Origin of the sequence: Hymenobacter ruricola, from assembly GCF_015694525.1 — a bacterium.
In the GTDB taxonomy this organism is placed as follows: Bacteria; Bacteroidota; Bacteroidia; order Cytophagales; family Hymenobacteraceae; genus Hymenobacter; species Hymenobacter ruricola.
The window spans coordinates 1-56,433 of sequence record NZ_JADQDM010000024.1; the positions used below are offsets into that span (position 1 = coordinate 1).

Here is a 56,433-nt window from a genome sequence, read left to right on the forward strand (position 1 = left end):
CGCCGCAACGGGGGGGGCGCGCGAACCCTCCCCCCCCCCACCCTCTTCCCTTCCCCCCCCGCCCTAACCTCCCTCCCCCGGCCCTCTGCATGACGTTGCTTTGATTTGTTTTTACTCGTTTTCTGGTCCGGCAATCACAATCTGCATATTCTCTGGCAACAGGTACGCCTGCGCCAGCGTGCGCAGCGTTTCGGCATTAGTGGCCTCGGTTTGCTGCACGAATTCGGTGTAATAGTCAGCGGGCAACTCCAGAAACACCAACGTTTTGTACTTGTCGCACTGCTCAAAAACGGTGGATAGTTCGTTGGCAAACTTGCCCAGCAGGTAATTTTTCACTGTTTCCAACTCGTCGGCCGGAATCAGTTCTTCCTGCAGGCGGCGCAGCTCCATCTCAATTTCGCGCACGGCAAAGTCGGCGCTTTCGCCCTTCACGTCGGTGCCGATGACGAGCGAGGTGCCTGCCTCGCGCGGGGCCACGCTGGCGTAGATACCATAGGTCAGGCCCTTGTCCTCGCGGATGTTACGCATCAGCCGCGAGCCAAAATAGCCGCCCAGCACGTTGGCCAGCAACTTCAGGCGGTGGGTATCGGGGTGCGTGGGGCTGGGCCACAAGCGGCCCATCCGGATGGACGCCTGCAGGCTGCCCGCCACTGGCACACGCTCGACGTGAGACGGTGGGATGGATACGTCAATTTCTAGTCCATACTGCTGTTCGGGCCTTTGCGTTGCGCCCATTGGCTCCGCGCCAAAAGCAGAAGCCACCAGCTCACGCTCCGCTGCTACATCGCCGCACAAAAACAGCTCGGCGTTGGCCAGGGCGTAGGCTTGCTGGTGGAAGGCCCGAGCTTCTTCGGCCGTCAGTGCCTGGTACTCGTCGGCGTTAAATGGCCGGCCGTAGGCGGTTTCGGCCCCAAAAAGCAATTCATTGAACCGCTCCGAAGCCAGGAAGCTGGTTTTCTGGCGCTCCACGCGCACGTTCTGGACGGTGCGGGTTTTGAGCTGGTCCAGCTCGCTGGCCGGGAAGGCCGGGTTTTGCAGCACGTCCAGCACCAGCGGCAGCAGGGCGGGCAGGTGCCGCGTGAGGCAGTAAAGCGTGAGCGTGGAGCGGTCAAATCCCGCGTCACATTCTAGCGAAGCGCCGTAAAAGGCCACTTCGTCGGCAATTCGGCGGGCGGTGCGGGTAGTGGTGCCCTCCAGTAGCATGCGCGCCGTGAGCGTGGCCAGGCCGGGGCGGGGCTCCACGGTTTTGCCGGCCCGGAACACGGCCTGCAGGCGCACCACGGGCTGGGCATCGTTGGCCAGCACGTGCAGGCGGGCGCCGCTGGGCAGGGAAAGAACGTCGGCGGCGGGCAGCGTTACGCGGGCCAGCGGCTGAACGGGAGGGGCGACGGTGCGGTCGAGCATAAAGAGCAGTGGTTGATTTCAGAGGGGAGGAAGCGAATGGAAAAAGAACGTCATGCTGAGCGCAGCCGAAGCAGCTCGCGTGTAGCAGCAACCCTTTCGTTTTCACGATTGAATTACTGTTGCACGCGAGCTGCTTCGGCTGCGCTCAGCATGACGTTCTGGGGTGGCAGTCCGTCGGCTTAGTTCGTGGGGAGCTCGCCGCTGGTGCCGCCGGCACCGTTTTCGTCAAACGCGTCGGAGAGCTTGTTCAGGTTGAAGTGCAGCGACACCCGAATGGTTTGGGCCAGCGGGTTGTTTTGCGAGTTGTTGCCGGTGGGCACCAGGTAGGTGCCGTCGATGCCGAACACCTGGTAGCGCACGCCCAGGCCCAGGCTCAGGTATTGGCGGTCGCCCTTGTCGGGGGCTTCATAAAAGTAGCCGCCGCGGGCGTACAACAAGTCGTTGTAGTTGTATTCGAGGCCGGCCGAGAGGTTGATTTCCCGGATTTCTTCGCTGGTGCCGCCCGGCGCGTCGCTGAACGACGAGAACATGGCGCCCACAATGGACTGGTTGTTGCGCTGCGTGTTGGCGGCCACAATCGAGGGCGTGTTCGACGCCACACCGTTTTCGTAGTACGGCGAGGGCACCAGCAGCTTGCTGGCGTCTAGGGCTATCGTGATTTTGTTGTACTGGTCTATTTCGCGGGTAATGGCCGTGCCGAGCTTCAGCGTGGTGGGCAGGAAGCTGGGCTCCGTCGCTTTGACGTAGGTCATCTTGTTGCCGATGTTGGAGATGGCGCCGCCAAAGGCCAGGTTGTAGAGGCCCGTGCCGATGGTGAGGTCCTTGGAATAGTACGCGCCCAGGTCCACGGCCGCCGAGTTACCCGGCTCTGAACTGTTGTTGTTGATGGCCCCGATGAGGTTGGAATGGATGTAGCGCGCCGAAATGCCCACGCCGAAATTATCGGTCAGTTGCAGGCCGTACGACACCGAAACGGCGTACTCCTTGGGGTTGAAGGAGCCGTTGGGCAGGTTGTTGCCGGTGCGGTAGTCGATGTTGCCCAAATCGAAGTACATCAGCGAGGCGCCGAAGGCCGAGCGCGTGCCCACTTTGCCGTAGCCCGAGAGGTAGGACAGGCTCATGTCGTCGGTGATGTTGCGCAGCCAGGGCGAATACGACACCGACGCCGCGTACTTGTAGGGCACAAAGCCCAGCTTGCCGGGGTTGAAGTAGGCCGCGTTGGCGTCGGGCGAGGTGGCCACGCCCGCTTCGCCCATGCCCGAGGCGCGCGCATCGGGGCTGAGGGTGAGAATGGGCACCGCCGTGGTGATGGTGTGCTGCTGGCCCTGGGCCTGAACCGAAGCGGCCGAAGCCAGCAAGCCGGCTACCAGCGCCCAGCGCGAACATGAAACGAGTGAATGCATAGAGGTGGGTGAGGAGGCCATTCGCGGCCCGGGCGCAAATAAAAGCGGATTAGGTTAATTCAGGATGACGAGCTTTTCGTATTTCGAGGCCACGGTGCCCTTGTTCTGCGAGCGCACGCTGAGGCGGTACACGTACACGCCACGGGCCAGCTGGTCGTCGAACTCGTCGCGGCCGTTCCACTTGATGGTCTTGTTGTGCGACTCGGTGCTGGGCACCGTGGCCGTGAGCGTGCGCACCAGCCGGCCCGCCACCGTGAAAATCTGCACCTGCACGTCCAGCTCGTCGGGCTCGCCGCCGGCCTGGTTGTGGTCGAAGATGAACGTAGTACTGGTAGCAAACGGATTGGGGTAGTTCAGCACGTGGTCCAGGGCCAGCTTTTCGTCGGTGGCCACCACGAACTCAATCTCTTTTTCCGACGAGTTGTTGTAGGTGTCCCAGGCTTTCACGCGCAGCGTGTGCGGCCCGTTGGCCAGTCCTTTGAACAGGTTCGTGACCTGGCCCCGCCGGAAATTGCCCACGCTCGACACGAAGCTCTCGTTGAGCACCAGCAGCTTGGAATCGTCGTGGTCAACAACGGCCGTGATGTCGTGGCCAATGCCCGCCCCCGTGGTGTTGATGCCGCTGGAGTCGCTCAGCTGGGCCAGCAGCGTGGTGTTGGGCCCGGTGAGGCCGCCAAACACAAACTTGTCGTTGTCCATGAACAGCGTGATTACCGGCGGAATGGAGTCCTGCGGGGCGTTGAGCGAAGCGCCGCCCACCTGCTTCAACTGGTAGCCGTGCGCGTCGACGGTGTGCGTGGGGTCGGAGGCGTAGAGGCTGATTTTGCCCAGCCCCAGGTTGTAGTTGATGTCCTTGGGCACCACAAACGTCAGGCTGAACTCGCCGTTCACCACGTTGGCCTGGCCGCCATAAATCACGCTTTCCTGCACCTCTATATCGCGCGGCTTATCCTCCGGCGTGGTGGGCGTTTCCTCGTCGCCGAGGGTTTTCACCATGGTCGGCTTGTCGTAGATGGTGACCTGCGCCCGGCCCGTGAAGCCGGTGTTGGGCGCGCCGCCATTCAGCACCCGGCCGTGCACCCGCACGCGGGACAGGGCCTGCAGCGCCGGGGCCGGCGTCCACACGCCCGCCACCCGCTCGTTCACGCTGTCGAGCACCACCGTCTGGCGGGGGTAGGCCAGGGTCATGCTGGGGTCGGCCAGCAGGGTATAGTTGCGGTTGTTGAGGTCGGACCCATTTGCGCGGTGAAAGTCGTTCTTGCTTAGCATCACCACCGTGCCGATGGCGGGCATCTGGCTGTTGAGGGGTTGCAACACCCGCCGGAAATAGGCATCGTTCAGGCCTGCGTTCTGGCCCGCATCTACCACGCGCGTGGTGGTGAAAAGGCCCACCGCCCCGCCCGTGGCATTGTCGGTGAGCACCTGCTCGCCGGCCGAGGTAAAGTCGGGATTGTCGAAGGTGCTGAAATCGCAGGTGCCCGTGGTGAAGAACGTCAGGTTGTTGGCGTTGCGCAACGCCATCACCGACGCATTGGTCAGAATCTGCTCATCGGCCCAGCCCTTCGGCCCGCCGTGACCCAGGTAGTTGACAATCAAAGAGCCTTGCTCCACCGATTGGTCGATGGCACGGTTGGCAGCCGTCGAGCGCTGCCCGGCCGCCACGGCCTGCTGCGGATACAAGTCGAGGTACACCTTGTGCACGTTGTAGGCCGGCGCCGTGGTCTGCACAATGTTGGCAATGTTATCGGAGCCCCGCGTGTCGTCTACAAACAAGCTACGCTCACCGTCGTCCGACACCAGCGAAATGCGGTTGCGCCACTTGCCATAGGCCGCCGTGGCGTCGTAGCTGATGATTTTGTCCACCAGCTGCCGGGCCTGGGTCACGTCGGTTGACTTGCCCGACGGCAGGCGCACCGGCAGGCGGCCCACGCCAATGTCGAGCAGCTCATTGCTCGACCCTTCCACCCATTCGCCTTCGTTGTCGTCGAGCAGGGCGTAATAGTCGTCCGAAGAATAGCTGGGTATACCATAGAACGGCGTCAGCGACTCGCGCGACTCGTAGGTGGGCACGTAGTTCTGGTTGAAGTTGTCGAAGTCGGCGCTGGCGCGGAAAGGCACCCGGCTGCTTTTCCACCAGTCCGGTTCAAAGTTGGCGTCGTTGTAGGGGTCCGACTTGTAGTCGAACGACGCATCGCCGAACAGCAGCAATTGCAGCTGCCGGCCGGCGGGGGCCCGGTCGTAGAGCTGCTTCACGAAGTCGCGAATGGCCGTCACGTCCTGCCCGCCCGAGCCGTATTCGTTGTAAACCTGGGTGGTGGTCACCACCACGGAGCGCAGGCCGTCGTGGGAGGTGCGGTGGTTGGCAAGGCGCTGGGCCTGGGCGTAAAACACCGGATGCGTCACAATAACCAGGTCGACCAGCGCGGCCGGGTTGCTGTTGATGGCGTGCAGGTTCTGGTTGTCAACGCGGCCGAACCGCCGCACTTTGCCGAAGTTATTGGTAAGCTGAAAAGCTACAAATTCCCGAAATGTGTCGGACGGCGCTACGAAGCTGTTGCTGCCATCGAGGGCGCGGGCCACGGGCCGCCGCGGGTCAGTCACGTCCCACACGGTGGCGCCGGCAGCATTGGCCAGCTGGTACTGGTTGAGATGTCCGGGCCCGATGTTGCTCAACGAACGGAATTCCAGCGGCTTATCCGTCAGCCGGAGTTGGCGCATGGCGTTAATTTCCAGGTAGTCGAGGTAGCCGTTGGCGCTGGGGTCGCCGCTGGAGAAGGTGAGCCCCACCGTGAGCGAAGTACCCGGATTGGGCAGGTACAACTGTCGGGTGGCCGTGGTTTCGACGGCAATGGGAAAAAATGCCTGGGGCACCAATGCCCTGAGCGGCTCGGTGCCCAGGCTGGTGTTGTTGAGCGTGAGCTGAAACGCGCTGCCTGCCGCCGAGCTGGCCAGCAGCGACGACGTGACTTGTACCGGCGCGTTGCTTACCAGGTCGGGAATGTTGTCGAACGTGAAGTTTTGCTGGCCACCGCTGCGAAAACCCTCGCCCACCCAGTTGCGCCCCGAGTGCATGAGGCTAATCAGGTCGTGCTCGTAGAAGTCGCGGTAGGTAAACGAATTGATGAGCACGGGAGTAGCACCGGCCGCCGGCGGGGCCACCGGCTCAACCCGCCGGCCCGGCTGGTTGTCCACGGTCACGAAATAGTAAGCCGTGTCGGTATAAATGTTGTTGCGGTGCCGGAACACGGCGCCGTCAGCCGCCCAGGTGTGCGGGCCGGGCGAGTAAAACAGGAAGTATTCGTTGTTGTCGAGCGTGTTGTCGGGGTTGCCCACAAACTGAATGTTGTTTTCGGTCAGGTCGTCGGGACGCGGCACGGCGCTGGCCTGGGGCAGAATGCCCATGGCGTTGCCGTAGAGGTGCAGGTTCTTGGGGTTGATGTTCCCGGAAATGCCCAAGTCGGCCAGGGCGGCCTTGTCGAGCTTGTAGACGCCGCTTTCGGCCACGCCCAGCTTGTACCAGTCGCCGGTGCGCAGCACCGATTGGGTGGCGTAGACGTGGGCGGCCGTGGCCGTGCCGCGCGCGGCCGCAGCGCTGCCCGGCGCGTAGCGGTAGTCGAACGACACCAGGCGCTCGGGCTGGCCGGTCTGGGGGTTGCGGCGGGCCGGGCGCAGGCTCAGGTACGTCACCGTGCGCTTCATCTCGGTGCCGGAGCTCAGCTGTGGGTCGGGGCCGGCGGGCAGCTTGCCGGCGTCAAACAGCTGAGCGTCAGCGGCGGAAAACGGCTCGTACACCAGGTTCAGCAACTCGCCCTGGGCCACGGCGCCGCCCGTCAGGCGCACGGTGTACCAGCCCACCTGCTCGTTCAATACCGGCTGGGCTTCGGCGTAGGTGGGCACTTTTTTCTTGCGGGTGCCGGGGCCGGGCACCTCGGCGTAGCCGCCCCACTTGATGGTGCCGTGGGTGGTGAGAAGGCCGCCCGACTGCGCGCGGGCCGGCCGGGCCGCTCCCACTATCAACCCCGCAAAAGCAATGAAGAGAAAAGAAAGACGCATACACGCTATGTTTTTAATACCTGCCTTGCTGCACGGGCCCACCGGGGGTGGCCCTCGCAACAGCGCGGCCGGGCGTCAGGTTCACCTGGCAACCCCATCCTAACAACCAAATACTCTATTTATTGCAACGCCAGCCGCGAATATGTCAGCGGGCCGCCGTTTTGGGCACCGAAAGCAGCACGTAGAGCAGCACCACCAACGGCACGGCCGCCGCGCGCAACGCCAGCAATAATCCTGCCGCCAACAGCAAAAACAAAAAACGACGCCGGTTATCGGCCCAGCGCAGGGTCTTAAACTTCAGGGCAAACAGCGGCAGCTCGGCTACCAGCAGCCCCGACAGCAGCACCGTGAGGCCCAACAGTACCAGCGGATTAAGAACGAAAGCTTTCAGCCCAAACTGGTCGTGGGCCAGAATAAGCGGCAGCGAGGCCACCACCAGCGTACACGCCGGCGTGGGCAGCCCAATGAAGGACGTCGTCTGCCGGGTGTCGTTGTTGAACTTGGCCAGGCGCAGGGCCGAGAAGATGGTGACCAGAAAACCGAAGTAGGGCATCCAAACCCAGTTCGACATCGGCTCCGTGCCGCTGCCAAATAGCACATGCCCGGCCAGCAGATGAGCCAGAATAGCCCCCGGCACCACGCCAAACGACACCATGTCGGCCAGCGAGTCCAGGTCTTTTCCAATAGCCGACGACACGCGCAGAGCCCGGGCCAGCAGGCCGTCGGCAAAGTCGGCGGCGGCGGCGGCGGCCACAAACCAAGCGCCGTTTTCGAGCCGGCCGGCAAAAATCTCCGTCAGCGCCAGGCAGCCGCACAGCAGGTTGAGGCAGGTCACGGCGTTGGGCAGGTGTCTTTTCATTTAACAATTATCAATTAGCATTTAACATTTTATCGGCTCCACTTATCTCCCTCAACAGCTACTGGGCGCGCACTCAACGTTCGCCCGGGCTGTTAAATGATAATAGCGAGCCGTTAAATGAGGAAGGGATTGGCGCGGCGCTCCTCGCCGATGGTGGTGGCCGGGCCGTGGCCGGGGTACACCACGGTATCGTCGGGCAGGGTCAGGAGCTCGGTGGCAATGCTGTGCAGCAGCTCGGCGTGGTTGCCGCCCGGCAAATCGGTGCGCCCGATGCTGCGCTGAAACAGCACGTCGCCGCCAATGACGGTGGCCGTGGGCGCGTGGTAGAACACCACGTGCCCCGGCGCATGGCCCGGCGTGAAGCGCACCTCCAGCGCGGTTTCGCCGAAGCGCACGGGCTGGCCGGCCACCAGCTCGCCGGTGGGCTCGGCCGGCTGGTACTGCGGAAAGCCATAGTTGGTGGCGTAGGTGGGCACGGCGCGCAGGGTGGGCACGTCGAGGCGGTGCACCAGGAAGGGCGTGCCCGGCCAGGTGCTCAGCACAAACTGGCTGCCGAGCACGTGGTCGATGTGCGAGTGGGTGTTCAGCAGCAGCGCTACTTGCAAGTCGTTGGTTTCGATGTACTCTTTTAAGGCACGCTGCTCGGCAGGCGCGTAGCAGCCGGCGTCCACGATGGCCACTTGCCGGGTGGCCTCGTCAATCAGCAGGTAGGTATTTTCGGAGAAAGCATTGAACGTGAAACCGGCGACCGTCATACAAAACCAAAATGTCTGAGCAATGCGGAAAGGTACGGCGCTTCGCTTAATGAGGAGTAAACTCGCCCTGTCATCCTGAGCGCAGCGAAGGACCTTCTCACGCCAGCGCCGTCTGAATTTATTGCAAATTATTCAGGGGTAATGAGGTCCTTCGCTCCGCTCAGGATGACAGGGCGGGTTCCTTGTTAAAGTAAGTCTCATTACCTTGCCGGCCATGATGGACTGTGATTTTCTGGTGGTTGGCCACGGCATTGCGGGCGCCACGCTGGCTTATGTGCTGCGCCAACGGGGCCACCGCGTGCAGGTGTACGACCCCGGCCAGGCCAACTCAGCCTCCAACGTGGCGGCCGGCCTCATGAACCCCGTAGCCGGCAAGCGCTTCGCGCTGTCGTGGCGCGCGGCTGAGCTGCTGCCGTTCGCCGCCGCGTTCTACCGCGAGCTGGAGCAGCGCTTCGACCAGCCGTTTTTCAACGAGTCGCCCATTTTCAAGCTCTTCGGCTCGGTGGAAGAGCAAAACGCCGTGCTGGCCCGCAGCGCCGACCAGCCCTGGGCCGGCTTCGTGGCCGAGCTCACCACCACCGACCCCGGCCTGGCCGGCGTGCACGCGCCCTTCGGCGGGGCGTGGCTGCGCGGCGGCGGGCACGTGGCCGTGCGCGAGTTGCTGGCTGCCCTGGCCGCCGAAGGCACCCGCGAGGGCTGGCTGCAGCCCGAAGGTTTTGACTGGAGCAAGCTGACGACCGACGACGCCGGCGCCACCTACGCGGGCCAGGTGCGGGCCCGGCACGTCGTGTGCTGCGAGGGCGCGGCGGCCGTGCGCAACCCCTATTTTAGCTGGCTGCCGCTCACGCCCAACCAGGGCGAGGTGCTGGACGTGGAATGCGCCGGCCTGAGCCCGGCCCAGGTGCTGAACCGCGGCGCCTACGTGGTGCCGCTGGGCGGCGGGCGCTTCCGGGTGGGCGCCACCTACCGCTGGCCGCCGTTTGCCGAGGGGCCCACGGCCGTGGGGCGCGAGGAGCTGGCGGCCCGCCTCACGGTGATTACCGACCTGCCGTTTGCCGTGCTGGGGCAGCGGGCGGGCGTGCGGCCCGCCGTGCGCGACCGCCGGCCGCTGCTGGGCCCCCACCCCACCGCGCCGGCCTTAAGCTTTTGCGGCGGCTACGGGTCCAAGGGCGTGATGCTGGCCCCGCGGCTGGCCGTGCTGCTGGCCGACTGGCTGGCAGGGCGCGCCGAACTGTGGCCCGACGTGAGCCTGCACCGCTACAACGCGCTGCGGCCGGTTGGCGTAATTTGAGTACTATTGAACCCGGCCCCGGCCGGGCGTGGCCGGGCCGCGTTTTTCCTGGTGCGATACCGGAACAATTTTCCGCTAAATCCTTTTACTTCAATTCCCCGGGCGGCCCGCCCACCGGGCGGAACCTTTCCTAGGGCCCGCAGACTTTTTAGCGTTACGCGCGGACGAAAATCCGCTTTTGCTCGTTGCCTCCGTTATGACCATTTCATTATTCACGAAGCGCGCGCTGGGCGCCCTCGCGCTGCTGCTGCCCTTGCTGGGCCCGCCCGCCGCCCGGGCCCAAACGGCGCAGGAACCTTTTGGGCGGGTGCGCGTGCAGTACAAGCAGTTCAACTGGCAGCAGCTGAGCACCCAGAATTTTAACGTGATGTACTACGACGGCGGCGAAGGCAGCGCCCGCCGCGCCGCCGAGTACGCCGAAAAAGAGCTGCAGCGCATCACCTCGCTCATCGGCTATTACCCGTATTCCAAAACCACCCTGCTGTTTTACAACTCGGTGGGCGACCTGCGCCAGAGCAACATCGGCCTCACGGCCACCTTGCAGCAGGTGAACGGCGGCGAAACGCCGCTGGCGCGCATGAGCAAGGTCCAGATTGCCTTCGGCGGCCAGGAGACGGAGTTTAAGCGCGAGCTCAGCACCCAGATAACCCAGGTGCTGCTCAACGACATGATGTACGGCGGCTCCCTGAAGGAAGTGCTGCAGAGCAGCTACCTGCTGCAGCTGCCGGACTGGTTCATCGGCGGGGCCTCGGCATACGCGGCCGAGGGCTGGAGCGTGGAAATGGACGGCTTCATGCGCGACATGACCAAGCAGTACCCCACGGGCATGCGCACGGCGCCGTTTTTCCTGCGCAACTCCACGCTGGCGGGCCAGAGCATCTGGAACTATGTGGCCGAGCGCTACGGCTACACCACCATCCAGAATATTCTGAACCTCACGCGTATTACGCGCGACATTGAGGTGGGCATCAGTTCTTCGCTGAACGTGCCGTTTAAAGTCTTTCTGAAAGACTGGCTCACGTATTACCGCGACCTCAACGGCCAGCCCGTGGCCACGCTGGTAGAGCCAGACAAGCAATTTCGCCAGGGCGGCCGCAACCGCCACGCCGACGTGTTTTCGCAGCCCGTGGTGAGCCCCAACGGCCAACTGGTGGCCTACGCCCAGAACGAAGGCGGCCGCTACCGCGTGGTGGTGGTGGACCGCACCGGCAAGCACCGCCGCACCCTGAGCCGCGGCGGCTACAAAACCCCCGACCAGCAAATTGAGACCCGCCTGCCCGTGCTGGCCTGGCGTGGCAACTCACAAGTGGCCGTGGCCGAGATGAGCCGCGGCGAAATGACCCTGCGCCTGCGCGACGCCGACGGCCGCGGGCTGGTGCGCCGGGCGCGCGAAGCCATCCGGTTTTCGCGGCCGGCCTCGCTGTTTGCGCCCTACGACCAGATTCTGAGCATGAGCTACTCGCCCGATGGCAAGGCGCTGGTGTTTAGCGCGGTGCGCAACGGGCAGAACGACATTTACTTATTGCGGGCCGGCAGCCGGCAGGCCGAGCAGCTCACCAACGACTTGTTCGACGACGTGCAGCCGGTGTTTTTGCCCAACGGCGAAGGCCTGGTGTTTAGCTCGAACCGCTACCTCGACTCGGCGGGCCGCGCCCGGCCGGCCACCTTCCAGAACGTGGTGAACAACTACGACTTGTTTGAATACCACCTCGACGGGCGCCCCATTCCGGTGGAAACGCTGGTGAGCACCATCTCGAACGAGACGCGTCCCCGGGCCATTTCCAATGAGGAAATTCTGTACCTGGGCGAGGAAAGCGGCGTGCGGGCCCTGTACCGCTACTCGCTGAAAACTAAGCAGCGCACCATTCTGACGAACTGGCTGCCCAATACGCACGATTTCGACTACAGCCCGCAGACGTCGGCGCTGGTGTTTGTGGCGCCGACGCAGTCCCGCGACATCCTCTACCTCTACCCCGAATATCCGCTCACGACGAGCTTCCCCCTCACCAAAACGGCCCGGCAGCAAACGCTGGAAGACCGGTCGGCCCCACCCCGGGCAGCCGCGGCCCCCAAGCCCGCCCCGGCGCCCGCGCCCGTAACGTCTTCGGTTGCCGCCGCGGGCGCGCCGGCCGACTCGGCCACCACAACGGCACCGGCCAAGGCCCCCAAGCCCGCCAGCAGCACCGTGAACACCAGCGACTACCAGTTTGAGGAAGACGAGCCGGCCCAGCCCTCGCAAACCAAGCGGCGGCGCCTCACCCCCACGACGGCCTCGACGGCAGCAGCGGCGGCGACGGCGGCCCAGGCCAACGCCCCGGCCCTGAGCGGCCCGTTCCGCTACGACACCCGCTTTATGGCCGACAACGTGTCGACGGCCCTGTACATGGACCCGCTGGTGGGCGTGGGCCTGCAGTTCAAGGCGGCCCTGACCGACGTGCTGGAAAACCAGCGCATCGACGCCAGCCTGTTTGGCTTGTTTGACCTGCGCACCAGCAACATCCGGGCGGCCTACACCAACCTCACGCACCGCTACGACTGGAGCCTTGCCTACCAGAAGCAGGCCTACTTTTTCGGCATTGGCAACAACAACTTCCGCTACGGCCGCCACGAGGTGGCGCCCACCATTGCCTACCCGCTCACCCACAACCTGAGCGTGCGCGGCGGCCCCCGCTTCGTGAACATTTCGAGCACCCAACTTGGCGATGCTTCCACCGAAAACGACCTGAGCACCAACTACGTGGGCTACAACGGCGAGCTGGTGTTCGACAACAGCATCAACACCGGCGTGAACATGGTGGTGGGCACCCGCCTCAAAGCCAGCGTGCTGAACCTGACCAACGTGAACGACAAGGGCAAGAGCTTTGGCAAGTTCGTGATTGACCTGCGCCACTACCAGAAAATCAGCCGCTCCATTGTGTGGGCTAACCGCGCCAGCTACGGGCAATTTTTCGGTCCGCGCGCCCAGGTGTTCCGCATCGGCGGCATGGACGACTGGGTTATCAACGCCGAATACGACCAGAACCGCTTCCTGCCGGGCTACTCGGCTGCCGACCAGGTGATGAACCAGGAGTTTGTGACCAACCTGCGCGGCTTCAACTACAGCGCCCGCAGCGGCCCGCGCTACGTGCTGTTCAACAGTGAGCTGCGCGTGCCCATTGTGCAGTATTTCGCCCGGCGCCCCATCTACTCGGGCTTCTTCCGCAACCTGCAGCTCACCGGCTTCGCCGACGCCGGCACGGCCTACTCGGGCACCAACCCGTTTGGCCTCGACAACTCGGCCAACACCGTGAAAGTGGTGCCGTCGGGCAACTACTTCTCGGCCACGGTGGTCAACTTCCGCAACCCCTTCCTTGTGGGCTACGGTGCGGGCATTCGCACCACGCTGCTGGGCTTTTATGGCAAGATGGACGTGGCCTGGGGCCAGGAGGATTACATCACCAAAGGCCCGAAATTCTACTTCACGCTGGGCTACGATTTTTAACGGGCAAGCGTGGATGGTCAGTGGTTAGCACTGAATTGATGACGCTTGAGAAGGCTCCTGGCTTGATAGCCAGGAGCCTTTTTTGTTTCGCTCCGCTCAACAAGCCGTCGATTCCGTTATTTGTGCATCTCCAACCAAGCCCCTTCCCGCTATGAAAAAGTTGCTACTCTCCGGCCTGATGCTCCTGCTGTCGGGCTCCGGCGCTTACGCCCAGTTCCAGACGCCCGGCACCGGCGTGCGCTGGACGCTGGCCCAGTTGGCCGCCGCGCCCGGCTCCAACGTGGTGCTGACCGGCCCCGGCACCTACGCCGTGAACGGTGACCTGCGCCTCAGCCCCACCGATACGCTGGCCATCACGACCAACGCCGCGTTGCGCGTGGCCGCGGCGGCCCTGGTGACCGTGGACGGGGTGCTGCTGGTGAACCCGCGCGACTCGGTCAAAATTACGGCCCAGGCCAGCGCGGCGCCGTTTAAGGGCCTCACGTTTTCGGCCACCAGCCAGGGTTCGCGCCTGCGCAAAACCATTGTGGAATACGGCGGCGGCATCCGCATTCTCGACAATGACCTGCTGCTGGACAGCTGCGTGGTACGCTACCAGGTGTCGCGCATCGGCACCACCAGCACCAACAGTGGGGCCATCAGCCCCTCGGGCGGGGCGCCGCGCATCCTGAACTGTCGCATTTATGACAATGCCCGCTCCGGCGTCTTGAGCCCGGCCAACCGCAACACCTCGCCGATAATCCGGAACTGCGTGTTCCGCAACAACGACACGGAAAACGCGAACTATCCGCAGATTAACCTCGGCATTGGCGGCGCCACGCCCATTGTGGTGGAGGGCTGCCGCGTGACGGGCGGTCCCTACAACATGGCCGGGGGCGTGTCGGTGTCGAACCTGCTGGGCTCGGCCGGCACCACGCAGGTGCTCATCCGCCAGAACCGCATTGCCAACAACCGCTACGGCGTGGCCTTGCTGGGCTCGGGCATTCAGGCCGTGGTCACCCGCAACGTCATTGAAAACAACAACATCAACCCCAACGCCAACACCGGTGGCAGCGGCATCAACCTGCAGGGCGGCGCCACCCTCACCGGTGTGGCCAGCCGCAACGTGCTGCGCGGCAACCTCTGGGGCGTGACGGTGTTGCGCACCTCTACCACGAGCACCACCCCCGGCCCCACCATGAGCTTTGGCGACATCAGCAGCACCGACAGCCTGAACGTGGGCCGCAACCTGCTCTACAACAACGGCAACGGCGGGCAGGTGTACGATTTCTACCTGAACATGCCCGACAACATGCTGGCCCAGAACAACGACTGGGGCACCAACTCGGCCGCCGTGGCCGAAAGCCACATCGTGCACCAGGTGGACCAGCCGGCCCTGGGTTTGCTCAATTTCCTGCCCCTGCGCGCCACCACCGTGCTGGCCGCCCGCCCGGCCGCCCCGGCGCTGGATATGGCCGCCTACCCCAATCCCGCCCACGGCACCCTGAACCTGCGCCTGCCCGGCAATGCGCCCGCCACGCTGCGCCTGCGCAACCTGCTGGGCCAGGCCGTGTACGCCGCCGAAGCCACACCGGCCAGCGGCCGGCTGACCTTGCCGCTGGGTGCCCTGGCCCCCGGCCTCTACGTGCTGGAAGTGAGCCAGCAAGGCCGCACCGCTAGCGCAAAAGTGGTGGTCGGGGAATAATCCAGGGCGGGTCGGGCGTATCTTTGCGGCCCGAAACGAACCTGCTGACCGTGCCCCTGCTCCGCGAAATTTCCACTCTGTTAGCCAAAGACTTCCGCCTCGAATGGCGGCAGCGTGCGGCACTGGGCGGGCTACTGCTGTACGTGGGCAGCACGGTGTTTGTGTGCTTTCTGAGCTTCAGCCTGCGCGGCGGCACGCCCCCGCCCCCGGCCTGGAACGCGCTGCTGTGGGTCATCCTGCTGTTTGCGGCCATCAATGCGGTGGCGAAGGGCTTCATGCAGGAAAGCGCCGGGCAGCGGCTGTACTACTACACGCTGGTGCGGCCCCAGGCCATTATCCTGGCCAAAATGCTCTACAATGCGCTGCTGCTGACGGTGGTGGCGCTGCTGGGGCTGTTTCTGTACACGGTTTTTCTAGGCAATCCCATTCAGAGTCCCGGGCTGTTTGTGGGCAACCTGCTGCTGGGTGCGCTGGGCTTCGCCACCACGCTCACGCTGGTGTCGGGCATCGCAGCCAAAGCCGGCGGCAACGGCGCCACGCTCATGGCCGTGCTCGGCTTCCCCATCATGGTGCCCATGCTGCTGCTGCTCGTTAAGGTGAGCAAAAATGCGCTGGACGGGCTGGACTGGAGCGTCAGCCAAAGCTCGGTGCTCACGCTGGTGGCCTTGAATATGATTGTGGGCGCCACCTCATACCTGCTGTTTCCTTTTTTGTGGCGCGGCTAACATCCAGTTTCTTAGTTATCAATGAATAATAAAACTATTTTAATAGGTGTAATTGCCTCCATTGCGAGTATAGCATTGCCTATCTTGGGCGTGTGGGGCGGGCAATACCTCATCGAGCAGCGCACGTCGGGCGTGGTGTGGAAGTCCATCACGGCATTGCTGCTGATTGGGGCTTCGGCGGTGGGCATCTTGATTGCGGTGCCGCGGCTGCCCATCGTAAACGAGAGCATCCGGAACCTGTTTTTCCACGTGCCCATGTGGTTTTCCATGATTATGGTGCTGCTGGTGTCGGTGTGGTACTCCATCCGCTACCTGCGCGAGCCGAGTGAGCGGCTGGACGTGCTGGCCCACGAGTCGGCCAAAACGGGCATCGTGCTGGGGCTTTTGGGTTTGGCCACCGGCAGCGTGTGGGCCAAGTTCACCTGGGGCGCGTGGTGGACGCCCGACCCGCGGTTGAACGGCGCGGCCGTGGCCATGCTCATCTACGGCGCCTACCTGGTGCTGCGCGGCTCCTTCCGCGACGAGCAGCAGCGGGCGCGGGTGTCGGCCATCTACAACATCTTTGCGTTTGCGGCGGCCATTCCGCTGCTGTTTGTGCTGCCGCGCCTGAGCGGCCCTTCGCTGCACCCCGGCCAGACCGGCAACCCCGGCTTCAACCAATACGACCTCGACAACACCATGCGACAGGTGTTTTACCCCGCCGTCATCGGCTGGATTTTGTTTGCCTTCTGGCTCACCCAGGTCAGCAGCCGCTTTGCTTTCCTGAAATTGAAACACGATGAAAATTAAGCTCTCGCCGCGCCCCGCGGCCCTGTTTCTGCTGTTGCTGACGCTGCTGTTCAACGCCGCCACCGCATTGGCCCAAGCCCCGGCCGCCGAGCCCGAAATGGCCGACGCCCTGCGCGCCAACGGCAAAATCTACGTGGTGGTGGCCGTGGTGGTCATCATCGTGGGTGGCCTGCTCACTTACCTTATTTCACTCGACCGCAAGGTGAGCCGCCTGGAAGAAGAAATAAAAAAATAGCCGGGCACCTGCCGCCCGGTTGCGCTGTTACCCCTGCGCCCCCGGCGCGCGGAACCCCAGAAAATCTGTTCAATCCGTGAAAATCTGTTCAATCTGCGGTCTATGAAGAAGTCGCACATTTTCGTCATGGCCATCATTGCGGTGGCCGCCGCCATCATCCTCAGCACCACCGCCGACGCCAGCGTGTACGTGGGCTTCGGCGAAGCCCGCCAGCGTGCCGCTGAGGGCAACACCACCAAAGTGCACGTGGTGGGCAAGCTGCCGCGGGATTCTGCCAAGCAGCCCATGGGCCTGGAGTACGACCCCATGACGGACCCCAACTACTTCGCCTTCACGCTGGTGGACACACTGCACGTGGCCCAGCGCGTGGTGTACAATAACCCCAAGCCGCAGGACTTCGACGCTTCGGAGCAAGTGGTGATTACCGGCTGCATGAAGGGGAACGTCTTCATGGCCGACAACATCCTGCTGAAGTGCCCCAGCAAATACGTGAAGAAGGATTTGAACCAGGGCGCCACGGCTTCAGTCAAATAAGCTGGTATTGCTCATCCCTTTCCCGCCCGTCATGCAGAGCGGAGCGAAGCATCTTTACCGCTGCAGTAATTCAATCAAAAGAATTAGTAGCGCGGTAGAGATGCTTCGCTGCGCTCTGCATGACGTTCTGTTTTTGGCCTGCTGCCTGATACTCCTTGCAGCTTCCGCCTCTACCGCCTTTGCTCAGGTTGCCAACGACAACATCGAAAACCGCCGCGTCCTGCAAGCCGAGGAAGTCATTACCTCCAACACCACCAGCTGCACCGTGCAGCGCAGCTGCGTAGACGAGCGCCTGACTGGCAAGTGCATCGAGTACCACAACGACCAGTGGTTTGAGTTTACCCCCAGAACGTCGGGCCGCTACTTCATCAACATTGGCGGGCAAAAGTGCCGCGACGTGCGTGGGGTGCAGCTTGTGGTACTCACGGGCACGCCCTGCCAACCGGCTACTTACCGCATCCTGAGCTGCACCTCGCTCGGCACGCAGGATGACGTATTTGTGACGCTGGATTCTTTGCGCGCCGGCCGGCCCTACCTGCTCGATGTGGACGGCTACCTGAAGGACTTCTGCCAATTCTCGCTGCAAGTCAGCCGCCAGCCGGTGGGCATGCCCGTCAGCTATTTCCCACCCAACCCCACGCGTGTGCTGCCCACCGCCAGCCACGTAGTCGAGCTTACCTGGACCTTGCCCGACTCGCTGGCCGCCGCGCCCGCCTGCCGGGTGCTGCGCCGCGAGGTGCACCAGTACCGCAGCAGCGAGGTGCGGCTGGTGTCCGTGCAGCGCGACACGTACGGACAGCCGGCCCTAACCTACACGGTGACCGATACGCTGCCCGGCCCCGGCACCTACGACTACCAGGTAGTGACGACGCAGGCGCCCAGTGGCCCGCCGCCGGTGCGGCTGCGGCAGTGGTGGTACGGCTACGGCGAGGCCGCGGCGCTGCCCGGCGCCGCCGACCGCGCGGTGGTGGAGCTGCCGCTGCGCAAGTACCCGAACAAAGCGCGCCTCTCAGTAGTCGTCACCAACCCGGCCAGCGGGCAGGTGCTGCTGTCGCGGCAGCTCGTCAATCAGCCCAGCGACCCGCGTCAGGCCGAGCTACCGGTGCGCCGGTGGCGGGAGGCCGGCCTGGAAAAAATTGCCGTCGAAATCACGTGTCATCCGGTGCGGGGCGCCTTTTTCACCGATAAGTTGTTGTTAGCCCTACCGGCTCCGGCGGCGCGGCGGTAAATTTGCCGGATATTCTTTAGCTTATGAACTTATTAGTAGGACAAATCGGCCACCTGAGCGTCATCGTGGCGTTTGCGGCGGCGCTGGTGGCGGCTTACGGCTACTTCCAGGCTTCCCGGGGCCGGGCCCTCGGCGACGAAGACCAGAGCTGGCTGCGGTTGGCGCGCGTCGCGTTTTTCGTGCACGGCGCGGCGGTATTGAGTGTGATTGGGTGTTTGTTCAACATCATTCACGCGCACCGCTACGAGTACTACTACGCCTGGAGCCACAGTTCCAACCACCTGCCGGTGGAGTACATGATTTCCTGTTTCTGGGAGGGCCAGGAAGGCTCTTTCCTGCTCTGGATTTTCTGGCAAGTGGTATTGGGCCTGTGCATCATGCGCTTCAACCGCAAGTGGGAAGCACCGGTAATGGCCGTGTTCAGCGGCGTGCAACTGTTTTTGGTGAGTATGATTCTGGGCGTGGTGCTGGGCGGCGTGAAAGTCGGTTCTTCCCCCTTTATCCTGTTGCGCGAGTTCCTTACCGACCTACCGGTGTGGAAAATGAACCCCGACTTCGTGCCCAAAGACGGCACCGGCCTCAACGCTTTGCTGCAGAACTACTGGATGGTGATTCACCCGCCTACGCTGTTTCTGGGCTTCGCGCTCACGCTGGTGCCCTTCGCCTTCGCCATCGCCGGCCTGTGGAAGCGCGAGCTCACCGCCTGGGTGAAACCGGCCTTGCCCTGGACGCTCATCGGCGGCGGCGTGCTGGGCGTGGGCGTGGTCATGGGCGCTTACTGGGCTTATGAAACGCTGAACTTCGGCGGCTACTGGAACTGGGACCCGGTGGAAAACGCCGTGTACATTCCCTGGCTGGTGCTGGTGGCCTCGCTGCACGGCATGGTGCTGTGGCAGAAGCGCCGCATTGGCCTGCGCACCTCGTTTGCGCTGGTGGTGGCCACGTTTGTGCTCATTCTCTACGCCACTTTCCTCACCCGGAGCGGTGTTCTGGGCAATGCCTCAGTGCACTCTTTCACGGATTTGGGCCTGTCGGGCCAGCTGTTGATTTACCTTGGTGCCTTCACCGTGCTGGCCATTGCGCTGCTGGTGTCGCGCTGGAAAGAGATTCCCGTTTCGCCCAAGGAGCTGGATGGCTACAGCCCGGAGCTGTGGGTGTTTGTGGGCGCTACGGTGCTCTGCCTGGGCGCCTTCCAGGTGCTTTACACCACCAGCATTCCGGTATATAATGCCCTGATGGGCCTGATTGGCATTAAAACCAACGTGGCCCTGCCGGCCGACCAGATTGCTCACTATTCCAAATTCCAGCTCTGGATGGGCGTGGTGGTGGCCCTGCTGTCGGGCATCGCCCAAATCATGTGGTGGCAGCGCAACGACAAAACCACCGTGGTAAACTCCCTCACGGCGCCCACCCTGCTGGCCCTGCTGGGCACGGCGCTGGTGGTGCTGCTGGTGCGCTACAATGGCCTCACGATTTCGCCGGCTTACGTGATGCTGACCTTAGCCGGCCTGTTTGGCGTGCTGGCCAACTTCGGCACCATCTTCAACCTGCTGCGGCGCGGCGTGCGGCTCTCGGGCGGCGCGGTGGCCCACCTGGGCATTGCCCTGATGCTGTTGGGCATCCTGGCTTCGGCGGGCTACTCCAACATCATTTCGCGCAACGTGTCGGGCCTGCTGTATTCGCGGGAGTTCGACGAAGACCTGAACCGCGACAACGTGCTGCTGTGGCGCAACGAAACCACGCCCATGCACGGCTACCAGCTCACCTACACGGGCCAGTTTTTTGAGGTGCCCGGCGTGCCCGGCTACGTCGACAAGCAGTTCCTCTTCCGCACCGACGACGACTACAAGGCCCTGGCCCGCGCCCCCATCACCGTGGAAGGCAAAACCTACTACAAGACGGGCGACACGGTGAACATCCTGCCCGAAAACACCTACTACCGCATCAATTACAAGGATGTGAAGTCGGGCGAGCAGTTTGCGCTCTACCCCCGCGCCCAGGTGAATGACGAGATGGGCGGGGGCGGCCTGCTGGCTTCGCCGGCCATCAAGAAGTTCTGGGGCTACGACATCTACACGCACGTGAGCTCGGTGCTCGACCCGCGCAAGGAAAAGCCGTGGAGCGAGGCCAAGGAAAGCGTGCTGAGCGTGGGCGACACCATTTTCCTGAATGACTACTTCGCCGTGTTCCGGGCCATTGAGCCGGCCCACGAAACCGCCGGCCTCAACTTGCAAAAAGGCGACCTCGCCCTGCAGGCCGACATGATTGTGACCGGCGAGAAACGCCAGTACCACGCCCACCCGGTGTTCGTCATCCGCAACCGCATGATTGGCCGCGTGCCCGACGAAGTGGAAGACCTCGGCGTGCGCCTCACCCTCAACGCCATCGACCCCACGGCCGGCAAGTTCACCTTCGGCGTGAGCACCACCCAGAAGGACTACGTCATCCTCAAGGCCATGGAAAAGCCGTTTATCAACCTGCTCTGGAGCGGCACGCTGCTCATGGCCCTCGGCTTCGGCCTGAGCGTGCGCCAGCGCGGCGGCCGCGGCGCCGTAGCCTCGGAAGCCGCCCCCGAAACCGAAGCATCGGCGGAAGCGGGCAGCCGGGCGGCGCGGCCCCAGCCGGTGGGCTAATCAATTTTCTGAATACGAAAAGGCCGCTTCTGTCGCAGGAGCGGCCTTTTTATTCGCCTTTCGCGAGGCCTAACCCTCTTAGCTTGCTCATGTCCACTCGTTCTTTTGCTTCTCTACGAATAGGCTTGCTCGGAGCCGGCCGGGTGGCCAGCCAATTGGGACCTGCGCTGCTGGCGGCCGGGCATTCGGTGGTCTTCGTCTGGAACCGCAACCCGGCCCGTGCTGCTGCGCTGGTGGATGAGTTGCCTAGTGCCCGATTGCTTGTCGACCTGGCCCTGCCCCTGCCGCCTGCCGATGTGTACCTGCTGGCCGTGCCCGATGCCGCCGTGGCCCCGCTGCTGGCCGCCACCGCCTGGCCCGACGGTGCCCTGGTGGCGCACCTGGCTGGCGCGTTGCCGCTCAGCATTTTTGAAACGCAGCCGGCCATCCGCGGCGGCGTGTTCTATCCGCTGCAAACGTTTAGCCCCGGCCGCGCCATCGATTGGCCCGCGGTCCCGCTGTGCGTCGAAGCCAACGACCTGGCGGCCGAAACCACTTTGCTGGACCTGGCCGGCAGCCTCAGCCAACACGTGCGGCGGCTCGACTCGGCCCAGCGCCTCAAGCTGCACGTGGCCGCGGTATTCGCCAACAATTTCACGAACCACCTGTTGGGCATTGCCGACGCCTTGCTGGCCGAGGCCCAGCTGCCGCCGGAATTGCTGGCCCCGCTGGTGCGCGAAACCGTGGACAAAGCTCTGGCCAACTCGCCCTTCGCGGTGCAAACCGGACCGGCCGTGCGGCGCGACGCGCCCACGCTGGCGGCGCACCAGACCGCGCTGGCCGCGCATCCGGCCTGGCAGGCGCTGTACCAGCAGCTCACGGCCAGCATCCAGGCGCAACTGTAGCGCGAACTTTGTAGTTCGCGTGCCGGAACGATGCGCGAATGGCACGGGGCACGCGAACCACAAAGTTCGCGCTACGGGCCAGCATTCAGTCCCAGCTTTGATGCCGGGGCGGGAGGGAGTACCTTTGCGGCTTCAAAAGCTGTGTTTTTTCGACTTATAAGTTTCTCGTTTTGTCTGTTCCCGCCACCACCATCACCTTCCAGTTCAGCGACGGCCAGCCGGCCCAAACCCACGTGGCGGCCCCCGGCGAGTCGGTGCTCGATGTGGCCCTGAACAACGGCATCCAGCTGCAGCACAACTGCGGCGGCGTGTGCGGCTGCAGCACCTGCCACATCTACATCAACGCGGGCGGCGACGACCTGCCCGAAATCTCGGACAAGGAAGAAGACTTCATCGACCGCGCCGAGAACCCGCGCATCAACTCCCGCCTAGCCTGCCAGTGCGTGCTGGAGCGCGACATGCAGGTGACCGTCACCATCCCGCCCCAGCACTTCCTGGGCCATTAATTTTCGATGTGCTGATGGATTGATTTGCTGATGTGCTTTGCAGCGCATCTCGGCAAACGCAGAGTCAAGAAAGCCATTCCCAGCACATCAGCAAATCACTTAATCAGCACACCAACAGAATGAGCCATTTCGAGCCGCCCATGCACTGGGCCGACCACGAGGACATTGCCATGGCGCTCTACGAGAAGTTCGGCGACGACTTCACCGAGGCCAAAATCTACCGCATCCGTTTCACCGACCTCATCGAGTGGGTGCTGAGCCTGGATAATTTCGACGGCACCCGCGAACAGGCCACCGAGGGCCACCTGGAGCAAATCCAGGCCAAGTGGGTGTACGAGTGGCGCGACAACCAATAGACAGCGAAGGCGGTTGCCGCCAGTGCCCAACCCGGCACTAGCTTCCCGCGTAAGCTGCCCTTGAAGTGGGCCCAACCTCCCATTTCAGGCATTGCCGCAGCCTTTACCCGGGCGGTTTCCTCCTTTCCATTTTTAGTTTTTTGCATGAAAACCGGCATCATTAAATTTTTCAACGAAGCCAAAGGCTACGGCTTCGTAACCGACGACCAAACGAAAGAAGACTTTTTCGTCCACGTAACGGGCCTCAACGGAGCCACGGTGCAACAAAACGACCGGGTGGAATTTGAAACGCAGGAAGGCCGCAAAGGCATCAACGCCGTGAACGTCCGCAAAATCTGAGCTACTGAAACCAACTTCGGGGCAACCCGCTGAAAAAGCTTCTCCTTGCCGGAGAGGCTTTTTTTGTGACCCGGCCGGCCGGCCCGCCGCTTTGCCCGACCTTTGCGCCTTGCCCGCCCCGTTGCCATGCCCACGCCTCCGCCCAAGCCGCTCCTCGCCCCCGCACCGCCCCCGCCGGCGGAGCGGCTGCGCACGGCCCTGCCCACGCTGGTGCGCTGGCCCAACCTGCTGATAATGCTGCTGTGCATGGCGCTGGTGCGGGCCGGCCTGCTGCTGCCGCACCAGCCGCTGCGCGAGTCGCTGCTGGCGCCCCGCTTTGCGCTGCTGGTGCTGGCCGCGCTGCTGGTGGCAGCGGCTGGCTACATCATCAACGACTATTACGACGTGAAAATTGACGCCATCAACCGGCCCGACCGGCTGGTGGTGGGCCGCGTGGTGAACCGCCGCAAAGCCATGCTGGCCCACATGCTGCTGAGCGGCGCGGGCGTGCTGCTGGCCGGCTGGCTGCACCCGGTGCTGGGCGCCGTCACGCTGGGCACGGCCCTGCTGCTGTGGGGCTACTCGGCCCGCTTCAAGCGGGTGGCGCTGGCGGGCAACGCCAGCATTGCCACCCTCACGGCGGCGCTGGTGCTGCTGCCCGAGTTGCAGCTGCAGCTGGCCCGCCACGACGGCAGCAGCAGCGTGGTGTGGCCCTACGCGCTGGCCGCTTTTCTGCTGACCATGGTGCGCGAGATTGTGAAAGACGTGGAAGACATGAAGGGCGACGCCCAGCACGGCTGCCGCACCCTGCCGCTGGTGGTGGGCGTGGCGCGCACCAAATGGGTCACGGGCCTCTTCCTGGGCTGCCTGGCCCTGCTAACCGCGGGAGCCACCGCGCGGTTGTTCATGAGCGGGCACTGGCCGTTGGGCACCTGGCTGGTGCTGCTGGTGTTGGGGCCCATGGCCCAGCTGGCGCGCCTGCTCATCCGGGCCGACCGACGGCGCCACTTCAAGCACCTGAGTGCCTGGTGCAAGGGCGTCATGCTGGCGGGCGTGCTCAGCATGGCGCTGGCGGGCGGACTGGGGTGAAACCAGAACGTCATGCCGAGCGCAGCGAAGCACCTTTCCCGCCACCGCTAACCATTTAGTAATGCAGTAAAGATGCTACGCTCGGCGTGACGAGCTATATAACAGTTAACTGAGACCTGCTACATGAAATACCGTCACCTCTTCTTCGACCTCGACCACACGCTGTGGGACTTCGAGAAAAACGCCAACGAGACGCTGCACACCCTCTACGAGCGGCACGATTTCGCGCGGTTCGGCACCTTCACGGTAGACGAGTTTATCCGGGTGTACAGCGACATCAACCACGCGCTCTGGCGCATGTACCAGAACGGCAAAATCTCGCAAGCCCAACTGCGGGACGTGCGCTTTGTGCGCACGCTGACCAAGCTGGGCGTGCCAGAGGCAGACATTCCGGCCAACATTTCGGCGGAGTTTACCCACATTCTGCCGCAGAAGTCGGCCGTGTTTCCGTTCACCCATGAGGTATTGGACTACCTCAAGCCCCGGTACCGGATGCACCTCATCACGAATGGCTTCAACGATGTTCAAGCTATTAAGCTGGCTTCCTCGAATCTCGCGCATTACTTCGAGTCCGTGATTACCTCTGAGCACAGCGGCCACCTCAAGCCCGACCCGCGCATGTTCGCGCACGCCCTGCAGCACACCGGTGCCACCGCCGCCGAAAGCCTGATGATAGGCGACAACCTGGAATGCGACGTGCTGGGCGCCTGCAACGCCGGCATCGACCAAGTGTATTTCAACCCCGACAAGCGCCGGCACTTCGCCCAAACCACGCACGAAATCAGCTGCCTGAGCGAATTGAAAGCGTTTTTGTAAGAATCCTAAATAAAAAACGTCTTGCTTCGACTGCGCTCAGCATGACTTTTTTTACTTCCTCATGGTACACCTCATTGGTCTCTCCGGCCGCCGGGGCAGCGGCAAAGACACCGTGGCCCGGCTGATTCAGCAGCTCCAGCCCGAGCGCAGCTGGCAGGTTCGCTCCTTCGGCGACTCTATTAAATCGGTCTGCGCCGCCCTCACCGGCGAAAACGTAGCGCCTTATTATACCCAAAAAGGCAAGGCCGAGCTGGTGCCCACCTTCCGGCGCACCCGGGGCGAAATGCTGCAGCAAGTGGGCGAAGCCTTGCGCCAGTGGGAGCCGCTGGTGTGGGTCGATGCCTTCTTCGCCGCGCTGCCCGCCGACGCCGGCGTGCTGGTGCCCGACGTGCGCTATGCCAACGAAGCCGACCCCATCCGGGCCCGCGGCGGCCTCATGCTGCGCGTGGAAGGCGACCCCTTGCAGCAGCGCGGCGACGGCACCCGCGACGACAACCACCCCAGCGAAACGGCCATGGATGCTTATCCCAATTTTGATTTCGTGCTACACAACACCGGTTCGTACCAGGACCTGGAACGGCAGGTACGGGAGTTGCTGAAGCGGCTTTGAGATTCCCTTTACCTTTGCCTCGTCCTACCCAAACTCCCACAACCACCTAACCCGAACCCTTATGGCCAACGCCTTTTTCAACGTCCCCATCCCGATTAACGAACCCGTGAAGGGCTATGCGCCCGGCTCGAAAGAGCGGCTGGAGCTGCAGCAGCAGCTCAAGAGCCTGCGCGGGCTGGAACTGGACATTCCGATGTACATCGGCGGCAAGCAGGTGCGCACCGGCAAGCTGGAGCGCATTGCGCCGCCCCACGACCACCAGCGCACCATTGCCCATTTCCACATGGGCGACGCCAGCCACGTGCAGTTGGCCATTGAGGCGGCCCTGGCCGCCCGCACCGCCTGGGCCGAGCTGCCCTGGGAGCACCGCGCTGCCGTGTTTCTGAAAGCCGCCGACCTGCTGGCCGGCCCCTACCGCGCCCGCATCAACGCGGCCACCATGCTGGGCCAGAGCAAGAATGCGTTCCAGGCCGAAATTGACGCCGCCTGCGAGTTGATTGACTTCTTCCGGTTCAACGTGTACTACATGCAGGAAATCTACAAGCAGCAGCCCGAGAGCCTGCCCGGCATGTGGAACCGCGTGGAGCACCGCGCCCTCGAAGGCTTTGTGTTCGCCCTCACGCCTTTCAACTTCACGTCCATCGCCGGCAACCTGCCTTCCTCGGCCGCCATGATGGGCAACGTCATCGTCTGGAAGCCCGCTAACACCCAGATTTACTCGGCCCAGGTGCTAATGGAGCTGTTCAAGGAAGCCGGTGTGCCCGATGGCGTCATCAACCTTGTGTATGTAGACGGCCCCACGGCCGGCGACGTCATTTTTTCGCACCGCGACTTTGCCGGCATCCACTTCACCGGCTCCACCGGCGTGTTCCAGAACATCTGGAAGACCATCGGCCAAAATATCCACCTCTACAAGTCGTACCCGCGCATCGTGGGCGAAACCGGCGGCAAGGACTTCATCCTCGCCCACCATTCGGCCCACCCCAAAGCCGTGGCCGTGGCCATGAGCCGGGGCGCTTTCGAGTATCAGGGCCAGAAGTGCTCGGCCGCCTCGCGCGTTTACCTGCCCTCCAACACCGCCGATGAAATCCTCGGCTACGTGAAGGAAGACCTCGCCTCCTTCAAAATGGGCGACGTGGAAGACTTCGGCAATTTTATCAACGCCGTCATCAGCGAAGTGTCGTTTGATAAGCTGGCCAAGTACCTCGACGCCGCCAAAGCCGACCCGGAGGTGGAAATCATTGCCGGCGGCAATTACGACAAGTCGAAAGGCTACTTCATCGAGCCCACCGTCATCCTGGCCAAAGACCCCAAGTACGTGACCATGTGCGAGGAACTGTTCGGCCCCGTGCTCACGGTGCACATCTACGATGAAAATAAGTTCGAAGAGACGCTGGTGCTGGTGGACACCACTTCGCCCTACGCCCTCACCGGCGCCGTCTTCGCCCAGGACCGCTACGCCATCGACCTGGCCAGCAAGCGCTTGCTGAACGCAGCTGGCAACTTCTACATCAACGACAAGCCCACCGGCGCCGTGGTGGGCCAGCAGCCCTTCGGCGGCGCCCGCGCCTCCGGCACCAACGACAAAGCCGGCTCGCAGCTCAACCTCATCCGGTGGGTATCGCCCCGCGCCATCAAAGAAACCTTCGTGCCCGTCACGGACTACCGCTACCCCTTCCTGGGCTCAGAGCCCGCGGAGGACTTGAACCGCGACAAAGGCTTGTAATAAGCAAAAAGGGCCGCATCAGTCGATGCGGCCCTTTTTATTGAGCTTTCCGCTTTTCATAATCGGGGTCCTCCGAGTCGAACCAAATGTTCATTTGAGTGATTCCCGTATCCTCATAAATGTCGTGCAAACGCATTGTCAGGTCCAATTCAGGAATGAAAAGCTCATCGGTAAACAATGCCAGCGGCGTGAACGACCACACGCCGCTTTCCTCCCGCCGATACCATTCTACCAGGCAAGTGATTTGCGAAACCAACAAGTAATGCTGCAACGAAGGCAGGTGCTTGTATTGGTTAAATTTCCAGCTCCGGTCGCGGGTTTCGGTTGATTTCGACAGCACCTCAATCAACAGCACGGGCGACGTCACGGTGCGCTCCGCCAGTAGGTCACTCGGAGCACAAGTGACCATCAGGTCCGGGTAGTTGTAGTACCGCCCCTGCTCCACCGCCAACTGCACGTTTTCGAAAAAAGCCCGGCAGTCTCGCTCCCGCAGCCCCGCTCGCAATGCTGCGTAGCAATTGCCGACGAGCAAATTGTGCTTCAAGGTTCCGCCCGACATGGCAAATACCTCTCCTTCAAAGAACTCATGACGCACGTCACTCCGCTCCTCAAGGGCCATATATTCTGCCACGGTATAGCGTTTTTCGGGAAGCTTTTCCTGTTCCATCTGGCGTTGCCTTAGCCTCAAAGATACCCCGCAAACCCGCAAGCCAGCCATAAAATTGCACCCCTAATCCGTAGGCGCTACCTTTGCCCTTCAGCGCCCACGGGTGCTGCCACCCTCTAAATCCACAGCTATGTTGTTAATCCTGCCGACTACCAATTATCAGCCTTCCGATTACCTGCCCATCCTCATCCAATTCGGTCTGGCGCTGGCCTTTGTAGCCTTCGCCATGATTGTTTCGCACCTAGTGGGCCCCAAGCGCAGCAGCAAGGTGAAGAACGAAGCCTTCGAGTGCGGCATCGAGTCGGTGGGCAACGCCCGCACCCCGATTTCGGTGAAATACTTCCTCACGGCCATTGTGTTCGTGCTGTTCGACGTTGAAGTAATCTTCATGTATCCGTGGGCCGTGAACTTCCGCGCCTTGGGCAACGACGGTTTCATTGCCATGGTGCTGTTCATGTTCTTCCTGCTCGCGGGCTTCCTCTACATCATCAAAAAGGGCATCCTGCGCTGGAACGAAGCCTAATCTGGCCAAACTTTTGCCGCGTCGCTGGTGTTGGCAACTAGGCCATTAGGCCGTCCAATCTGACCCATCTCAACTATGGATACCCGAGTTCCGGAAATCAAAACTGTCGAGGCCCCCGAGGGCATTGAAGGCGCTGGCTTCTTCGCCACTTCGCTGGAGAAAGTGGTGGGCATTGCCCGCGCCAACTCGCTCTGGCCCTTGCCTTTCGCTACCTCCTGCTGCGGCATCGAGTTCATGGCCACCATGGGCTCGCACTACGACATCTCGCGCTTCGGTTCCGAGCGGCCCAGCTTCTCGCCCCGCCAGGCCGACCTGCTCATGGTAATGGGCACCATCGCCAAGAAAATGGCCCCCATTGTGAAGCAAGTGTACGAGCAAATGGCTGAACCCCGCTGGGTGCTGGCCATGGGCGCCTGCGCCTGCTCAGGCGGCATCTTCGACTCGTACTCGGTGCTGCAAGGCATCGACCGCATCATTCCGGTCGACGTGTACGTGCCCGGCTGCCCGCCCCGCCCCGAGCAAGTGCTCGACGGCCTGATGCGCGTGCAGGACCTAGCCAAGAACGAATCTTTCCGCCGCCGCAACGCACCTGAGTATCAGGCCCTGCTGGCGTCGTACAACATCAAGTAATTGACTGGTTTACGGTTAACTGTTTCTGGTTTTTAGACGCTTGCGTGACCAGCCAAAAACAATCAACCAAAAACCAAAAACCAGAATACATGTCCCCTCAGGAATCTGCCGCCGCTCCCGAAGCTCCAGTTGCCGAAGACCCGATTAAGGTCCAGAATGCGCGGGTGTTGGCCTTGCTGCACAAGTTGTTTGGTGAGGCCACTTTCACCGATGTGGAGGGGCCCTACGGCCTGCTGACGGTGACTACCACACGGGAACGCATCCACGACATTATCGCTGGCTTGCAGCAGGACCAGGAAATCAAGTTTCATTTCCTGACCACCATGTGCGGCATCAACTACCCCGAGAACGAGGGCCAAGAGCTGGGCATGATTTACCACCTGCACAGCCTGACGCAGAACATCCGCCTGCGGATTAAAATCTTCTTCCCCATCACCGACCCGGTGGTGCCGACTCTGACCGACCTCTACGCCACCGCCAACTGGATGGAGCGCGAGGCCTACGATTTCTTCGGCGTCATCTTCACCGGCCACCCCAATCTCATTCGCATCCTCAACGTGGAGGACATGGACTACCACCCCATGCGGCGGGAATACCCGCTCGAGGACGGTACCCGTGAAGACAAAACCGACCTGTTTTTCGGCCGCTAGGCCTTTTGTCATGCTGACGAAGGAAGCATCTTATCACCGCTGCTTTCGCCAGATTTTATAGCAACAACCTGCGGCGCGGACGTGATAAGGTCCTTCGCTGCGCTCAGGATGACAATAGTAAAATGGCAGTAAACGACACGCTGGAAGGCACCCATAAAATACACGAGGAGGCCGCTGCGCAGCGCCACGGCCAGCTCATGCCCCTGCTCAACGACTTCAGCCAGGAGCTGACGACGCTGAACCTGGGTCCCACGCACCCGGCCACGCACGGCATTTTCCAGAACATCCTGCAAATGGATGGCGAGCGGATTGTGTCGGGCGTGCCCACCATCGGCTACATCCACCGCGCCTTTGAAAAAATCGCGGAGCGCCGGCCGTTCTACCAAATCACGCCGCTCACCGACCGGATGAACTACTGTTCGTCGCCCATCAACAACATGGGCTGGCACATGACCGTGGAAAAGCTGCTCGGCGTGACCGTGCCCAAGCGGGCGCAGTACATGCGCGTGATTATGATGGAGTTGGCCCGCATTGCCGACCACCTGATTTGCAACTCGATTCTGGGTGTGGACACGGGCGCCTTCACGGGCTTCCTGTACGTGTTCCAGGAGCGCGAGAAGATTTACGAAATCTACGAGGAGGTGTGTGGCTCGCGCCTGACCACCAACATGGGCCGCGTGGGCGGCATGGAGCGGGATTTCTCGCCGGTAGCCCTGCAGAAGCTGCGCGACTGGCTCAAAACCTTCCCGGCCGTGATGAAGGAGTTCGAGTCGATGTTCAACCGCAACCGCATTTTCATGGACCGCGTGGTGAACGTGGGCCCGATTTCGGCGGAGAAAGCGTTGAACTACGGCTTCACCGGCCCCAACCTGCGGGCCGCCGGCGTCGACTACGACGTGCGCGCCATGAATCCTTACTCTTCCTACGAAGACTTCGAGTTCGACATTCCGGTGGGCACCAACGGTGATACCTACGACCGTTTCATCGTGCGCAACGAGGAGATTTGGCAAAGCCTGCGCATCATCAAGCAAGCGCTTGAGAACCTGCCCGAAGGCCCCTACCACGCCGATGCGCCGCACTACTACCTGCCTGCCAAGCAGGAGGTGTACAAGAACATGGAGGCCCTGATTTACCACTTCAAAATCATCATGGGCGAGATTGATGCGCCTGTCGGTGAGGTATATCACTCCGTGGAAGGCGGCAACGGCGAGTTGGGTTTCTACCTGATTTCGGACGGCGGCCGCACGCCTTACCGCCTGCACTTCCGCCGGCCCTGCTTCATCTACTACCAAGCTTATCCCGAAATGGCCGTGGGCACGACGCTGTCGGACGCCATTGTCATTCTCTCGTCCATGAACGTCATCGCCGGCGAGCTGGACGCCTAGTTTTTGCTGAAATCACCCGTTATGGAGCCGACTACCGCGCCCACCAAACCGCAATTCTCTCCCGCCGCTCAGGCGGAAATCAAACGCCTGCTCACGCATTATCCGGAAGACCGGAGCAAGTCGGCCCTGCTGCCGATTCTGCACATTGCGCAAGCCGAGTTTGGCGGTTGGGTAAGCCCCGAAGTACAGGACTTGGTAGCCGAAACGCTAAAAATCAAACCGATTGAGGTGTACGAGGTGGCCACGTTCTATACCCAATACAACCTGAAGCCGGTGGGCAAGCACGTGCTTGAAATTTGCCGCACGGGCCCCTGCATGCTGCGCGGTTCAGATGAATTGACGGAGCACTTGGAGCGCATTACCGGCGCCAAAGTGGGTGGCACCTCGCCCGACGGTACCTTCACCCTGAAAGAAGTAGAGTGCCTGGCCGCCTGCGGCTTCGCCCCCATCGTGCAAGTGCGCGAGAAATACTACGAGCAGCTCGACACGCCGGAAGCGGTGGACGCCATGCTGAACGAACTGAAGAGCCTGGTGCATCGGCCCATCCTGCCGTGGGAAGAAACGGGTTTGCCCAACTCGCTCAAAAACTACTAAGCTCATGGCCGAACAGAATCAGGATTTGCCGCTCGTCGTGTCGGAGATTTTAATCGAGATGCACGATATGAAGGCTTCCATTAACCGGATGGCCGAAATCATGCTGAGCCAGCAGAAAGAAACCAATAAGCGTTTCGAGCTGCTGATGGAAGCTGACCGCGCCAATACCACCATGATTATTGATGCCTTCCGCGAGGAAGCGGGCGCGACTCGGCAGCGCTTGGATGGCATCGAAAATCGGCTCGCACGTTTAGAAAACAAGTAGATGGGACGCAAGCTATTAACTGAACATATCAACGTCGAAGGCATCGAAACCTTCGACGTTTACCGCAAGCACGGCGGCTACCGCTCCGTGGAGAAGGCGCTCAAAACCATGACGCCCGACGAAGTGGTGGAAGAGGTGAAGAAGTCGGGCCTGCGCGGCCGCGGCGGCGCAGGCTTCCCCACGGGCATGAAATGGAGCTTTCTGGCCAAGCCCGAGGGCGTGCCGCGCTACCTCGTCTGCAACGCCGACGAATCGGAACCCGGCACCTTCAAGGACCGTCAGCTGATGTCGAAACTGCCCCACTTGCTCATCGAGGGCATGATTACGGGCAGCTATGCCCTGGGCGCGCGCACTAGCTACATCTACATCCGCGGCGAGTTGTTGTACGTGCTGCGCATCTTGGAAAAGGCCATTGCCGAAGCCTACGCAGCTGGTTTCCTGGGCGAGAACATCCTCGGCTCGGGCTACTCGCTCGATTTGCACGTGCACCCCGGTGCTGGCGCCTACATCTGCGGTGAGGAAACTGCCTTGCTAGAGTCACTGGAAGGCAAGCGTGGCAACCCGCGCAACAAGCCGCCGTTCCCCGCTGTGCAGGGCCTCTATGCCCGCCCCACGGTGGTGAACAACGTGGAAACCATTGCCGCTGTCGTTCCCATTGTGAACGAAGGCGGCGACGAATACGCCAAGCTGGGCGTGGGCAAAAGCACCGGTACCAAGCTGATTTCGGCTTGTGGCCACCTGAACAAGCCGGGCATCTATGAAATTGAGTTGGGCGTGCCAGTGGAGGAATTCATCTACTCCGATGAGTACTGCGGCGGCATCTGGAAAGGTCGCGACCTGAAGGCCGTAGTAGCTGGTGGTTCGTCTGTGCCAATTCTGCCCAAGGAGCTTATTCTGAAAACCGCCGCCGGCGAAAACCGCCTGATGACCTACGAGTCGCTCAGCGACGGCGGCTTCATCACGGGCACCATGCTGGGCTCCGGCGGCTTCATTGCCATGGACGAAACCACGTGTATCGTGAAGAACACCTGGAACTTCAGCCGCTTCTACCATCACGAGTCGTGCGGGCAGTGCTCACCCTGCCGTGAGGGCACCGGCTGGCTCGAAAAAGTACTGCACCGCCTCGAACACGGCCACGGCTCAATGCACGACATCGACCTGATTGTGAGCGTGGCCAAGCAGATTGAAGGCAACACCATCTGCCCGCTTGGCGAAGCTGCGGCGTGGCCGGTGGCTGCGGCCGTGCGTCACTTTCGCCACGAGTTTGAGTGGCACGTGACCAATCCCAAAGAGGCTACTGCTCCCGGCGCGGCGTACCGCGGCGCCCCAGTACTGGCCTAAACCAGACCAATAAAAAAGAACGTCATGCTGAGCGAAGCGCAGCGGAGTCGAAGCATCTCTACCGCTTCGTTGAGCCGATTAGAGTAGTACTGAGGTAGAGATGCTTCGACTCCGCTGCGCTTCGCTCAGCATGACGACCTAAATCCGAATAAACAATGGCTAAAATAACCTTCGACGGCATTGAGGTAGAGGTTCCGGACGGAACCACTATCCTGAACGCGGCCCGCCAGATTGGCGGGGGCGTGGTGCCGCCCGCCATGTGCTACTACACCCCGCTGAAGGGCACCGGCGGCAAATGCCGCGCCTGCCTGGTGCGCGTGGCGGCCGGCTCGGCCAAAGACCCGCGCCCCATGCCCAAGCTGGTGGCCTCGTGCATCACGACGGTGCAGGACGGCATGGTGGTCGAAAACACGACCTCGCAGCAGGTGATGGACGTGCGCAAGGGCATCGTGGAAATGCTGCTCATCAACCACCCACTCGACTGCCCGGTGTGTGACCAGGCCGGCGAGTGCGACCTGCAGGACTTCGCCTTCGAGCACGGCGTGAGCACCACCCGCTACGAGGAAGAGCGCCGCACCTTCGAGAAAATCGACATCGGCCCGCTCATCCAGCTGCACATGACGCGCTGCATCCTGTGCTACCGCTGCGTGTACACCGCCGACCAGCTCACCCCCGAGCGCGTGCACGGCGTGCTGGGCCGCGGCGATGCGTCGGAAATAGGCACCTACATCGAAAACATCATCGACAACGAGTTCAGCGGCAACGTCATCGACGTGTGCCCGGTGGGCGCGCTGACCGACAAAACCTTCCGCTTCAAGCAGCGGGTGTGGTTCACGAAGCCCGTGAATGCTCACCGCGACTGCGAAAACGAGAAGTGCTGCGGCAAAGTAACCCTCTGGTACAAAGGCAAGGACGTGCTCCGCGTCACGGCTCGCAAGGACCAGTACGGCGAAGTGAAAGAGTGGATTTGCAACACCTGCCGCTTCGACAAAAAGGAAACTTCGGATTGGGTGCTCGAAGGCCCGGCGCACATCAACCGCGCCTCGGTTATCTCGGCCAACCACTACGAGCTGCCGGTCATCAACCCCCAAGTGCTGGCCGACTTGCCGGAGAGCACCACCCGCGAACTGGAACGCAACCCGCCCCTCCGCTTGGGCGGCATTAATGGCTAATTGATTGATGTGCTGATTGAATAATTTGCTGATGTGCTGGTCACATCACAAAGCGTAAGCGAAAAACAGCACATTAGCACATCAAAAAATCAACACATCAACACATGACTCTTCCCGCTCTGGGCTGGCAAGGCCTCGTCGTTCTGGTAGTTTTCGGCGTTTCGCTGCTGATTGCCACGTATTCTACTTATGCCGAGCGCGTGATTGCCGCGTTTCTGCAGGACCGGGTGGGCCCGGACCGCGCCGGCCCCTTCGGCCTGCTGCAGCCCCTGGCCGATGCCGTGAAGCTCTTCACCAAAGAGGAGTTCTTCCCGGCCGGCGCCAACCGTGCGCTGTTTGTATTCGGTCCCTGCCTGGCCATGGTCACGGCCCTAATGTCGTCGGCGGTTATTCCGTTCGGCAATTTCCTGCAGTTTGGCGATACCATTATTCACCTGCAGGGCATTGAAATCAATGTCGGGATGCTCTACGTGTTCGGCATGGTGTCGCTTGGCGTGTACGGCATCATGATTGGCGGCTGGGCCTCGAACAACAAGTTCTCGCTTCTCGGCGCCATCCGCGCCGCCTCGCAAAACATCAGCTACGAAATCGCCATGGGCCTCGCCCTGATTGCCGTGCTGATGATGTCGGGCACGCTGTCGCTGCGCGAAATCACGCTTCAGCAATCGGTGGCCGGCGAGTGGCACTTCTGGAACATCGCCAAGCAGCCGCTGGGCTTTATCATCTTCATCGTGTGCGCTTTCGCTGAAACCAACCGGACTCCCTTCGACTTGCCGGAGTGCGAAACCGAGCTGATTGGCGGCTACCACACCGAGTACAGCTCCATGAAAATGGGCCTGTACCTGTTCGCGGAGTACATCAACGTGTTCGTGGCTTCGGCTGTGATGAGCGTGCTGTACTTCGGCGGCTTCAACTTCCCCTTCCAATACGAACTGCGCGATTGGTTGGTATCGAGCCGTGGCCTGGAGCTGGTGACGGCCCAAAACATCATCACCATCCTCGGATTGGTGGGCTTGTTCGCCAAAATCTTCGGCTTCATTTTCTTCTTCATGTGGGTGCGCTGGACCCTGCCGCGCTTCCGCTACGACCAACTGATGCGCCTGGGCTGGACCATCCTCATCCCGCTGGCCATCTTCAACATCATGCTGACGGGCGGCCTGATTACGTTCGGCGTGATTAAATAACTTTGTTTGTCATGCTGACGAAGGAAGCATCTTATCACCGCTGCTTTCGTCAGATTTAGTTACCTCAGCGGCTTGCGGACGTGATAAGATGCTTCGCAAGCTCAGCATGACAGAATTTCTATGGAATCCCTTAGCAAACGCGCCAAAGTTCTCGAAAAGAAGCCCATGACCTTTGCCGAGCGGGCTTACCTGCCGGCTATTTTCCAGGGCCTGACCATTACGATGCGGCACTTTTTCCGTGCCGCCACCAAGAAGCAAGTCACCGTCCGCTACCCCGACGAGACCCGTCCCTTCTCCCCCGTTTTCCGCGGCCTGCACGTGCTCAAGCGCGACGAAGCCGGCCGGGAGCGCTGCACCGCTTGCGGCCTCTGCGCTGTGGCCTGCCCCGCCGAAGCCATTACCATGGTGGCCGGCGAGCGCAAGAAGGGCGAGGAAAACCTCTACCGCGAAGAGAAGTACGCCGTGAGCTACGAAATCAATATGCTGCGCTGCATCTTCTGCGGCCTGTGCGAAGAAGCCTGCCCCAAAGCCGCCGTGTACCTGCAAGCCGACAAAATGGCTCCGCCGCGTTTCGAGCGCGACGAGTTCATCTACGGCAAGGACCGGCTGGTGGAGCCCGTGACGCCCGACAACCGCTCGAAGCGCGGCATCCAGCTTACGCCCGAGCAGGCCGACAAGCTGCGGGCTCAACTGGCGTAACGTAGCGCGGACTTTGTAGTCCGCGTCTGGCTAGAATTTATACTTCACCGTCCCACTCGCGGACTACAAAGTCCGCGCTACTTATGTCCCCTCTCTTTCTCTTTCTCTCGTTCGTGGCCCTGCTGAGTGCATTGGGCGTGGTGCTGGCCAAAAACCCGGTGCACAGCGTCCTGTTTCTCATCCTCACGTTCTTCACGCTCTCCGGCCACTACCTGCTGCTGAACGCGCAGTTCCTGGCCGCCGTGAACATCATCGTGTACGCCGGCGCCATCATGGTGTTGTTCCTGTTCGTGATTATGTTCCTGAATCTGAACGAAGAGACGGAGCCGCACAAGCCTGCCCTGGCCAAAATTGCGGCTGCCATTGCCGGTGGCTCGCTGCTGCTGATTCTGGTAGCCGCCCTGCGCAACGTGAACCCCGCCGGCTATGACCCAGCCACCTTCAAATCCCAAATCGGCATGGTAGACCAATTGGGGCTGGTGCTGTTTCAGCAGTATGCGTTGCCGTTCGAGTTGGCTTCCATCCTGCTGCTGGCCGCTATGGTGGGCTCCGTGATGCTGGGCAAGCGCGAGACGGGCGAGCGGAATTTCTAAGCTTAACAACTCACTAAATAGGAGGCGGCAACTGAGGTTTCAGTTGCCGCTTTTTTTATCAGCCTCCGTAACTTGGCTCTGCCTATTTACCATCCGTTAATCCTTAATCCAGAAGCCTCCGTGAACTTAACAAAAGCCCCATCAAACGTGCTGGCTGAAGCGAATGAGACTGGCAGCCTCGGGGTGATGTATCTGAAACGCTACTGGTCGCAAGCATTGGCGAAGCGCAACGGTGTATTTGTGGAGGCAACGGAAAAGGACTGGCGGTTCGATAATTTGCTGCTGAATGGGCTAGGCTTGCCAATTGAGGAAACGTTGCGGTACCTGATGCAAGCCGCTCCAAATTTTGCGGATTTTGAAAGCTGGGTTTTGGCAAAAAATGGCGGCCAAATTGCTCCTTTGCAGATTGCGCGCCTCAACAGCCTCTTTGCCAACAAACCATACCCAGAAGCCCTACAGATTAGCCTGCGCGAAATTGAAGAAGATGCCGACGTGCTCAGTGCCGAGGATTTGGCGTTTTGGGATGAGCACGGCTACGTCATCGTGCGCGGGGCCGTGTCGAAAGAACAGGCCCGCGCAACGGAGTGGGCAGTCTGGGAAGCTCTGGGAATGGACCCCAACGACGCTGCTACTTGGTACCAGAAGCCAATTGGCAAAGGCATTATGATGGACTTCTACCATCACCCCACCTTGCTGGTCAACCGCCAGTCGAAGCGGATTCAGAAGGCCTTTGCGCAGCTCTGGCAGACCGCCGACCTCTGGAAAACCACCGACCGCACCAGCTTCAACCCGCCCGAAACGGCTACCTACCAGCACCAGGGCACGCCCCTGCACTGGGACATGAGCCTGGAGCCGCCGCTCCGTTTCGGTACCCAAGGCCTGCTCTACCTCTGCGACACGCCGGCCGAGCAGGGCGCTTTTCGCTGTGTGCCTGGCTTCCACCGCCAGTTGGGAAGCTGGCTGGCTGGCCTGCCCGAAGGCGTTGACCCGCGCCGCGTGAACCTCGACGCCCAGGCCGTGCCCATCGCGGCCGAAGCTGGCGACTTCGTTATTTGGCACCACGCGCTGCCGCACGGCAGCAGCCCCAACCGCGGCACCTATCCGCGCATCGTGCAATACCTGAACATGTACCCGGTCGAGTTCAAAGAGAACACGGCTTGGCGGTAGCGAGGCAGCTAGTTGTTCTGAATGCGAAAGAGCCGCGCCTAATGGGCGCGGCTCTTTCTGTATTTGGTATGATAAGCTATTGGACGGCGTGATGAGTTATTGGACGGTGATAATCTGATAATTCCGAATTACTCGGTTGGGGTATTAATTATACGAGGTGGCCGAAGCTGGGCTTTGCACTTGGGCGACCACTCTCGAACCGATAGGTACGGAGCGGTAAGTGGGCACGCGCATCTTGTATACCAGCGAAGAAGCCAGTTGCACGCGCATCAGGGAGGCGCTCAGCGTAACCCAGAACAACACAACGGCAGCGAAGAGGTAAAACTTGGTCATGAGTGCGAGTGGTGAGGCGTTTAACTGATACAAACCTACTCGGTGCACTTAGGGGTCGGGGTGTCTCTTCGTTTAGTCAGGGTCGTTTCACGGTGAACCGGGTGGTTTGGGGTGTCAACGATTTTTGGTGTCAACCAGCGTAGCGCGCTTAAAGGAAAAGCGGCGACTGATGGTTCAGTCGCCGCTTCCGTTTACTGCCGTTTCTAATCAGTGGCAGCAGCGAAGCGCTTAACCCAATCCTGCAATTCATGCTCACTGATAGTCAATGCTGATACATATTCGTGGAAGCGCGGTGTAAAATCGGTAGGCCGACGAATTTCTAACGAGTAGCCTTGGCGGCTGTTTTCTAATTTGACCAGCAGGCTGCCCCAAGGCTGCCAGCCAAATTCCTTGGTCCAAATTTGCTCAGGGGTCAGGCGCAACAGCACATCTTTTTCTTTCAGCTTCAATCGATTAACGAGCGCCATTATTGTACCGAATATCAGGAATAATACCCCTGGCAATGCCTGCTTGCTGCTAGCTATTATCAGCAACCCACCGGTAGCAATAGCGGCACCGACCATTACCTGCATCATAGCTTTCCATCGCACATAACGCACCTCCTTCATGATGCTAAAAGTAAAGGGCTGCCATCGGCTTTCACCAACAGCAGCCCTTTACTTTTAAACTGCGGCCCCTACTTCGCCACCACGTCCGTCTTAATGCTCAGCTCCTTGAGCTGCGCGTCGGCAATGGGCGAAGGCGAGTCAATCATCACGTCGCGGCCGGAGTTGTTTTTGGGGAAGGCGATGAAGTCGCGGATGGAATCCGAGCCGCCGAAGAGGCTGCAGAGGCGGTCGAAACCGAAGGCGAGGCCGCCGTGGGGCGGGGCGCCGTATTCGAAAGCGTCGAGCAGGAAGCCGAACTGGGCCTGGGCTTCTTCGGGCGTGAAGCCGAGCAGCGAGAACATGCGGGCCTGCACCGCCCGGTCGTGGATGCGGATGGAGCCGCCGCCGATTTCCACGCCGTTTATCACGAGGTCGTAGGCGTTGGCGCGGGTCTGACCGATGGTTTCGGGGTTGTCGAGCAGGGCCAGGTCCTCCGGCTTGGGCGAAGTGAAGGGGTGGTGCATGGCGAAGTGGCGGTTTTCCTCTTCGCTGAATTCAAGCAGCGGGAAATCAATCACCCACAGCGGCGAGAACGAGTGGGGGTCGCGCAGGCCCAGGCGGCGGCCCATTTCAAGGCGCAGCTCGCTCATGGCTTTGCGGGTTTTGGCTTCGGGGCCGGCCAGCAGCAGCAGCAGGTCGCCGGGGTTGGCGTTGAAGGCCGCCTTCCACTTCTGCAATTCCTCCTGCGAGTAGAATTTATCAACCGAGGATTTTACCGAGCCGTCGGCCTCCACGCGGGCGTACACGAGGCCGGTGGCGCCGATTTGCGGGCGCCGTACCCACTCGGTCAGCTCGTCGATTTGCTTGCGGGTGTAGGCGGCCAGGGTGGCGGCGTTGATGCCCAGCACCAGCTCGGCGTTGTCGAAGACGGGAAAATTTTGGCCCTTCACGGTTTCGGTGAGGTTCACGAACTTCATCTCGAAGCGGGTGTCGGGCTTGTCGTTGCCGTAGTCGCGCATGGCGTCGGCGTAGGTCATGCGGGGCACGGTGGGGAAATCGAGGTTTTTGATTTCCTTGAACAGGTAGCGCACCAAGCCCTCGAACATATCCAGGATGTCTTCCTGCTCCACAAAGGCCATTTCGCAGTCAATCTGCGTGAATTCAGGCTGGCGGTCGGCGCGCAGGTCTTCGTCGCGGAAGCACTTCACAATCTGAAAATACCGGTCGAAACCCGACACCATGAGTAGCTGCTTGAACGTCTGGGGCGACTGCGGCAGGGCGTAGAACTCGCCGGGGTTCATGCGCGAGGGCACCACGAAGTCGCGCGCGCCTTCGGGCGTGCTCTTGATGAGCACCGGGGTTTCCACTTCGATGAAGTCCTGGCCGTCGAGGTAGCGGCGCACGGCCTGGGCCATTTTGTGGCGCAGCATCAGGTTGTTGCGCACGGGGGTGCGGCGCAGGTCGAGGTAGCGGTACTTCATGCGCAGGTCGTCGCCGCCGTCGGTGTCGTCTTCGATGAGGAAGGGCGGCAGCTTGGCGGGGTTCAGGATTTCAACCTTCTCGGGGCGCACTTCGATGGCGCCGGTGGGGATTTTGTCGTTTTTGGAGTGACGCTCTACCACTTTCCCGGTCACTTGGAGCACAAACTCGCGGCCGAGCTGGCGGGCGGTTTCGCGCACGGCTTCGGCCTCCACGCCTTCTTCCAAGGTTACTTGCGTGAGGCCGTACCGGTCGCGCAGGTCAATCCAGAGGATGGCGCCTTTGTCGCGGGTGCGCTGCACCCAGCCGCAGAGGCTGACGGGTTGACCAATGTGTTCTTCGCGGAGTTCGCCGCAGGTGTGGGTACGTAGCATGGACCGCAGATTTAACGGATTCTAACAGATTAAAACGGATTGTTGGGGTTCCGCTTTTTTGTGCGAAGGTAGCCATTGAGGCGGCGGGGCGGAAATCGGCGGGGCGGGACGGCCGCAAACCGTTTTTCAGACACCCACGCAAATGCTTAGTGCCTTGAAAAACGTTTTTCAGACACCTACACAAATGCATAATGCTCTGTAAAACGTTTTTCAGGCACCTACACAAATGCTCAGTGCTCTGAAAAACGTTTTTCAGACACCCACGCAAATGCTTAGGGCCCTGTAAAACGCCATACAGGCACCCGCTGGCGCGCGTCTTCAGACGCGGGCCGACTGGTTTCGAGCCCCCGGCTCGGGGTGGGGCCGGCGCGCACGGCGGCGCTGGGCCAGTCGGCCCGCGTCGGAAACGCGCGCCAGCCGCTCAGCCGCGCCGGCCGGCAACCCAGTTCGGCCGTTTTTGGTACGGGATATGCAAAGGCCGGCCGTAGCTGCTTCCTTTGTTGTCTTCGTTCCCTTCAAATTTCCATGAAACTCCTCCCTTCTTTGGCCCTGGCCGCCGCTCTGCTGGCCGCCGGCACCGCGCAGGCCCAAACCAAAATCAAGACGAAAAGCAAGTCGGACGCTTCCGGCACCGTCATCAAATCCAAGGGCACGGCCGATGCCGTGACGCTCGATGGCCCCGTCAAGCGCATCGAAACGCTGTCGGGCATCGACGTATTTCCCAAGCCCAACTCCACCAGCATCCTGCTCAGCTTCACGCAGCAGTTCACCAAGCCCGGCACGCTGGTGATGACCGACTACAAAAACAAAGTCATCTACCAGACCGAGCTGGACCCGGCCAACAACACCGGCGCCCCCGTCGATTTGGGCAAGATTCCGGCCGGCACCTACCTCGTGGAGGCCAAAACCGGCAACTACGTGTACTGGAAAAAGGTCCGCATCAAGTACCCCGCCGCGCGGCGCTAAGCCGCCGGCTTCGTTTCGCCCTCAGAACGTCATGCAGAGCGGAGCGAAGCATCTTGCCCGCGCAACTAATCCGATTGAAAACGGATTAGTTGCGCGGGCAAGATGCTTCGCTCCGCTCTGCATGACGTTCTTTTGTATCCTGCTATGCATAAATTACCTATGAGAATCCTGTCGTTTTTGCTGCTGTTGCTGAGCCTCACCGCGTTTGCGCCCAAGCCCAAGCTCACCACTACCAAGCTGGGCTCGGGCCTGAGCGTGGGCGTGCCGGCCGGCTTTGCGCCCCTGCCCGACGACGGCATTGCCGTGAAGTATCCCTCGCCGCGCAAGCCGCTGGCCGTGTTTTCCAACCCCAGCGGCCGCGTCGATTTCAGCGTGGCCGTGCGCCCCACCACCTTCGAAAGCTTCGATTACGGCGTGTTGATTAAGATTTACAAGTCCAGCATCCAGCGCCTCTACACCAAAGTTGATTTCCTGAAGGAAGACATCCGCACCGTCAACGGCCGCGACTTCATCTACTTTGAATTCGTGTCGACCGTGACCGATGCCCGCCGCACCGGCAGCCAGATGGCGCCCATCAAGCGCTACCAGGCCGTGCAATACGCCATTGAGGGCACGCAATTATACGTTTTCACTTTCGTGGCCCCCGCCGAGGAGCAGGCCCAGTGGCAGCCCACGGCTCAGGCCGTAATGGGTGCCATTGCGATGAAAAAGTAACGTAGCGCGGACTTTGTAGTCCGCGAATAAACGACTCTGACCTTGCACAAACGCGGACTACAAAGTCCGCGCTACAGCCCTTATGACCGACGATTATTTCATGCTCCAGGCCCTGGCCGAGGCCGAAAAAGCCTTCGAAGCGGAGGAAATTCCCATCGGGGCCGTGGTGGTGTTTGAAAAGCAAATCATCGGCCGCGGCTACAACCAGACCGAGCAGCTGCGCGACGTGACGGCCCACGCCGAAATGCTGGCCCTGACCGCCGCCGCCAATTACTTGGGCAATAAATACCTCGCCGACTGCACCCTCTACGTCACCATCGAACCCTGCGTGATGTGCGCCGGCGCCAGCTACTGGGCCCAGTTGAAAGCCGTGGTGTTTGGCGCCAACGAGCCCAAAGTGGGCTTCCGGCGGCACGGGCAGCTGCTGCACCCCCGCACCACGCTACGCGGCGGCGTGCAGGCGGCCGAGTGCGCGGCGCTCATGCAGGCTTTCTTCAATGTAAAGCGCAAATAGCCTATTTTTGATGCTCGCGGGCCGCGGCCGTAACCTAGCAGCGGCTTCGCGGGTTAGTTACCTTCGACACGCTCATACCCTCACCACCCCAAACCCTTTTCACCCATGGCATTCGAACTTCCGAAACTTCCCTATTCCTACGACGCCCTCGAACCCACGTTCGACGCCCAGACCCAGGAAATCCACCACACCAAGCACCACCAGGCCTACGTGACCAACCTGAACGCGGCCATCGCGGGCACGGAAATGGAAAATCAGTCGCTGGAAGAAATCCTGCACAACATCGCCAAGGCCCCCGTGGCCGTGCGCAACAACGGCGGCGGCCACTGGAACCACTCGCTGTGGTGGACCATCCTCTCGCCCAACGGCGGCGGGCAGCCCACCGGCGCCATCGGCGACGCCATCACCAAGGCCTTCGGCACGTATGACAAGTTCAAAGAAGAATTTGCCAAAGCCGCCACCACGCGCTTCGGCTCGGGCTGGGCGTGGCTCTGCAAGCAAACCGACGGCTCGGTGCAAATCTGCTCCACGCCCAACCAGGACAACCCGCTGATGCCCGACGCCGGCTGCAAAGGCATCCCGGTGCTGGGCCTCGACGTGTGGGAGCACGCCTACTACCTCAAGTACCAGAACCGCCGCCCGGACTACGTGGCCGCTTTCTTCAACCTCATCAACTGGGACGAAGTAAACCGTCGCTTCGCCGAAGCCACGCCCGCGTAGGTTTAGCCAGTTAAGCAGCTTTAAAAGCCCGTTTCCTCGCCGGAAACGGGCTTTTTAATTTTTATGGCAGTAGAGACGCAACATGTTGCGTCTCGTCGTTGAACAATGACGGCCACACGACGTCTCGAACGGCGCGGCGACGAGACGCAACATATTGCGTCTCTACCAAGCATCTGCTTAAAAACAATTCATGTACCTACTTGCTTTTTAGCCGCGTTTCAACCAATCCGGCGACTCACGCGCGCCACAGCTTCTTCAGAACCCATGTCAACCAAAGCATTTGAGCCCGCCAAGCTGGGCAACCTCACCCTCACCAACCACCTTGTGATGGCCCCCATGACGCGCAGCCGCGCCCTGGGCAACGTGCCCAACGAGCTGATGGCCGAGTACTACCGCCAGCGCGCCACCGCCGGCCTCATCATCACGGAGGGCACCTCGCCGTCGGCCAACGGCCTGGGCTACGCGCGCATTCCCGGCCTGTTCAACCAGGAGCAAGCCACCAACTGGCAGCGCATCACCGAGACGGTGCACCACCACGGCGGCCACATTTTCGTGCAGCTGATGCACGCCGGCCGCATTTTCCACGGCCTCAACCTGCCCGAGGGCGCCGAGGGCGTGGCTCCCTCGGCCATTGCCGCCGCCGGCGATATGTGGACCGACCAGGAGCAGATGAAGCCCAACGCCACCCCGCGCGCCCTGCGCACCGAGGAGCTGGCCCACGTGCGCGACGAATTTGTGCACAGCGCCAAGCTGGCCCTGGAAGCCGGCTTCGACGGCGTGGAGCTGCACGGCGCCAACGGCTACCTACTGGAGCAGTTCCTGAGCCCGCACTCCAACCAGCGCACCGACGAGTACGGCGGCAGCGTGCAAAACCGCGCCCGCTTCGTGCTCGAAGTGACCCGCGCCGTGGTCGAAGCCGTCGGGGCCGAGCGCACCGGCATCCGTCTCTCGCCCTGGGGCGTGGCCTCCGACATGCCGCACTACGCCGAGATTGACGAAACCTACGCCTATCTGGCCGAGGAGCTGCAAAAAATTGGCGTGGTGTACCTGCACCTCGTCGACCATTCCAGCATGGGCGCCCCCGCCGTGCCGGCTGCCACGGTGGCCACCATCCGCGAGAAATTCACCGGCACGCTCATCCTGGCCGGCGGCTACACCACCGTGGACCAGATTGAAGCCGCGCTGGCCGACAAAGCCGACCTTGTGGCCATCGGCCGCCCCTTCATCTCCAACCCCGACCTGGTGGAGCGCCTGAAAGCCGGCCAGCCGCTGGCCCAGCCCGATTTTGCCACCTTCTACGCGCCCGGCCCCAACGGCTTTGCCGACGGCTACACCGATTACCCGGTGGCCAGCGGCGAGCCCGCCGGCACGTTCTCGCCCAGCTACGAAGCGTAGCCGCAGGCCTGCGCTTGTAACGGAACGGAAGTAAAAAAGCCCCAACCTGCGCAGGTTGGGGCTTTTTTACTCTCATTCAGTTACAAAGCAACTCCTGGTGCCAGCAGCCGAAACACGACGCCGACGACCACCAGCGCAGCCACAGCCCAGCCCAGATGCAGCGAAGGCAGAAGTGGCAGCGTTTCACCAGTCGCAGACGTTGGGTAGGGCTGGCGCATGGCCCCGCCCCAGGCAGCGCCCAGCACCATGTTGCTCATAATAGGATAAATGAAGCTGATGGGCGTGGGCGACGGCCAGCCCAGCGCGGTAATCAGCACCGAGCCCAGCAGCCACGGCAGCGCAACGAGGGCCCTCATGAGCTGGCCCCGTTGCGGGCGCGCCAGGCCCGGCCCAAAATCCAGAAACAGCGGCGCCGTGCGGCTCACGGCCAAGTGCAGGCCGAAGCCCGCGCCCGCGGCCAACGTCACGCTGGCCCACATGGGCACGTGCCAGAGGGCCTCCACCCGCCCAATGTCGCCATAGGGCACGAACGGGCCAATGAGCAGGTAGCCCAGAAAGTTAATGATGCCGAACAAGCCCAGGTAGAGGCGCCACAACGCGGCATCGCCGGCCCCGCGCCGGCGCCAGGCCCAGGCCAGAAACACGAGGCCCTGCACCAGGCTCAGCAGCGGGCCGGCCAGGGCAATGGCTACCTCGCTGCTCGCGGGCAGGTGCTGGTTGAGGCTGTTCACGGCGCTGTTGTAGAGCACCGGCTGCCCGCCCAGCGCCTTCGATACCAGGGCGTGGGCCAGTTCGTGCAGCAGCGTGGTGACGGAAAAAGCCGCGGTATAGTGCGCGGCCGCCGTGAGGGCGCCACGCCAGGGAAAAGGTGTTTTCATGGGCAACGGGCCCGGCTCAGCAACGCGTTCGGCCACAGCCATCGGTGAGGGGATAATGCAGGCGCAAGCTACGTTACGGAAGAAGCTGGTGGCGCCATCACATGCCGGGCGCGGGCATCGCCGGCTCAATTCTGGGCCTGTTGTCCCGCGGCTGGCTTCGGGGCCCGGCACTTCACGCTGGCCCGAAGCCGTGTATCTTTAGCAGCCTAAATCCCACCTCTATTTAAACAGACTCTGCATGAACACTAAGTTGCGCCTGACAATCCTGAGTTTTCTCCAGTTCTTTATCTGGGGCTCGTGGCTGATAACGATTGGCGCGTATTGGTTTCAAACGAAGCAATGGTCCGGCGCGCAGTTCGGCGCCATCTTCTCGACCATGGGCATTGCCTCCATCTTCATGCCCTCGCTCATGGGCATCGTGGCCGACAAGTACGTGAATGCGGAAAAGCTCTACGGCATCCTGCACATCCTGGGCGGCCTCGTGCTGTGCACCATCCCCATGGTGACGGACCCCGGCACGTTCTTCTGGGTTATCCTGCTGAACATGATTTTCTACATGCCCACGCTGGCGCTGTCCATCGCCGTGTCGTACTCCATCCTGAAACGCCAGGGGCTCGACGTGGTGAAGGACTACCCGCCCATTCGGGTGTGGGGCACCGTCGGCTTCATCGTGGCCATGTGGACGGTGAGTTTGCTGGGCTTCGAGAAGTCGGCCAGCCAGTTCTACGTGGCGGCCGGCGCAGCCATTCTGCTGGGCATCTATTCGTTCACGCTGCCCGCCTGCCCGCCCCAGTCAGCCAGCACGTCGAGCCAGAACCTGGCCGAAATTCTGGGCCTTAAGTCCTTCGCCATCCTGCGCGACCGCAAGATGCTCACCTTCTTCCTGTTTGCGCTGCTGCTGGGCGCGGCCCTGCAACTCACCAACGCCTACGGCGACACTTTCCTGCACGACTTCGACAAAGTGCCGGCTTACCAAAACACGTTTTCGGTAAAGCACCCGGCCATCATCATGTCCATCTCGCAGATTTCCGAAACGCTGTTCATCTTGGCCATCCCGTTCTTCCTGCGCCGCTTCGGCATCAAGCAAGTAATGCTGTTCAGCATGATTGCCTGGGTGTTGCGTTTCGGCCTGTTTGCCTACGGCAACCCCGGCTCGGGCCTGTGGATGATTATCCTCTCGTGCATCGTGTACGGCATGGCCTTCGATTTCTTCAACATTTCCGGCTCGCTGTTCGTCGAAACCCAGACGCAGCCCAGCATCCGGGCCAGCGCGCAGGGCTTGTTTATGATGATGACCAACGGCTTCGGCGCCGTGCTGGGCAGCTCGCTGAGCGGCCTCATCATTCAGGCGTACTTCACCGACGCCAACGGCGTGAAAGACTGGCACAGCATCTGGCTCACGTTTGCCGCTTACGCACTGGCCATTGCCGTGCTGTTCGTGTTCATTTTCAAGCACAAGCACACCACGCAGCCCACCGAAGAGCCCCAGCCCGAAGGCCTGTTTTCGGTGGAGCAGGCGTAGCGCCAGCAGGAGCGCTCTGTGGCAAAACCATCTTATTGCCAACAAAAAAGCTTCGCCAATGGCGGGGCTTTTTTGCTGATGTGCCGGGCAAAACCCGCGCCTCCGCGCCCTGAGGCCTTGATTCACGCGGGGCGGGCTTCGTACCTTTCGGCTGCGCGGGCCGGCTTGTTTTTGAGCCACAGCCCATTGCGTTCATCACTGGTATATGACATCTCCCTGGCCACCGGCGGCCGCCCCGGACCTCTCCCAGAGCTTTGACAAGGACTCCTACTTTCAGCCCAACGCCTGGTTCTACGCCGCGTTTGGCGTGCTGCCGCGCCGCGAAATCTACCAGCTAGCCGAGGCCGAAGCGCGCCAGCAGGTGCTGGCCAAGCTGGCCGAAAGCCACGACCTGGAGGCGGCCACGGTGGCGCATTCCGTCTACATCGAAAAAGTGGGCAAAACGCCGGAAATCGGCCATTACTCGCTCAATCTGGCGCCGCACCTGCTGCTGTGCTTCTTTGACCGCGGCCCCTACGGCGACCGCACCGCCCAGCTGCTCTACTCGGCCTACGCCGACGCGGCCCTACTGGCCGAGTTGCGCGCGCTGCTGGCCAGCCACCTCGAAACCGGGCAGCTAGAGCACCAGCGCATTCAGGTGCTGCGCCTGGCCTTCAACGACCTGGAGTTTACGCCGCTGCCCATCAAGATTCCGGCCCTCGACCTGGCCACGCACTACAACGACGACCTTCTGCCCGCCCACGACACCATTTTGCGGCGCCTGCAGCAGCCCGAAGAAAAGGGCATCGTCATCCTGCACGGCCCGCCCGGCACCGGCAAAACCAGCTACATCCGCCACCTCTGCGGCCTCACCGACAAGCCCAAGCTGTTCATCCCGCCCAACTTGGCCGCCCGCATCGCCGACCCCGAATTCATCAACCTGCTGCACGACAACACCAACTCCATCCTGCTCATCGAAGACGCCGAGGAGCTGCTCTCGAAGCGCGACGGGCCCGGCGGCAACGCCGTCAGCAACCTGCTGAACCTGTCCGACGGCCTGCTCTCCGACGGTTTTCACATCCAGATTATCTGCACGTTCAACGCCGAGCTGGCCCGCATCGACAAGGCTCTGTTGCGCAAGGGCCGCCTCATCGCCTCCTACCGCTTCGAGCCGCTGGCCGTGGAAAAAGCCCAGGCCCTGGCCGCCACCCTCGGCCAAACCGAGCCCGTCACGGAGCCCATCACGCTGGCCGACCTCTACAACCGTGACAAAGCCGACTTTGTGAGCGAAAGCAAAACGCCCGGCCGCATCGGCTTCAACCGTTGATTATAAGCTCGGCAATACAAATTTGGTATAAAAAAAGTCAGCATTTGGCACAAATAAAAAGCCCGCCTTGCACGATGCAGGGCGGGCTTTTTTAACGCTTATCCTTCTAACTGCGAATTACTTCGAGCCGAAGAAGAAGTCGCCTTCAATCTGGGCGTTTTCGTCGGAATCGGAGCCGTGCACGGCGTTGGCTTCGATGCTCTTGGCGTATTTTTTCCGGATGGTGCCTTCTTCGGCGTTGGCCGGGTTGGTGGCGCCGATGAGGGTGCGGAAATCGGCCACGGCGTTGTCTTTCTCAAGGATGGCAGCCACGATGGGGCCGCTCGACATGTACTTCACCAGGTCGTTGTAGAAGGGACGCTCAGCGTGCACGGCGTAGAACTGCCCGGCGCGCTCGGCGGTGAGGTTGATTTTTTGGAGCTCCACGATGCGGAAGCCGCCGGCCTCAATCATGCTCAGGATGCCACCGATGTGGTTTTCCTGGACGGCGTCGGGCTTAATCATCGTGAAAGTGCGGTTGGTGGCCATTGTTGGGGCGGGGAGGGGGTTGGTTGAAAACTAATTGCGGGGCAAAAGTAGCCACAAAGCCGGCGCCGTTCCTCGGCCGGGCCCCAGGGCCCGTTGGGATAGCCGAACAGAACCTTCCGGGGGGGCCGCGTTGTTAAGACCAGATTTCTTCCGACTTTTGCCGCCCCAATTATTTGTAAGCCACCGGCCCGCCGTTTTCCCACTGGGCCATTCACGTTGTCGATGTCTAGTTCCATCCTTGCCCTGCAGGAGTTGCTCGCGCAGCCCAAGCAGGTAGTTATCACCACCCACCACAAGCCCGACGCCGACGCGCTGGGTTCGTCGCTGGCCTGGGCTGGTTACCTGAAGCAAAAGGGCCATCACGTGACCGTGGTCACGCCTTCCGACTACCCCGCTTTCCTCAACTGGATGGAGGGCAACGACGAAGTGGTGGTGTACGACAGGCGCCAGAACGACCGCCAGGTGCGCGACCTGGTGAACCGCGCCGAGGTCATCTGCTGCCTCGACTTTAGCTGCCTCGGCCGCATCAACGAACTGGGCGAGTACGTGCGCCAGGCCAGCGGCGTAAAGGTGCTGGTGGACCACCACCAGGAGCCCGAAAGCTTCGCCGATATCGTTTTTTCGACCCCTAGCGCCGCCGCTACAGCCGAGCTGATTTTCGAAATCATCCGCGACCTTGGCGACCAGGACCTCATCACCAAAGGCATCGGCGAGGCGCTGTACGCGGGCATCATGACCGACACGGGCTCGTTTCGCCACCCCAGCACCTCGCGCAACGTGCACCTGATTATTGCCGAGCTGCTGAAGGTCAACATCGACCTCTCCAAGGTGCACCGCCTCATCTACGACTCGCATTCCGAAATCCGCCTGCGCTTCCTGGGCTTCGTGCTGAAGGACAAGCTGGTGGTGAACCGCGAGTTCAACACCGCTTACATTGCCATCACGCAGGAAGAACTGCGCGAGTACCAGAGCAAAACCGGCGACACCGAAGGCTTGGTAAACTACGCGCTGAGCATTGAGGGCATCAAGTTCGCGGCCGTGTTCATCGACCGCGGCGTGGCCGTGAAAATTTCTTTCCGCTCGGTGGGCAATTTCTCGGTAAGCGACTTTTCGCGCCGCCATTTCGACGGCGGCGGGCACCACAACGCGGCCGGCGGCATCAGCTACGACACGCTGGATGCAACCGTGGAGCGCTTCCTCGGCATCCTGCTTGAGTACAAGGAACAATTAACGGGTGTGCCCGCCGCCGTAGCGCCGCCGGTGGCGTAACTTTGAACCGTTTCTGATTCTTCACTTCTTTTATTTTCATGCGTTTTTCCTCCCGCCCTGCGCGGCAGCTGGCCTTGGCGGCCGGCCTGCTGGGCTTCGCTACCCTCACCGCCTGCAACAAAGGCGGCGGTGACTTTGCCAAGACCAAGTCCGGCATCGAGTACAAGATTTTCAAGAAAGTGGGCAACAGCTACGAGCGCCGCGAAATCGGCCCCGACGGCGACCCCACCTACAAGGACCGCATCGGCAAGTTCCTGCTCGGCCACATGCGCTACACCACCGGCAAGGACTCGGTGCTGCAAAACACCCGCCGCGACGTGGGCATGCCCGTGCCCCTGCCCCTGCAGGAGCTCAAGCAAAAAGGCGCTCCCGACGAGGCCCTGAGCCTGCTGCAGCCCGGCGACAGCGGCGTGTTCCGCTTCCAGGTCGATTCGTTGATTAAGCCCAAATCGGGCCAGCCGGTGCCCCCGTTCCTGAAGCGCGGCGGCAACGTGGTGATGATGTACGTGGCCACCACGGGCAAGCTCATCGACCAGGCCGAAGCCCAGGCCATGCAGCCGGAGCTGCAGAAGCGCGCCATGGCGGCCCAGATGAAGCAGCGCATGGCTTCGCCCGAGTTCAAGAAGCAGATGGAAGAGCAGAAAGCGGCTCAGACCAAAGCCCTCGCCACGCCCGAAGTGCAGGCCCAGTTCAAGAAGGACGATGCCGTGCTGCAGGACTACATGAAGAAAAACAACCTCACGATGCAGAAAACGGCTTCGGGCATCTACTACCAGGTGCTGAAGCCGGGCACGGGCCCCAAGCCCGCCAACGGCCAGACCGTGAGCGTGAATTACAGCGGCACGCTGCTCAGCGGCAAGGAATTCGACTCGTCGGCCAAAGCCGGCCGGCCCATTGACTTCCCCATCGGCCAGGGCCAGGTGATTCCGGGCTGGGACGAAGGCATTGCCCTGCTCAACAAGGGCAGCCGCGCCATCCTGCTCATTCCCTCGCCGCTGGCCTATGGCACGCGCGGCGCGGGCGCCGACATTCCGGCCGACTCGCCGCTGAAATTCGAAGTGGAACTTGTTGACGTCCAATAACTCTTAGTACTTACACGTTCCGATTCCGGCCAACGGGCGACGCGGCACTGCTGCCCGGGCTCCGTTGGCCGGAATCTTTTTATCGCCTCGCCATGAAAAAACTTTTGCTCCGTTCGCGCTTCTGGGTGCTGGCGGCGGGCCTGCTGGTGGCGGCCCCGGCCCTGTGGAGTTGCAACTCCACCACCTACCAACAGCAGTTGGCCGACCACGAGAACCAAATGCGCGTCATCGACGAGGACACCATTCAGCGGTATTTGCAGCGCAACAACCTCGCCAGCAAAGCCACCCGCACCAACTCGGGCCTATACCTGGTGAGCGTGGCAGACGGTACGGGCCCCGCCGTGACCAGTGGCAAGCAAGTGCGGCTGAAGTACGTGGGCCGCTTCCTGAGCAACGGCGCGCACCCAGAGACGTCGGGCTACCCGGCGTCGGGGGGCAACCCGGCCTACCCGGCCGGGACTATTTTTGATAACTCGGCCGACAAGCACACGGCCTGCGGATGCGTCGTGTTTACGGCTGGCGACCCGTCCATCCGGCCCGGCTTCAACGAAGGCCTGCTGCTGATGCGCGCCGGCGACCGCAAGCTGCTGCTGCTGCCCTCGCGCCTGGCGTACGGCCCCGCGGGTACCACGGGTATCCCCCCGGATTCGGCCCTGATGTTCGACGTAGAAGTTCTCGAAGTTTTATAAGCGACTATGACGAGCGAGTGGGCTACCCGGCGCGGGCTAACAACCGTGGCTTTGGCCACGGGCCTACTGGCCGCTGCCGGGGCCCGCGCCCAGGACGGTGGGGCCAAACCGGCCGTGCCCACCACGCCCAGCGCGCCCGTGGCCGGCTCCGATACCGTGCGCCTGGTGCCACAGCGCACCCCCAACGGGGTGCGCTACGTGTTTCATGAGCGCGGTACCGGGGCCCTGCCCCACGCCGGCAGCCGCGTGGCCGTGCGCTACACCGGTTTTTTGCCCGATGGCCACGTTTTCGATGCCACCGTGGCCTGGGGCGCGCCGTTGCGGTTTCGGGTGGGGCGGCACGAGGTGATTGCGGGCTGGGACGAGCTGCTGCCGCAGCTACCCGTGGGCTCGCGGGTGCGGGCCTGGATTCCGGCGGCACTGGCCTACGGCGCCAAAGGCGTGCGCCATCCCGACGACGACACCCGCTTTTTAATTCCTCCCGACACCGAGTTGGTGTTTGAATTGCAGGTGCTGGGCGTGCGCTAGCCGGCGCCACTCATCGCATTGTTCTTGCCCCCATTTCCTACTGGCTGGCTAGCGCCAGCTTTTTATTCACGATTTTTTGCTGATGACGCGTTCTTTTCTGCTCATTCTGGCGGGTGCCCTGCTGGCCGTTGGACAGCCGGCGGCGGCACAGACGGCTCCGGCCTTTTCCCGCTTGCCTTCGGGCACTGACTACCGCCTGTTTCGCAAGGATGCGGCGGGCAAGTACCAGCCCCGTGCCCTGGCCCCGGCCGATGCGCCCTACGCCAGCCGCGCCGGCCAAGTACTCACGGTGTTCATGGAATTTCGCACCGGCCGCGACTCCGTGCTCATGCAGTCGCGCCACATGCAGCCCACGCCACAGCCCGTGCAGCTGCCCGAAAAGCCGGCCCGGGGCGGTATTGAAGAAGGCCTGAGCCTGCTGCTGCCCGGCGACAGCGGCGTGTTTCGACTGCAGGCCGATACGGTGTTTGCCAACACGTTTCATCAGCCCGTGCCGCCCTTCCTCCGCAAAAGCGGCAACACGCTGGTGGTACTGGCCAGCGCCCAGGAATTGCTGACCGTGGCCGACATGATGGCCCGCCAGGAAAAGCTGCAGGCGGAAATGGCCAAGCGGGAGCTGGCCAAATCGGCGGGGCAAATGACGAAAGACGTGGCCCAGATTCAGGCCTACCTGAAGAAAAACAACGCCACTGCCCGTAAAACGGCCGGCGGCACCTACTACATCATCAAGAAGCTGGGCACCGGCCCCACGCCCCAGAAAGGCCAGACCGTGCGCGTGCTGTACCGCGGCACCGTGCTGGCCACCGGCCAGGAGTTCGACTCCTCGGCCAAGCACGGCAACGAGCCCATTGCCTTCGCGCTGGGCACGGGCCAAGTGATTCAGGGCTGGGACCAGGGCATCGCCATGCTCCCCAAGGGCAGCAAGGCCGTGCTGCTCATCCCGTCGCCGCTGGCTTATGGCACGCGCGGCGCGGGCGCCGACATTCCCGCCAACGCCGTGCTGCGCTTCGAGGTGGAGCTAGTGGATTTTCAATAACTCCTACTGAGCGCTCCACTAGGCCCACCGCGCTTAGTTCAGCACCTGCGAGAGAATGTCCAGCGAGCGAATTTCGCCGAGCTGCTCGATGTGCAATTGGTAGTAGCGGATGATGACGTTCAGCAGTTCGTGGCGCACGCGGCCGTTGGGGATGGTGCTAGCAGCCGGCGCGCGCAGCAGCTCATCCACATAGCCGTCGAACTCGTGCAGGCGCAGGGTAGCCGGGCCGGTGGCGCCTTTGCTTATGGGCGCGTGGCCGGCCATGAGCACCTGGTCGGTAAGCTCGGCTCCGGAGCTGATGCCAAAGCCCAGGTAGGCGGCCAGTTGCAACAGGAAAACCAGGGCGAAATTTTCGGTACCGGTAGTTTGGCGGTCGAAGGCCAGAATGGAATCGTGCAGGAACTGGAACAGGGGCTCGTTCTGCTCCTCTTCGCGCACCGCCCGGCCCACCACTTCCGACAAAAACAGCACGACGCTGCTTTTTTGCACCTCGTAGGGCAGGGTCCGGAAAGGCTCGGCGCACCGGTATTCCGACAAGCGCGTGAGGCCGCTGCTGCCCTTGGCCACGTAGGCCACCAGCTCAAGCAGCGTAAAGGGCTGAAACAGTGCGATGCGGCCCGGCGGCTTGGCCTTGCGCACGCTGTTCACCACGTAGCTCTGCACGCCCAGCCGCTCGGTGTAGATGCGGGCAATGATGCTGCTTTCGCGGTATTTGAGGTAGCTGAGGACAATGCCCCGGGTCTTTATCAGCATGGTGCAATTTATTGATTTGCTGATAAGGTAAGGTGCTGATGTGCTTGCTGGACGGGCCGTACTCCCTCATTCAGGAAAGGCGGCTCAGCGCATCAGCACCTTACTTCATCGGCGAATCAGCAATCATTTGCTCAGTACGGCCACTTTGCTCACGCAGCCATTTTTGCCGTCGGCATCGGTCGACAACACCAGGTAGACGCCCGAGCGCACGCGCTGGCCGTCGGGGTTGGTCAGGTTCCAGGTCACGGTGCCGCCGGCCGCGGTGGTGGCATACACCAGATGGCCTGCCACGTCGGTAATCTTCACCAGGGCGTTGTTGGCCAAACCCGAAATACCCAGGGTGCCCGCAAAGTCGGGCCGTACGGGGTTCGGGAATACGGCCGTGCATTTCACGGGCCCTTCCGTGACGGTGGCCGTGCCGCGGAACGTGACCACGCCCGCTTGGGTGGCCACCCATACCTCGCCGGTTTTGTCGTTCACCTTCACGTCCACGATGCGGTCGGACGGCAGCGGGCTGTTGGCGGTGGTGAAGTGCAGCAGCGCCTCGTCGGCGTCGGGGCTGAAAAGCCACAGGCCCCGGTCGGTGCCAAACCATTTGCGGTCGGCGCCGTCCACAGCCAGGGTGCGCACGGCTTCGCTGAACAGCGCGTTGAAGCCAGTGCCCTCGCCCCGCGTCACAAACGGCTGGGTGAAACCCTGGGTGGTGGCAAAAGGCCCTTCCGGCTCCCGGAAATAGGCCACGCCCTTGATGGTGGCGGCCCAGATGAACCCGCGCCGGTCTTTGGCCAACTCGTAAATCTGGTTATCGGGCAGGCCCGAGGAGGTGTTGAACAACCGCGGCGGATTGGGCGCGGTGGGCGACGGGTCGACGGCGTAGAGGCCGATGGCGGGGCCACCCACGCTGCTGGCGTCTGTCTTGCGCGACACCGATACCCAGGCGTAGCCGTTGTCGTCCAACGCAATGCGGTCGAGGGCATCGAAACCCAGCGCGAAGGGAATGACCTGCCAGGTGGTAGTGGCCGGGTCGAAGAGGGAGAGGCCCGAGCGGCCATTATTGCGCAGGTGGCGGTTTACTACCCAGACTTTGCCTTCCGGCGTAGCAGCCAGGTCGGTTATCTCCACCCGACCAGGGATGCTAAATGTGCCCTGCAACGGAGTGCCAGCCGGCGTACTGTCGTCAAAAAGCCGGAAGTTCTTCACCCCATTCCATTCCAGCAAACCGCTGCCGAAATTGGCCACGTAGAGCGTTCCATTGGGTGTGCGGGTGCCGCGCACCGGCCTGACCGGATTTGGAAAGTCCGTCGTGCTGGGAAAGACCTTGTCCGTATAATTGGTCCACTGCCCGCCAGCGTATTCATAAAAGCCATTCTGAGGGCCGGACTCCAAAAAGAAGTACCGCTCCGAATAGCCTCCCGTAAATACATCGACCTTGTTGGAGCGAGCGTCGGCAAGCAGGCTATAAGCCAACGAGGTTTGGGGTCCATTTGCCACAAAAAACTCCGGCGTTTTGC

At 61.9% G+C, this 56,433-nt stretch carries 54 protein-coding genes (1 of these 54 only partly in view); 41 read left to right on the forward strand and 13 right to left on the reverse strand.

Annotated features, from left to right (window positions below):
• Positions 1-111: 111 nt before the first annotated feature.
• The 5 genes from I2H31_RS23780 to I2H31_RS23800 all read right to left on the reverse strand — a co-directional run bounded on the left by I2H31_RS23780 (position 112) and on the right by I2H31_RS23800 (position 8,474).
• Positions 112-1,404 carry a M16 family metallopeptidase gene (locus I2H31_RS23780; RefSeq protein WP_196295565.1) on the reverse strand — a complete coding sequence of 431 codons (1,293 nt, stop codon included), beginning with the start codon at positions 1,402-1,404 and terminating at the stop codon, positions 112-114.
• 179 nt (positions 1,405-1,583) lie between these two features.
• Positions 1,584-2,807, reverse strand: a complete 1,224-nt coding sequence (gene porV, locus I2H31_RS23785) for a type IX secretion system outer membrane channel protein PorV (RefSeq protein WP_196295566.1) — start codon at positions 2,805-2,807, stop codon at positions 1,584-1,586.
• A gap of 54 nt (positions 2,808-2,861) precedes the next feature.
• Entirely contained in the window at positions 2,862-6,860 is a 3,999-nt protein-coding gene (porU, locus tag I2H31_RS23790; protein WP_196295567.1) for a type IX secretion system sortase PorU, read from the reverse strand.
• A gap of 145 nt (positions 6,861-7,005) precedes the next feature.
• Positions 7,006-7,719, reverse strand: coding sequence for a CDP-alcohol phosphatidyltransferase family protein (locus I2H31_RS23795; RefSeq protein WP_196295568.1), 714 nt, complete (start codon positions 7,717-7,719; stop codon positions 7,006-7,008).
• A gap of 113 nt (positions 7,720-7,832) precedes the next feature.
• Complete coding sequence (locus tag I2H31_RS23800) at positions 7,833-8,474, reverse strand: MBL fold metallo-hydrolase (RefSeq protein ID WP_196295569.1); 642 nt, start codon at positions 8,472-8,474, stop codon at positions 7,833-7,835.
• Positions 8,475-8,688: 214 nt separating this feature from the next.
• Here I2H31_RS23800 and I2H31_RS23805 point away from each other — a divergent pair, with 214 nt between their 5' ends.
• The 17 genes from I2H31_RS23805 to pruA all read left to right on the forward strand — a co-directional run bounded on the left by I2H31_RS23805 (position 8,689) and on the right by pruA (position 27,379).
• Positions 8,689-9,765 (forward strand): NAD(P)/FAD-dependent oxidoreductase, encoded by a 1,077-nt coding sequence (locus I2H31_RS23805; protein ID WP_196295570.1) that lies wholly within the window; start codon positions 8,689-8,691, stop codon positions 9,763-9,765.
• Positions 9,766-9,961: 196 nt separating this feature from the next.
• The gene (locus tag I2H31_RS23810; RefSeq protein ID WP_196295571.1) at positions 9,962-13,246 is read left to right on the forward strand and encodes a PD40 domain-containing protein; all 3,285 of its coding nucleotides are present in this window, start codon (positions 9,962-9,964) and stop codon (positions 13,244-13,246) included.
• A gap of 151 nt (positions 13,247-13,397) precedes the next feature.
• Complete coding sequence (locus I2H31_RS23815) at positions 13,398-14,930, forward strand: T9SS type A sorting domain-containing protein (protein ID WP_196295572.1); 1,533 nt, start codon at positions 13,398-13,400, stop codon at positions 14,928-14,930.
• A 56-nt stretch (positions 14,931-14,986) separates the two neighbouring features.
• Positions 14,987-15,655: a heme exporter protein CcmB gene (locus tag I2H31_RS23820; protein ID WP_196295618.1), complete on the forward strand. Its 669-nt coding sequence runs from the start codon at positions 14,987-14,989 to the stop codon at positions 15,653-15,655.
• Positions 15,656-15,730: 75 nt separating this feature from the next.
• Positions 15,731-16,444: a cytochrome c biogenesis protein CcsA gene (ccsA, locus tag I2H31_RS23825; protein WP_394368983.1), complete on the forward strand. Its 714-nt coding sequence runs from the start codon at positions 15,731-15,733 to the stop codon at positions 16,442-16,444.
• Entirely contained in the window at positions 16,434-16,679 is a 246-nt protein-coding gene (locus I2H31_RS23830) for a CcmD family protein (RefSeq protein WP_196295574.1), read from the forward strand. Before ccsA (I2H31_RS23825) ends, I2H31_RS23830 begins: the two co-directional genes overlap by 11 nt.
• A gap of 102 nt (positions 16,680-16,781) precedes the next feature.
• Positions 16,782-17,213 (forward strand): cytochrome c maturation protein CcmE domain-containing protein, encoded by a 432-nt coding sequence (locus I2H31_RS23835; protein ID WP_196295575.1) that lies wholly within the window; start codon positions 16,782-16,784, stop codon positions 17,211-17,213.
• Between the two features lie 100 nt (positions 17,214-17,313).
• On the forward strand, positions 17,314-18,441 hold the full coding sequence (locus I2H31_RS23840; protein ID WP_196295576.1) for a hypothetical protein: 1,128 nt from the start codon (positions 17,314-17,316) through the stop codon (positions 18,439-18,441).
• A gap of 23 nt (positions 18,442-18,464) precedes the next feature.
• On the forward strand, positions 18,465-21,074 hold the full coding sequence (gene ccsA, locus I2H31_RS23845; protein WP_196295577.1) for a cytochrome c biogenesis protein CcsA: 2,610 nt from the start codon (positions 18,465-18,467) through the stop codon (positions 21,072-21,074).
• An 89-nt stretch (positions 21,075-21,163) separates the two neighbouring features.
• Positions 21,164-21,958 carry a Rossmann-like and DUF2520 domain-containing protein gene (locus I2H31_RS23850; protein WP_196295578.1) on the forward strand — a complete coding sequence of 265 codons (795 nt, stop codon included), beginning with the start codon at positions 21,164-21,166 and terminating at the stop codon, positions 21,956-21,958.
• A 170-nt stretch (positions 21,959-22,128) separates the two neighbouring features.
• On the forward strand, positions 22,129-22,464 hold the full coding sequence (locus I2H31_RS23855) for a 2Fe-2S iron-sulfur cluster-binding protein (RefSeq protein ID WP_230688026.1): 336 nt from the start codon (positions 22,129-22,131) through the stop codon (positions 22,462-22,464).
• A 119-nt stretch (positions 22,465-22,583) separates the two neighbouring features.
• Positions 22,584-22,820: a Fe-S cluster assembly protein IscX gene (gene iscX, locus I2H31_RS23860; protein ID WP_196295579.1), complete on the forward strand. Its 237-nt coding sequence runs from the start codon at positions 22,584-22,586 to the stop codon at positions 22,818-22,820.
• A 144-nt stretch (positions 22,821-22,964) separates the two neighbouring features.
• Positions 22,965-23,159 carry a cold-shock protein gene (locus I2H31_RS23865; protein ID WP_196295580.1) on the forward strand — a complete coding sequence of 65 codons (195 nt, stop codon included), beginning with the start codon at positions 22,965-22,967 and terminating at the stop codon, positions 23,157-23,159.
• Positions 23,160-23,285: 126 nt separating this feature from the next.
• The gene (locus I2H31_RS23870; RefSeq protein WP_196295581.1) at positions 23,286-24,227 is read left to right on the forward strand and encodes a geranylgeranylglycerol-phosphate geranylgeranyltransferase; all 942 of its coding nucleotides are present in this window, start codon (positions 23,286-23,288) and stop codon (positions 24,225-24,227) included.
• 123 nt (positions 24,228-24,350) lie between these two features.
• A complete protein-coding gene (locus tag I2H31_RS23875) occupies positions 24,351-25,043 on the forward strand; it encodes a YjjG family noncanonical pyrimidine nucleotidase (protein ID WP_196295582.1) in 693 nt (230 codons plus the stop codon).
• 61 nt (positions 25,044-25,104) lie between these two features.
• Positions 25,105-25,653 (forward strand): hypothetical protein, encoded by a 549-nt coding sequence (locus I2H31_RS23880; RefSeq protein WP_196295583.1) that lies wholly within the window; start codon positions 25,105-25,107, stop codon positions 25,651-25,653.
• 61 nt (positions 25,654-25,714) lie between these two features.
• On the forward strand, positions 25,715-27,379 hold the full coding sequence (pruA, locus tag I2H31_RS23885; protein ID WP_196295584.1) for an L-glutamate gamma-semialdehyde dehydrogenase: 1,665 nt from the start codon (positions 25,715-25,717) through the stop codon (positions 27,377-27,379).
• A gap of 37 nt (positions 27,380-27,416) precedes the next feature.
• On the opposite strand, the gene I2H31_RS23890 is transcribed toward pruA, so the two are convergent.
• Positions 27,417-28,046 (reverse strand): Uma2 family endonuclease, encoded by a 630-nt coding sequence (locus tag I2H31_RS23890; RefSeq protein WP_196295585.1) that lies wholly within the window; start codon positions 28,044-28,046, stop codon positions 27,417-27,419.
• A gap of 130 nt (positions 28,047-28,176) precedes the next feature.
• Between I2H31_RS23890 and I2H31_RS23895 the strand changes: the two genes are divergently transcribed.
• From I2H31_RS23895 to I2H31_RS23950, 12 genes are all read left to right on the forward strand, one after another.
• Positions 28,177-28,569 carry an NADH-quinone oxidoreductase subunit A gene (locus I2H31_RS23895; protein ID WP_196295586.1) on the forward strand — a complete coding sequence of 131 codons (393 nt, stop codon included), beginning with the start codon at positions 28,177-28,179 and terminating at the stop codon, positions 28,567-28,569.
• A 75-nt stretch (positions 28,570-28,644) separates the two neighbouring features.
• A complete protein-coding gene (locus tag I2H31_RS23900) occupies positions 28,645-29,199 on the forward strand; it encodes an NADH-quinone oxidoreductase subunit B (protein ID WP_046244221.1) in 555 nt (184 codons plus the stop codon).
• A gap of 89 nt (positions 29,200-29,288) precedes the next feature.
• Complete coding sequence (locus I2H31_RS23905) at positions 29,289-29,849, forward strand: NADH-quinone oxidoreductase subunit C (protein ID WP_196295587.1); 561 nt, start codon at positions 29,289-29,291, stop codon at positions 29,847-29,849.
• A 197-nt stretch (positions 29,850-30,046) separates the two neighbouring features.
• A complete protein-coding gene (locus I2H31_RS23910; protein ID WP_046244293.1) occupies positions 30,047-31,234 on the forward strand; it encodes an NADH dehydrogenase (quinone) subunit D in 1,188 nt (395 codons plus the stop codon).
• 21 nt (positions 31,235-31,255) lie between these two features.
• On the forward strand, positions 31,256-31,828 hold the full coding sequence (locus I2H31_RS23915; protein ID WP_196295588.1) for an NADH-quinone oxidoreductase subunit NuoE family protein: 573 nt from the start codon (positions 31,256-31,258) through the stop codon (positions 31,826-31,828).
• A gap of 4 nt (positions 31,829-31,832) precedes the next feature.
• Positions 31,833-32,093 carry a hypothetical protein gene (locus I2H31_RS23920; protein ID WP_196295589.1) on the forward strand — a complete coding sequence of 87 codons (261 nt, stop codon included), beginning with the start codon at positions 31,833-31,835 and terminating at the stop codon, positions 32,091-32,093.
• Positions 32,094-33,434, forward strand: a complete 1,341-nt coding sequence (gene nuoF, locus I2H31_RS23925; RefSeq protein ID WP_196295590.1) for an NADH-quinone oxidoreductase subunit NuoF — start codon at positions 32,094-32,096, stop codon at positions 33,432-33,434.
• Positions 33,435-33,589: 155 nt separating this feature from the next.
• Positions 33,590-34,606: a 2Fe-2S iron-sulfur cluster-binding protein gene (locus tag I2H31_RS23930; protein WP_046244225.1), complete on the forward strand. Its 1,017-nt coding sequence runs from the start codon at positions 33,590-33,592 to the stop codon at positions 34,604-34,606.
• A gap of 104 nt (positions 34,607-34,710) precedes the next feature.
• Positions 34,711-35,790, forward strand: coding sequence for an NADH-quinone oxidoreductase subunit NuoH (gene nuoH, locus I2H31_RS23935; RefSeq protein WP_196295591.1), 1,080 nt, complete (start codon positions 34,711-34,713; stop codon positions 35,788-35,790).
• A 120-nt stretch (positions 35,791-35,910) separates the two neighbouring features.
• Positions 35,911-36,489, forward strand: coding sequence for a NuoI/complex I 23 kDa subunit family protein (locus I2H31_RS23940; RefSeq protein WP_196295592.1), 579 nt, complete (start codon positions 35,911-35,913; stop codon positions 36,487-36,489).
• Between the two features lie 83 nt (positions 36,490-36,572).
• A complete protein-coding gene (locus tag I2H31_RS23945) occupies positions 36,573-37,082 on the forward strand; it encodes an NADH-quinone oxidoreductase subunit J family protein (RefSeq protein ID WP_196295593.1) in 510 nt (169 codons plus the stop codon).
• Between the two features lie 399 nt (positions 37,083-37,481).
• Complete coding sequence (locus tag I2H31_RS23950; RefSeq protein ID WP_230688027.1) at positions 37,482-38,249, forward strand: phytanoyl-CoA dioxygenase family protein; 768 nt, start codon at positions 37,482-37,484, stop codon at positions 38,247-38,249.
• Between the two features lie 144 nt (positions 38,250-38,393).
• Here I2H31_RS23950 and I2H31_RS23955 read toward each other — a convergent pair whose 3' ends face one another.
• The 3 genes from I2H31_RS23955 to aspS all read right to left on the reverse strand — a co-directional run bounded on the left by I2H31_RS23955 (position 38,394) and on the right by aspS (position 41,022).
• The gene (locus tag I2H31_RS23955; protein WP_196295595.1) at positions 38,394-38,582 is read right to left on the reverse strand and encodes a hypothetical protein; all 189 of its coding nucleotides are present in this window, start codon (positions 38,580-38,582) and stop codon (positions 38,394-38,396) included.
• Between the two features lie 203 nt (positions 38,583-38,785).
• Positions 38,786-39,190, reverse strand: coding sequence for a hypothetical protein (locus I2H31_RS23960; protein WP_196295596.1), 405 nt, complete (start codon positions 39,188-39,190; stop codon positions 38,786-38,788).
• A gap of 68 nt (positions 39,191-39,258) precedes the next feature.
• A complete protein-coding gene (gene aspS / locus I2H31_RS23965; protein WP_196295597.1) occupies positions 39,259-41,022 on the reverse strand; it encodes an aspartate--tRNA ligase in 1,764 nt (587 codons plus the stop codon).
• A 525-nt stretch (positions 41,023-41,547) separates the two neighbouring features.
• Here aspS and I2H31_RS23970 point away from each other — a divergent pair.
• The 5 genes from I2H31_RS23970 to I2H31_RS23990 all read left to right on the forward strand — a co-directional run bounded on the left by I2H31_RS23970 (position 41,548) and on the right by I2H31_RS23990 (position 45,331).
• Positions 41,548-41,988 (forward strand): T9SS type A sorting domain-containing protein, encoded by a 441-nt coding sequence (locus I2H31_RS23970; protein WP_196295598.1) that lies wholly within the window; start codon positions 41,548-41,550, stop codon positions 41,986-41,988.
• Positions 41,989-42,132: 144 nt separating this feature from the next.
• On the forward strand, positions 42,133-42,702 hold the full coding sequence (locus tag I2H31_RS23975; protein WP_196295599.1) for a hypothetical protein: 570 nt from the start codon (positions 42,133-42,135) through the stop codon (positions 42,700-42,702).
• 82 nt (positions 42,703-42,784) lie between these two features.
• Positions 42,785-43,216 carry a nucleoside deaminase gene (locus I2H31_RS23980; RefSeq protein ID WP_230688028.1) on the forward strand — a complete coding sequence of 144 codons (432 nt, stop codon included), beginning with the start codon at positions 42,785-42,787 and terminating at the stop codon, positions 43,214-43,216.
• 105 nt (positions 43,217-43,321) lie between these two features.
• Positions 43,322-43,936 carry a superoxide dismutase gene (locus I2H31_RS23985; RefSeq protein ID WP_196295600.1) on the forward strand — a complete coding sequence of 205 codons (615 nt, stop codon included), beginning with the start codon at positions 43,322-43,324 and terminating at the stop codon, positions 43,934-43,936.
• Positions 43,937-44,200: 264 nt separating this feature from the next.
• Complete coding sequence (locus I2H31_RS23990) at positions 44,201-45,331, forward strand: alkene reductase (RefSeq protein ID WP_196295601.1); 1,131 nt, start codon at positions 44,201-44,203, stop codon at positions 45,329-45,331.
• An 80-nt stretch (positions 45,332-45,411) separates the two neighbouring features.
• Here the strand turns inward: I2H31_RS23990 and I2H31_RS23995 are convergent, their stop codons facing one another.
• On the reverse strand, positions 45,412-46,209 hold the full coding sequence (locus I2H31_RS23995; RefSeq protein ID WP_196295602.1) for a zinc metalloprotease: 798 nt from the start codon (positions 46,207-46,209) through the stop codon (positions 45,412-45,414).
• Positions 46,210-46,447: 238 nt separating this feature from the next.
• Between I2H31_RS23995 and I2H31_RS24000 the strand changes: the two genes are divergently transcribed.
• Together I2H31_RS24000 and I2H31_RS24005 are read left to right on the forward strand one after the other, a co-directional pair.
• The gene (locus I2H31_RS24000; RefSeq protein WP_196295603.1) at positions 46,448-47,731 is read left to right on the forward strand and encodes a nucleoside permease; all 1,284 of its coding nucleotides are present in this window, start codon (positions 46,448-46,450) and stop codon (positions 47,729-47,731) included.
• Positions 47,732-47,936: 205 nt separating this feature from the next.
• Positions 47,937-49,037, forward strand: coding sequence for an AAA family ATPase (locus tag I2H31_RS24005; RefSeq protein WP_196295604.1), 1,101 nt, complete (start codon positions 47,937-47,939; stop codon positions 49,035-49,037).
• A gap of 117 nt (positions 49,038-49,154) precedes the next feature.
• On the opposite strand, the gene I2H31_RS24010 is transcribed toward I2H31_RS24005, so the two are convergent.
• Positions 49,155-49,565: a nucleoside-diphosphate kinase gene (locus I2H31_RS24010; RefSeq protein WP_196295605.1), complete on the reverse strand. Its 411-nt coding sequence runs from the start codon at positions 49,563-49,565 to the stop codon at positions 49,155-49,157.
• 222 nt (positions 49,566-49,787) lie between these two features.
• Here I2H31_RS24010 and I2H31_RS24015 point away from each other — a divergent pair, with 222 nt between their 5' ends.
• The 5 genes from I2H31_RS24015 (at position 49,788) to I2H31_RS24035 (ending at position 54,169) form a co-directional block, all read left to right on the forward strand.
• Positions 49,788-50,834 carry a DHH family phosphoesterase gene (locus I2H31_RS24015; protein WP_196295606.1) on the forward strand — a complete coding sequence of 349 codons (1,047 nt, stop codon included), beginning with the start codon at positions 49,788-49,790 and terminating at the stop codon, positions 50,832-50,834.
• Between the two features lie 38 nt (positions 50,835-50,872).
• Complete coding sequence (locus I2H31_RS24020; protein ID WP_196295607.1) at positions 50,873-51,916, forward strand: FKBP-type peptidyl-prolyl cis-trans isomerase; 1,044 nt, start codon at positions 50,873-50,875, stop codon at positions 51,914-51,916.
• A gap of 92 nt (positions 51,917-52,008) precedes the next feature.
• Positions 52,009-52,605 (forward strand): FKBP-type peptidyl-prolyl cis-trans isomerase, encoded by a 597-nt coding sequence (locus tag I2H31_RS24025; protein ID WP_196295608.1) that lies wholly within the window; start codon positions 52,009-52,011, stop codon positions 52,603-52,605.
• 51 nt (positions 52,606-52,656) lie between these two features.
• Complete coding sequence (locus I2H31_RS24030) at positions 52,657-53,133, forward strand: FKBP-type peptidyl-prolyl cis-trans isomerase (RefSeq protein ID WP_196295609.1); 477 nt, start codon at positions 52,657-52,659, stop codon at positions 53,131-53,133.
• 82 nt (positions 53,134-53,215) lie between these two features.
• Positions 53,216-54,169: an FKBP-type peptidyl-prolyl cis-trans isomerase gene (locus I2H31_RS24035; protein ID WP_196295610.1), complete on the forward strand. Its 954-nt coding sequence runs from the start codon at positions 53,216-53,218 to the stop codon at positions 54,167-54,169.
• 33 nt (positions 54,170-54,202) lie between these two features.
• On the opposite strand, the gene recO is transcribed toward I2H31_RS24035, so the two are convergent.
• Together recO and porZ are read right to left on the reverse strand one after the other, a co-directional pair.
• On the reverse strand, positions 54,203-54,922 hold the full coding sequence (recO, locus tag I2H31_RS24040; RefSeq protein WP_196295611.1) for a DNA repair protein RecO: 720 nt from the start codon (positions 54,920-54,922) through the stop codon (positions 54,203-54,205).
• Positions 54,923-55,045: 123 nt separating this feature from the next.
• Positions 55,046-56,433, reverse strand: partial view of a type IX secretion system anionic LPS delivery protein PorZ gene (porZ, locus tag I2H31_RS24045; RefSeq protein WP_196295612.1) — the 3' portion only. 1,024 nt of this gene lie beyond the right edge of the window; 1,388 of the gene's 2,412 nt are visible here — the last part of the coding sequence; its start codon lies beyond the right edge, outside the window; it ends in the stop codon at positions 55,046-55,048.

Coding starts and splice junctions, on each gene's coding strand:
- I2H31_RS24035 (WP_196295610.1), top strand. CDS start 53,216: ATGACGCGTTCTTTTCTGCTCATTCTGGCGGGTGCCCTGCTGGCCGTT.
- I2H31_RS23975 (WP_196295599.1), top strand. CDS start 42,133: ATGCATAAATTACCTATGAGAATCCTGTCGTTTTTGCTGCTGTTGCTG.
- I2H31_RS24010 (WP_196295605.1), bottom strand. CDS start 49,565: ATGGCCACCAACCGCACTTTCACGATGATTAAGCCCGACGCCGTCCAG.
- I2H31_RS23930 (WP_046244225.1), top strand. CDS start 33,590: ATGGCTAAAATAACCTTCGACGGCATTGAGGTAGAGGTTCCGGACGGA.
- I2H31_RS23990 (WP_196295601.1), top strand. CDS start 44,201: ATGTCAACCAAAGCATTTGAGCCCGCCAAGCTGGGCAACCTCACCCTC.
- recO (WP_196295611.1), bottom strand. CDS start 54,922: ATGCTGATAAAGACCCGGGGCATTGTCCTCAGCTACCTCAAATACCGC.
- I2H31_RS23985 (WP_196295600.1), top strand. CDS start 43,322: ATGGCATTCGAACTTCCGAAACTTCCCTATTCCTACGACGCCCTCGAA.
- I2H31_RS23915 (WP_196295588.1), top strand. CDS start 31,256: ATGGAGCCGACTACCGCGCCCACCAAACCGCAATTCTCTCCCGCCGCT.
- I2H31_RS24015 (WP_196295606.1), top strand. CDS start 49,788: ATGTCTAGTTCCATCCTTGCCCTGCAGGAGTTGCTCGCGCAGCCCAAG.
- I2H31_RS23840 (WP_196295576.1), top strand. CDS start 17,314: ATGCTTCGCTGCGCTCTGCATGACGTTCTGTTTTTGGCCTGCTGCCTG.
- I2H31_RS23805 (WP_196295570.1), top strand. CDS start 8,689: ATGATGGACTGTGATTTTCTGGTGGTTGGCCACGGCATTGCGGGCGCC.
- I2H31_RS24005 (WP_196295604.1), top strand. CDS start 47,937: ATGACATCTCCCTGGCCACCGGCGGCCGCCCCGGACCTCTCCCAGAGC.
- I2H31_RS23795 (WP_196295568.1), bottom strand. CDS start 7,719: ATGAAAAGACACCTGCCCAACGCCGTGACCTGCCTCAACCTGCTGTGC.
- nuoH (WP_196295591.1), top strand. CDS start 34,711: ATGACTCTTCCCGCTCTGGGCTGGCAAGGCCTCGTCGTTCTGGTAGTT.
- porV (WP_196295566.1), bottom strand. CDS start 2,807: ATGCATTCACTCGTTTCATGTTCGCGCTGGGCGCTGGTAGCCGGCTTG.
- I2H31_RS23880 (WP_196295583.1), top strand. CDS start 25,105: ATGGTACACCTCATTGGTCTCTCCGGCCGCCGGGGCAGCGGCAAAGAC.
- I2H31_RS23920 (WP_196295589.1), top strand. CDS start 31,833: ATGGCCGAACAGAATCAGGATTTGCCGCTCGTCGTGTCGGAGATTTTA.
- aspS (WP_196295597.1), bottom strand. CDS start 41,022: ATGCTACGTACCCACACCTGCGGCGAACTCCGCGAAGAACACATTGGT.
- I2H31_RS23895 (WP_196295586.1), top strand. CDS start 28,177: ATGTTGTTAATCCTGCCGACTACCAATTATCAGCCTTCCGATTACCTG.
- I2H31_RS23995 (WP_196295602.1), bottom strand. CDS start 46,209: ATGAAAACACCTTTTCCCTGGCGTGGCGCCCTCACGGCGGCCGCGCAC.
- I2H31_RS23945 (WP_196295593.1), top strand. CDS start 36,573: ATGTCCCCTCTCTTTCTCTTTCTCTCGTTCGTGGCCCTGCTGAGTGCA.
- I2H31_RS23800 (WP_196295569.1), bottom strand. CDS start 8,474: ATGACGGTCGCCGGTTTCACGTTCAATGCTTTCTCCGAAAATACCTAC.
- iscX (WP_196295579.1), top strand. CDS start 22,584: ATGAGCCATTTCGAGCCGCCCATGCACTGGGCCGACCACGAGGACATT.
- I2H31_RS23830 (WP_196295574.1), top strand. CDS start 16,434: ATGAAAATTAAGCTCTCGCCGCGCCCCGCGGCCCTGTTTCTGCTGTTG.
- I2H31_RS23890 (WP_196295585.1), bottom strand. CDS start 28,046: ATGGAACAGGAAAAGCTTCCCGAAAAACGCTATACCGTGGCAGAATAT.
- I2H31_RS24000 (WP_196295603.1), top strand. CDS start 46,448: ATGAACACTAAGTTGCGCCTGACAATCCTGAGTTTTCTCCAGTTCTTT.
- I2H31_RS23810 (WP_196295571.1), top strand. CDS start 9,962: ATGACCATTTCATTATTCACGAAGCGCGCGCTGGGCGCCCTCGCGCTG.
- I2H31_RS23905 (WP_196295587.1), top strand. CDS start 29,289: ATGTCCCCTCAGGAATCTGCCGCCGCTCCCGAAGCTCCAGTTGCCGAA.
- I2H31_RS23865 (WP_196295580.1), top strand. CDS start 22,965: ATGAAAACCGGCATCATTAAATTTTTCAACGAAGCCAAAGGCTACGGC.
- I2H31_RS23970 (WP_196295598.1), top strand. CDS start 41,548: ATGAAACTCCTCCCTTCTTTGGCCCTGGCCGCCGCTCTGCTGGCCGCC.
- I2H31_RS24020 (WP_196295607.1), top strand. CDS start 50,873: ATGCGTTTTTCCTCCCGCCCTGCGCGGCAGCTGGCCTTGGCGGCCGGC.
- ccsA (WP_196295577.1), top strand. CDS start 18,465: ATGAACTTATTAGTAGGACAAATCGGCCACCTGAGCGTCATCGTGGCG.
- I2H31_RS23870 (WP_196295581.1), top strand. CDS start 23,286: ATGCCCACGCCTCCGCCCAAGCCGCTCCTCGCCCCCGCACCGCCCCCG.
- I2H31_RS23815 (WP_196295572.1), top strand. CDS start 13,398: ATGAAAAAGTTGCTACTCTCCGGCCTGATGCTCCTGCTGTCGGGCTCC.
- pruA (WP_196295584.1), top strand. CDS start 25,715: ATGGCCAACGCCTTTTTCAACGTCCCCATCCCGATTAACGAACCCGTG.
- I2H31_RS23835 (WP_196295575.1), top strand. CDS start 16,782: ATGAAGAAGTCGCACATTTTCGTCATGGCCATCATTGCGGTGGCCGCC.
- I2H31_RS23980 (WP_230688028.1), top strand. CDS start 42,785: ATGACCGACGATTATTTCATGCTCCAGGCCCTGGCCGAGGCCGAAAAA.
- I2H31_RS23900 (WP_046244221.1), top strand. CDS start 28,645: ATGGATACCCGAGTTCCGGAAATCAAAACTGTCGAGGCCCCCGAGGGC.
- porU (WP_196295567.1), bottom strand. CDS start 6,860: ATGCGTCTTTCTTTTCTCTTCATTGCTTTTGCGGGGTTGATAGTGGGA.
- I2H31_RS23960 (WP_196295596.1), bottom strand. CDS start 39,190: ATGAAGGAGGTGCGTTATGTGCGATGGAAAGCTATGATGCAGGTAATG.
- I2H31_RS23940 (WP_196295592.1), top strand. CDS start 35,911: ATGGAATCCCTTAGCAAACGCGCCAAAGTTCTCGAAAAGAAGCCCATG.
- I2H31_RS23780 (WP_196295565.1), bottom strand. CDS start 1,404: ATGCTCGACCGCACCGTCGCCCCTCCCGTTCAGCCGCTGGCCCGCGTA.
- nuoF (WP_196295590.1), top strand. CDS start 32,094: ATGGGACGCAAGCTATTAACTGAACATATCAACGTCGAAGGCATCGAA.
- I2H31_RS23875 (WP_196295582.1), top strand. CDS start 24,351: ATGAAATACCGTCACCTCTTCTTCGACCTCGACCACACGCTGTGGGAC.
- I2H31_RS24025 (WP_196295608.1), top strand. CDS start 52,009: ATGAAAAAACTTTTGCTCCGTTCGCGCTTCTGGGTGCTGGCGGCGGGC.
- I2H31_RS23955 (WP_196295595.1), bottom strand. CDS start 38,582: ATGACCAAGTTTTACCTCTTCGCTGCCGTTGTGTTGTTCTGGGTTACG.
- I2H31_RS23850 (WP_196295578.1), top strand. CDS start 21,164: ATGTCCACTCGTTCTTTTGCTTCTCTACGAATAGGCTTGCTCGGAGCC.
- I2H31_RS23910 (WP_046244293.1), top strand. CDS start 30,047: ATGCCCCTGCTCAACGACTTCAGCCAGGAGCTGACGACGCTGAACCTG.